The sequence below is a fragment of the Methylobacterium sp. GXF4 genome (assembly GCF_000272495.1).
GTDB classification, from domain to species: Bacteria; Pseudomonadota; Alphaproteobacteria; order Rhizobiales; family Beijerinckiaceae; genus Methylobacterium; species Methylobacterium brachiatum.
The window spans coordinates 1-55,810 of record NZ_AKFK01000091.1; the positions used below are offsets into that span (position 1 = coordinate 1).

Below are 55,810 nucleotides of genomic sequence, written 5' to 3' on the forward strand. Positions count from 1 at the left end.
CTGGGTCCGGTGCTCGATCGTGCCGGCGATCTCGCGGCTGCGGCCGTCGACCAGACGGTCGATATCGGCTTGCGCCCGCTCGAACAGGGCCTCCAGCTGCCCGCTGCGCGCCTCGAACACGTCGGCGAGCTGGTGCTCGCGCGCCTCCATCAGGCCGGCGATGGCCGGGCTCGCCTGCTCGATCACATTCTGCAGGGCCTGGGTCCGGTGCTCGATCGTCCCGGCGATCTCGCGGCTGCGGCCGTCGACCAGGCGGTCGATCTCCGCCTGGGCCCGCTCGAACAGGGCCCGCAGGTCCGCGAAGCGCGCGTCCAGCAGGTCGGCCATGTCGGTGGGGGCGGCGTCGAGGGTCTGGCGCAGGCCCTCGGTCCGGGTCGTGATCGTGTCGGCGAGTTCCTGGCCGCGCACCTCCACGAGGTCGCGCAGACCGGCCTGGGCCTCCTCGAACAGGGCGCGCAGGCGCTGCGTGCGGCTGTCGAGCGTCGCGGCGAGCTGGCGCTCGCGGGTCTCGACCAGAGCGGTGACGGCGGCGGGCGCCTCCTCCAGCATCGTCCGGAGGGCCTGGATCTTGGTGTCGACCGAGGCGGCGAAGCGGCCACCGCCGCCCTCCACCACCGCGTCGAGGGCGTTGTGGGCTTCCTCGAACAGGGTCCGCAGGCCCTGGGCGCGGGCATCCAGAGTCTCGGCGAGACGGTTGCCGCGGCCCTCGACCAGGTTCTCCAGGTGCCCGAGGCGCTCGTCGAACAGGCTGCCGAGCGCCTGCGTCCGGGAATCCAGGCTGCCGGCGGCGCTGCCGAAGGCCTCCTCGACGGCGGCGATCAGCGCGCGGCTGCGGGTATCCAGCGCCTCGTTGAGCGGGCCCATGCGGCCGTCCAGGGTGCTGGCCAAAGTGCCGGCATGGCCGTCCAGCATCACGCGGATCTGGTTGGTGCGGTCGTCGAGCAGGCCGTGGACCGAGCGCACGCCCTCGTCGAGCAGGCCGCTGATGTCGGCGGTGCGGCTCGACAGGGTGTGGCCCAGGCGGCCCTCGCCGGCCTCGAGCATGCGCTCGGCATCCGCGATGGTCTGCTGGAGCTTGGCCAGGACGCTCTCGCCGCGCTGGTCGATCAGCTCGGCCAGCGAGGTGCCGCCGCGGTCGAACAGGCGCGCCAGCTCGGTGATGCGGCCGCCGATCGCCCCGAACACGGTCCGGCCCTTCTCGTCGAGCTCGCTCGACATGGCGGCGATGCGCTCGTCGATCAGCTTCGCCAGCAGCTCCGAGCGCTCGGCGAAGGCCGCACGCACGGCCTCGGTGCGGGCGGAGAGGGCCGCGTCGGCGCTCTGGGCCCGCTCGTCGACCAGCTGGACGATCTCCTGGATGCGGCCCGACAGCGAGGCTTCGAGGACGCGCGTCGATTCCGCGACGGCGCCGGTGAGGGTGCCGATGCTGTCGGCCATCGCCTTGTCGATCCCGCCGGTCCGGTCGGTGATCGTGGCGACCAGGTCGCGGGTCCGGCCGGCCAGCTCCTCGTCGACCGCGCGGGTGCGCGCCTCGATCAGGCGGATCGCCTCGAAGGCCTGCACGCCGAAGCTCTCGTCCACCAGGCGGGCGCGCTCCTCCAGAGCGTTGGCGATCTCCTGCAGGCGGTTGATGACGCCGGCGTCGAAATGCTCCGCGCTGCCCGCGATGCGGCGGGCCATCTCGGCGGTGCGCCGGTCGATATCCTGGCCGAGCCCTTCGGCCCGGCCATCGAGCACCGCGACCAGGTTGCGGCTGCTCTCGTCCATGATGCGGGCCATCTCCCCGGTCCGGGCGGCCAGCGCCTCGTCCAGGGCCTTGCCGCGGGAGTCGATCCGGTTGTCGACATGGTCGACCAGGTTCGCCACGAGCTCGCCGATCTCGGCCGCGCGCTTGGCCGAGCGCTCCTCGAGCGTGCCGAGATGGGTCTCGACCAGGCTGCCGGCCTCGCGGGCGCGGGTCGCGATGGTCTCGGCCACGGCCTGGCCCTTGACGGTGATGAGGCGGTCCATCTCCTCCAGCCGCGCCCCGACGGTCTCGCCGAGATGGGCCGTGTCGCGGCCGATGCGGTCGGCCAGGATGTCGCCGCGGGCGATGGTCTCCTGCAGGGCGGCGAGGCGGCTGCCGAGCGTCTCGTCGATGGCCCGGACACGGCCGTCCGCCGTCTCGGCGAAGCTCGCGCCGGTCTGGCTGAGCGTGTCGGCGATGCGGGCGCCCTGGCTCGCCACCGCGAGCACGATGTCGCGGCCGGTGCCGCTGATCCGGGTCTGGGTCTCCTCGGCGTGGCTGGCCAGGAGCTCGGCGACGCCCTTGCCGTGCGCGCCGAAGGCCGCCTCCATCTCGCCGATGCGGGCGGCGAGGTCGTCCGAGATGGCGCGGGCGGCCTGCGATAGGCTGCCGGTGGCATCGCTGGTGCGGGCCGACAGCTCGCGGTTGAGGTCGTCCAGGGCGGCGCGCAGGGCAGTCACCGCCGCGGAACCGCGCTCGCCGAACTCGGTGCCGGCGCGGTCGGCGGCGTCGCGGAAGCGGGCGAGCAGGCTCGCGGTCTCGGCCTCGACGGCGCTGGTCACCTCGGCCGAGCCGTGGCGCAGGGTCTGGAGGGTATCGACCAGGCGGGCGGATGCGTCGCGGGTATGGGCCTCGACCTCGCCGGTGACCGCGCTGGCGGAGCCGCGCAGGGACTGGACGGCGGCGGCGGCCCCGGCCTCGAAGCCGTGGCCCAGTGCCGAGAAGGCGGTTTCCAAGGTCTGGGTGGCGGCCTGGGTCCGGTCGGTGATATGGCCGCCGGCCCGCTCGGCCGCGGCCTCGACGCGGGTCTCGAGATCCGAGGCCTGCACCGTCACGGTGTCGTGCAGGCGCGCGGCGATCCCGTCCATCCGCTCGGCCAGGGCGTTGCCGCGCTCCGAGATCGTCTCGGCGATCCGCTCGGCGGTGCCGATCAACTCGTCGCGCACCGTGCCGGCTTGGTTGGTCAGCGTCTCGCCGACGCCGCCCATGGCGAGCGCGAGGGCGGCCTGCGCGTCGCGGCCGCGGCTCTCGATCGCCTCGGCGACGGAGAGGCCGGCATTCTCGATCTCGCTGCGCAGCGCCAGGCCGCGGCCGGCGATGTCCTGCGTGAGCGCGGCGCCCGTCTCGGCAAAGCGCGCTGTGATCTGGGTCCCCATCGCGCCGAAGCGCTCCGTCAGCTCGGAGCCCCGCGACAGGAAGGCGTTCTCGAGGCCGATGACCGAGCGCTCGAAGCTCTCGCGCACGACGCCGCCCTGGCGCTCCAGGGTCTCGCTGACGCGCAGGCCGGTCTCGGCCAGGCTCTGGGCGACGGAGGCGGTGCTCTCGGCGATCCGCCCGGTGAGGGCATTCCCGGTCGCCTCAAAGGCGCCGCTCACGTCGCGGGCGCGGGTCTCGAAGGCCCGCGTCAGGGTCTCGCCGACCTCCAGGAGGCTGCCGCGCACGCTCTCGCTGGTGTTCGCCAGGCTCTCGATCAGCTCGTCGCCGCGCCCGGTCATCAGGTTGACGACCCGGTCGCCCGCGTCGCCCAGGGAGGCCGTGATGGCGGCGCCGCGGGCGTCGAGCGCCCCGGTCACGCGCTCGCCGGCTCCGGTCAGCGCCATGACGATCCGCTCGGACGCGCCCTCCAGCTCCTGGCTCAGGCTCTGGTGCGAGCCGGTGATCGCACCGCGCACCCGCTCGGCGTTGGTGACGATGGATTCGCGCTGGGCGACCAGTTCCTCGACCAGGGAGCGGATGCGGATCTCGTTGTCGGAATAGGCCCGCTCCAGGGTGGCGATCTCGCCGCGGACCAGGGTCTCCAGCTCGCCGGCCCGGGCGAGCGCACGCTCGACACCGTCGCCGACCGCGGCGACTTCCCGGCGCACGGTCTGCGACATGGTCAGGACGGCATCGGTGGAGAAGCTTTCGGGCTCGGCCAGGCGCACCGCGACCTCGCCGACCGCGCGGGCGACGAGGCGCATCTCCTGGGCCCGGGCCGCCAGCATGGCGGCGATCACGAACAGGACGACCGGGCCGAGCAGGGCGGCAGCGCCCACCGTCGCCTGGAGGGCGGTGAGGCCCGAGACGACGCCGCGCAGGTCGCCGCCGGATTGCAGCCAGGCGACCAGAACCAGGCCGGCGATCCAGGCGAGGCCGGCCAGGAGGGCGAAAATATAGGGCTTGGGCGAGGACCGCACCCGCAGGGTCTGCTGCAGGATGCCGATGTTGCGCCGGTCGTCATTCGCCACCAGCGAGCGGTCGGGCGGCAGCAGCCCGCCCTCGCGGCGCGGGCGCTCGCGGCCGGGCGGGGGCAGGTCGGAAGCCAGCGGCGGGTCGAGGTCGAGGCGCGGCGGCGTCTGGCGGCCGGCCGGATCGAGGGCGCCGTCGAGCAGGGGATCGGCATCCCCGACATCGGGCAGGCGCGGCTCGGCGCGGCTCTCGGTGCCGGTCGGCGTCAGGGCGTCGAGGTTCAGCGCCTGCTCGATCGCAGAGAGCGCGGCCTCGGCCGGGTCCTTCAGCTTCTTCTCGGTCGCCATTCAACGCCTCGTCACACGGGTTTCACCGGCACCTGGGGAGGCTGATGCCAGAGACGCAACTTCCCGTTTACCATTACAGGATTAGACGCGGACACCGATTGCCGATACCCGAGCCGCCGGCCGACCCCAGAAACCGTTACTGGTATGGTTACTGGCGCCGCTGCCTTCCGGCCCCACCATCTTGGCGCAGATGAGGGGCCCTGCGCGATCCCCGTCCAGCGAATCGGGGGGTGAATCATGGGGATCGGTTCGGCAACCCCCAGAAGATTGCGGATTCCGGGAGTGCGAGCATGCTGGCCATCGACCGTGCGGAGCTCGATGCGCAGACCGGCGGAGACGCGGAGCTGGCTCATGAGGTGCTGGCGCTGTTCGCCGGGCAATGCCGATCGATCCTGCCCCGGCTCACCGACCCGGCCCTGCCGGCCCCCCAGCGCGCCGACCTCGCCCACACCCTGAAGGGATCGGCCGCCGGCGTCGGCGCCACGCGGGTCCGGGCCTGCGCGGACGCCGTCGAGGCACAGCTGCGCGCCGGTGCCGAGCCGGCCGCGCTCGACGCGCTCGTTCAGGCCGTCGCGGCGGCGCTGGCCGAGATCGAGCCCGCGCAGTGAGCTGACGCCCTCGCCGAACGGGTATCCCCTCGGGTATCCCCTTGGGCGACGCACGCTCTAAATCCGGGGCGCGCGTTCCGACCGAGCGCGCCGATGCGGCGATCGATCCGGAACGGACCGCCGCCGCCGCGCTTGCATTCCACGGCCTCAGCCGCCAAGCAGTCACCCCGCCCGTCGAAGCGAGGCCGCTCGACGCGAGCCCGGAGCCGAGCATGCCCAAGATCACTTACGTCGACCACGCCGGGACGGAGAGGACCGTCGAAGGCAGCGTCGGCGCGACCGTGATGGAGACGGCGTTGCGCAACAACGTCCCGGGCATCGACGCGGAATGCGGCGGCGCCTGCGCCTGCGCCACCTGCCACGTCTACGTGGCCGACGATTGGATCGACGTCGTGGGCAAGGCCCAGGACATGGAGCAGGACATGCTCGATTTCGCCTCGGACGTGCGCGAGAATTCGCGCCTGTCCTGCCAGATCAAGATCGCGCCGAATCTCGACGGGCTGGTCGTCTCGACCCCGGCGCAGCAGGGGTAGCAGCCCTCACCGCACCAGCGCCCGGGCCGCCGCGTCGAGCCCGTCGAGGGTCAGGGGGAACATGCGGCCGCCCACGAGCCGCTGCACCATCCCGATCGACTGGGTGTAGCCCCAGTGGGTCTCCGGCACCGGGTTCAGCCACGCCGCCTTCGGAAAATGGTCGAGGAGCCGCTGCAGCCACACGGCGCCGGGCTCCTCGTTCCAATGCTCCACCGAGCCGCCCGGCGTGGCGATCTCGTAGGGGCTCATCGAGGCGTCGCCCACGAACACCACCCGGTAGTCGCTGCCATAGGTGCGGATCACCTCCGACAGCGGGGTCTTGGCCTCGTGCCGGCGGCGGTTCTCGGTCCAGACCGCCTCGTAGGGGCAGTTGTGGAAGTAGTAATGCGCGAGGTGCTTGAACTCCGAGCGCGCCGCTGAGAACAGCGCCTCCGCCTGCTCGATGTGCCAGTCCATCGAGCCGCCGACGTCCAGGAACAGCAGCACCTTGACCGCGTTGCGCCGCTCCGGCCGCAGCCGCACGTCGATATAGCCCTGGCGGGCGCTCTCGCGGATCGTGCCGTCGAGGTCGAGCTCCTCCGCCGCCCCGGTCCGGGCGAAGCGGCGCAGCCGGCGCAGCGCGATCCGCATGTTGCGCGCGCCGATCTCGCGGTCGTCGTCGAGATCCTTGAATTCGCGCTTGTCCCAGACCTTCACCGCGCGGAAGTTGCGGTTCCCGTCCTGGCCGATCCGGATGCCCTCGGGATTGTAACCATAGGCGCCGAACGGTGACGTCCCGCCCGTGCCGATCCACTTCGAGCCGCCCTGGTGGCGCTCCTTCTGCTCGGCCAGCCGCTGCTTGAGCGTCTCGAACAGCTTGTCCCAGCCGAGCGCCTGCAACTCGGCCTTCTCGGCCTCGGTCAGGTACTTCTCCGCGAGCTTGCGCAGCCACTCCTCGGGAATCGCCGTCGGCGCCACCGCCTCGCCGAGGGTCTCCAGCCCCTTGAACACGGTGCCGAACACCCGGTCGAACCGGTCGAGATGCGCCTCATCCTTCACCAGCGCCGTGCGCGACAGGAAGTAGAAGGCCTCGACGTCGTGCTCGGCCAAGCCCCGGTCGAGGGCGCCGAGCAGGGTCAGGTACTCCTTGAGGGAGACGGGAACCTTGGCATCCCGGAGGGCCGTGAAGAACTGCAGCAGCATCCCCGAAGAACGCGCCAGCAAAACGCCCGGGTCAAGCCCGGGCGAATCAGCCAAGTTCAGGCCGGGCCCGGCAGGACTTCTGGGCCTGTTCTGCGAGTCGTCGCCGATGGTCGACAAGATTCAGGCAGGGACAAAGGCCTAGTCCAGGGCCACCCGGAGAGTCTTCAGCGGGCGCGGAGACTCATAAGTTGGGCATAAGTCGCCGAATCTGTTGATATGTGCGCGGCCAAGCCTCGTGCAGTCACTGAAACCGTCACGGGAATCGCTCAACTCGGGGCATCAGGTGTGTTCAGCCGCGAGGACGCGTGCCGCACCAAGCGAAGCGAGGAGACCTGCAATGGCGGTCATCCTGCGGAATTTGACGGATTTCAAGCGGTTTCTCGGGAAGCCGGGTGCCACGATTCAACTGGTGCGCAACACCTTCATGGATCGCCAGCCCGAATCGACCCGGGAGGCCTACCGCGCCAAGGGCATGTACGCGCCGCGCGCCGTGCAGGCCCTGTCGCGCAAGGCCGCGGTGTTCACCCTGCGGGGTTTCCCCGGGACCGTGTGGCTGTACTGGGACAAGGGGGCGCGGGGCTGGCGCTTCTCGGGGGACACCGTGACCGTCCCCCTGGTCACCGGCCTCGGGCCGGCGGACGAGCTGGTCTACCGGTGCAGCTTCGCCGACGGTTTCGAGCCGGCGCCGCGCAACCGCGTGTCGCGGCAGCCCAAGCACGCCGAGGCCCATCTGGCCCCGGCCTGAATTGGCCGGCTCAGGCCCGATCAGGCCCGCTCACGCCTCTTGGCGCGCGGCCGCGGCCTCCTTCTTGGCCGGCGGCTTGCCGAGGGCTTTTCCGACCGTGCGCCGGGCGCGAAAAATCGGCTTGGCCTCGTTCTCGCGCTTCTTCAGAAGCGCGCGATACTCGTCCCGCCGCTCGTGGATCGACGCGATCACGAGGCCCATCGGCACGCCGACATCGACCAGCACCGCCTCCGACAATTGCAGGGAGGCCTCGATCGTCTCCGGCACCGCGTCGTCGACGCCGAGCTCGTACAGGGCCGAGGCGTGGCGGGCATCGCGCGCGCGGGCCACGATCGTCAGATCCGGCCGCTCCGCCCGGGCCGCCGCCACCGCCTGCTCGACCGCTCGCGGGTTGTCGAGCGTCACCACCAGGGCGCGCGCCGTGGCGATGTCGCAGCGGCGCAGGATCTCGGTGTTGCCGGAATCTCCGAAATAGACCGGCGCACCGGCGCGGCGCTGCTCGGCGACCCGCGCCGCATCGGAATCGAGGGCGAGGTAGGGGATCCCGTGGCGGTCCAGCATCTCGGCGACCTGGCGGCCGACGCGGCCGAAGCCCGCGATCACCACCCGGTTCTCGACCTTGTCGGGCAGCGGCTCCGACTTCATGGCGGCCAGGCCGGCGCTGGTGGCGCGGCGGCTCAGCCGGCGGCCCAGGGCCGCGAGCGCCGGGATCATGATCATCGTCACCGTGGTCACGATCAGGGCGGCCGCACCGACATCCTCCGGGACCAGCCCGGTGGCGACCGCGCCGCCGATCAGCACGAAGGCGAACTCGCCCCCCGGCCCGAGCAGCAGGGCCGCCTCCAGCGCCACCGGCCGGGAGATCTTGAGGGCCGGGGCCGCCATCATCACCACAGCGGCCTTGATCAGGACCAGGGCCAGCGACAGGCCGATGATCGCCCCGGGCGCCGCCATGAGCTGGGCCGGGTCCAGGTTCATGCCCACCGAGACGAAGAACACGCCGAGCAGCAGGCCCTTGAACGGGTCGATCGTCGCCTCGATCGCTCGGCGATACTCGGTCTCGGCGAGCAGCAGCCCGGCCACGAAGGCGCCCAGCGTCATCGACAGGCCGCTCGCCGCCGCCGTCAGCGCGGTGCCGACGATCACCAGCAGGCAGGCCGCCATGAACAGCTCGGTGGAGCGCGTCCGCGCCACGAGCTGGAACAGCGGGCGCAGGGCGAGGCGGCCGGCGACCACGATCAGCACCAGCGCGATGGCGGCCTGGCCCAGCGCCATGGCCAGCGCCCAGCCCTTGTCGCCCTCGTCGCCGCGGCCGAGGACCGCGATGGCGAACAGCACCGGGGCGACCGCGAGATCCTGGAACAGCAGGACCGCGAAGCTGGCGCGGCCGGAGGGGGCGTTGAGCCGCTTCTGCTCGGCCAGGACCGGCAGCACCACCGCGGTCGACGACAGGGCGAGCCCGATGCCGACGATCACCGCGCCGGCGAGCGGCACCTGCAGCCCGTACAGGATCGCCCCGAGGATCAGCGTCGAGCAGCCGACCTGCAGCGAGCCGAGGCCGAAGACGAGCCGGCGCAGGGTCCGCAGACGCTCCCACGACAGCTCGACCCCGATCATGAACATCAGGAAGATCACCCCGAACTCGGCCAGATGCGAGATCTCGGTGCGATTGCCGATGGTGAAGAGGTGGACGTAAGGATGCGTGTCGGCCAGCCGTCCGAGGCCGAAGGGGCCGAGCAAGGCTCCGGCGCCGATGAAGCCCAGCACCGGGGAGATCCGCAGGCGGTGGAACAACGGCACCACGATGCCTGCCGTCACGAGGAACAGGATCGCTTCCTTGTAGGAGCCGGCATGGACCTCTGGCATCGGCGGCGGATCGAACCTCCTGTTTCCGACCGGTGCGGAGGCCGATCACGGATGCGCGATCATGGGTCGACCCCGCCCCCTGAGCAACCGCTTTTGCGATCCGCAAGGCCGGCAAGGTGCGCTCGGACACAAGCCGGATACATACTTGAGGTGAGACATTTCCGCCACCCGGACGACGTTTGCCGACGATCCACCGGGGAATGGGTGCGGTGCGGCCCAAAATCGGCACAATGCCCGCATACACGCTGGAGTTAACCGGCAGTTAAGTTCGGCCCGGGCCGCGCCTTCGACGATACGACTGAGCCCACGACTGGACCCGATGGATGTGACGAGGCCGATGATCTCCATCAAGTCGATATTCTCTGGCCCCAAGGCGCCGCCGAGCCGCGACCTCGCGCGCGAGCGCCGCGAGTGGAAGCTCGAATCGGATCGGTGGCAGCACCAGCGTCACGTCGACCGTGGCTACCGGATCAAGTGGGGCTACGTCGCGATCGCCTACCTGGTCGAGTTCATGGTGATCGGCGCCTCGCTCTGGGGGGCCTGGCTGTTCGCGGGCGTCTACAGCGACGGCGACTGGCACGCCTTCTACTTCATGCTGCTGGCGCCCCTGGTCTACGCCGCCGTGGAGCTGTGCCGGGTGCCGCTCGGCATCCTGGCCCGGACCCAGCGCTCGCATTTCGTGCGCGGGCTCGCGGTGCTCGGCATCATCTTCGCGGCCGGGGTGACCACCAAGTCCGTGTCGCAGCTCGGCGAGATGATGTTCCACCCCCGCCTGATGGAGGCCGCCAGGACCAAGACCGCCCTGAAGGACGCCCAGGCCGACCGCGCCACCATCGGCGACCGCATCAAGGCGGCGGACGAGCGGGTGGCGCAGTACACCGCCGAGCTCGACCAGATCGAGAAGCGGTCCTCCGACAACGCCCAGCAGCTCGCCGGCCTCCCGGCCCAGCGCTGCGAGCGGGTGTTCGGCACCAACAGCAAGGGCCGCAAGTACCAGAACCTGAAATGCGTGGCCGATCCGCGCGTGGCCGCCCTGTCGGCGGGCGTCACCAAGGCGTCGGCCGACCGCGCCGCCCTGATCAAGAGCCTCGAGGAGGCCCGCAAGGCGCGCGCGACGCTCGATCCCGGCGCCGCCGACCGGCGCGTGGCCGATGCCGAGCAGGCCTACCGGAACGCGGTCAACCGCTCGCAGCTGCATTCCTTCACCGCGATGGTCTACGGCGTCGACCCGATCGACGTGACCGAGAGCCAGGTCCACGCCTTCCTGCGGATCTTCGTGTTCCTGCCGGCCGTCTGCGCCGCCTTCGCGTCGACCATCCTGGCGCTCTGCGCGGTCTCGACCCGCCGGACCTTCATGGATGAGGACGATCTCGGTGCCGCCGTGAACCCGGAGGCCGCGCCGTTCATGCTCGACGCGATCGCCGACGCGCTGCGCTCGAACCCCGAGCCGATCCTGCCCCGGGCGGCCAACGCCACGGGCGCGGTGATCCCGATGAACCGCCCGGCCCAGGGCCAGCAGAGCCTGCCCGGCCAGACCCTTCCGGGCCAGCAGACCCTACCTGCCGCGGGAGCCGGCGCATGAACTACGTCGCCGGCGGCACCCCTGAGAACGTCGCCCTCGCCCAGCAGGTGAATTCACGCCTGCGCGCGGATTCGAGCTACGTCGCGGCCCGGGCCTTCCTGTTCCGGGCGCTGGGCTTCGGCGCCTTCGCGTGCCTGGCCGGCATCGGCGTCGGGGCGGCGGCCTATGGCTGGGCGACCCTCAACCAGTTCGACACGGCCGCCGAGAAGATCGCCGCCGCCATGCAGGCCGCGCTCTCGGACGTGACCCTGAAGACCAAGGGCGAGGTCACCTTGACCGACAACACCCTCAAGCTCGAGGGCCTGCCCAAGCTCGGCGGCGGCACGCCGACCCCAACCAAGGCCCAGCTCGGCAGCGACGCCGCCCCGGCCTCGAAGGCCGCCGTGAACACCACCTTCACGGTGTTCAAGCAGGTGCCCTATCTCGACGGCCAGATCGTCACCGGCTGGAACTTTAAGGACAACGCCGACCAGCCCTACCAGCAGTACTGCTACTTCTCCCGCCGCTCCAACGAGTCGAAGGGTCAGGTCGAGATCAAGATCGACCTCGCCATGGACACCAAGACCCTGCCGCAGCCGCAGAAATCCGACGTGAACCTGGAGATCCTGGCCCGGAACTGCGTCTGGCACGAGAAGGGTTGAGGCGAACCCGGGAATGACCCGCGGATCCAATCCTCAGCCTCATCCTGAGATGCCGGAGCGCAGCGGAGGCCTCGAAGGAGACCTTCAGAACGCACCGCGATCCCTGGAGCCCTCCTTCGAGGCCCGCTGACGCGGGCACCTCAGGATGAGGGGGATGGATTGGAAACAGCGTCGCGCTTGCGGCACGCCGCCACCCCGCGCTACCCGTGACCCCAGGCCAGCCTCTCCGAGACCGCGATGCGATTTTCCGGAACCGAGTCCTACGTCGCGACCCCCGACCTGACCGCCGCGGTCAACGCCGCCGTGGTCCTGGAGCGTCCGCTCCTGGTCAAGGGCGAGCCCGGCACCGGCAAGACCGTGCTGGCCGAGGAGATCGCCAAGGGCCTGGGCGCGCCGCTCATCGTCTGGAACATCAAGTCGACCACCAAGGCCCAGCAGGGCCTCTACGAGTACGACGCGGTCTCGCGGCTGCGCGACTCGCAGCTCGGCGACCCAAAAGTCTCGGACATCGGCAACTACATCCGGCGCGGCAAGCTCTGGGAGGCGTTCACCGCCCCCGAGCGCCCGGTGCTGCTGATCGACGAGATCGACAAGGCCGATATCGAGTTCCCCAACGACCTCCTCACCGAGCTCGACCGGATGGAGTTCCACGTCTACGAGACCGGCGAGACCGTGGCGGCCGTGCGCCGGCCGATCGTGATCATCACGTCGAACAACGAGAAGGAGCTGCCGGACGCGTTCCTGCGCCGCTGCTTCTTCCACTACATCAAATTCCCCGACGCCGAGACGCTGATGCGCATCGTCGAGGTCCACTATCCGGGCATCAAGCACCGCCTGGTCGAGGAGGCCCTGCGGGTCTTCCTCGAGACCCGCGAGGTGCCCGGCCTGAAGAAGAAGCCCTCGACCTCGGAACTGCTGGACTGGCTCAAGCTCCTCGTCTCCGAGGATATTTCCCCCGAGACCCTGCGCGAGCGCGACGGCCGCAAGCTGATCCCGCCGCTGCACGGCGCGCTCCTGAAGAACGAGCAGGATGTCAGCCTGTTCGAGAAGCTCGCCTTCATGATGCGCCGGGAGCAGCGGGGCGGCTGAGCCTCAGCCGGCCCGACCGGAATAGATGTCGGTGATCTGCCCCAGCAGCTTCAGGGCATCGGCCTTGGAGCGCTGGAAGGCGTTGCGGCCGACGATCGAGCCGAAGCCGCCGCCCGCCTGGATGGCGCGGATCTCGTCGAGGAACTTGGATTCCTCGGTCTGGGCGCCCCCCGAGAAGATCACGATCCGCCGCCCGCTGAAGGCGCATTGCACCACGTGGCGCACTCGCTCGGCCGCGGTGCCGATCGGGATGCCGGTGGATTCGTAGACCTTCTTGGCGGCTGGCTGCTCGATATGGGCGGTGGGCAGCTTGACCTTGATGATGTGGGCGCCGAGCTGCGCGGCGATCTGCGCGGCGTAGCCGATCACGTCGATGGCGGTCTCACCCTCCTTCGACAGGGCCGAGCCCCTCGCATAGGACCAGATCACCACGGCGAGCCCGGCGCTCTTGGCCTCCTCGGCGATCTCCCGGATCTGGCCGTACATGGCGTTGCGGTGGGCCGAGCCGGGATAGATCGTGAAGCCGATGGCGCAGGCGCCGAGCCGCAGCGCGTCCGCCACCGAGCCGGTGATCGCCTGCTCCGGGTCGTCCTCGTCGGCCAGCAGGTCGTGGTTGTTGAGCTTGAGGATCAGCGGGATCCGCCCGGCATAATCGCGCGCGCCCGCCTCCAGGAAGCCGAGCGGCGCCGCGTAGGCGCTGCAGCCCGCCGCCAGGGCGAGCTCGAAATGGTAATGCGGGTCGTAGGCCGGCGGGTTCGGGCCGAAGCTGCGGGCGGGGCCGTGCTCGAACCCCTGATCGACCGGCAGGATCAGCATCTTGCCGGTGCCGCCGAGACGCCCGTGCTCCAGCATCCGGGCGAGGTTGGTGAGCGTGCCGGGGCTGTCGGCCCCGTACCAGGACAGGATCTCGGAAACGCGGGGCGATCGATCCATCGGGCGACCTCCTTCGACAGGGACCGCCGGCCATGGCTTGTCCTGCATCGGCGGCCCAGGCTTTCGAACCGGACAAGACCGCCGAGGTTCCCGCGCGCCGCGCTTTGAGCTAACCCGGCCCCGACAACATTGCAGCGCGCCAGGCGCCTGCCGACCCTCCCAGGCCGAGAAGGACTGAGCCCCATGCGCAGGTTGATTCTGCTGCGGCACGCCAAGTCGGACCGTCCGGCGGGCGTCGCCGACCACGAACGGCCGCTCAACGACCGCGGCCGCCGGGCCGCACCGGCCGTGGGCGCCCACCTCGCCGAGGCGGGCATCAAGCCCGACCTCGCCCTCGTCTCCACGGCCACCCGGACCCAGGAGACCTGGGAGGCGGTCGCGGCCGCCCTCGGCACGCCGGAGATGCGATCCCACCGCGAGATCTACGAGGCGCCGGCCGAACGGATCCTCGGCGTGATCCGGGGCGCGCCCGATACGGCGCAGACCGTGATCGTCGTCGGCCACAATCCGGGCCTGGGCGACCTCGCCACGGCCCTGGCCGGGGCGGGGCCGCGCAAGGAGCGCACGCGCCTCGCCACGGAATTCCCCACCGCCGCCTACGCGGTGATCGATTTCGACACGGACGACTGGTCGGCGATCGGCCCGGGGCAGGGGCGGCTCGAGCGGTTCGTGCGCCCGCGGGACATCGACCCCGACCTGGGAGGCTGAAGCCCCTCGGCCCGCACCGCAAAAGTCCCGGTTTCAAAAGGTCTTCGACCTTTTGCGGGTCGAGGGCGGAGCCCTGGTGTCGGGCTTCGCCCGATGCATCGGGGCTCCGCCCCGACACCCCGCCAAAGGGCTCGGCCCTTTGGAAACCCGCCATGACGCGCAGGCCACAGCCGCTCAGGCCACCGGCACGGCGTGATGGGCCTCCACCTCCTGATGGGAGGGCAGGGGCGAGCCCGGCACGAAGGCGTCGAAGGCCGCCCAGAAATCCTGCCGGATGGCGTCGCGCTCGCTCAGGATCTCGTGCCGGGAATCCGGCAGGACGAGGATGTGGCCGGCCTTCATCCGGGCCGCGAACCGCTCCGTGTCCAGGGTCCCGCAGACCGGGTCGGCGCCGGCCGCGACGATCAGGGTCGGCAGGGTGATGCGCGGGGCGGCGCGGGGGTCGCGCAGGCGCGCCATCGCCCGGAACGCCTCGGCGAGCCAGGCGATCGTCGGGTCGCCGACCGCGCCGGCGCCGACCTGCCGGGCCGCGGCGGCGTTGCGGGCGTAGCGGAAAGGATCGCGCGACAGGCGGTTGCCCTCATAGGGCTTGGTGGCGATCGAGACCGGCTTGCCGAAAGGGATATAGCGGTCGCCCAGCCCGATCCGGTGCAGCGCCCGCGACAGGAACGCCGCCCCGGCGGGCCAGCGCACCATCCGGACCGACAGCATCGGCGCCACCGTCACCAGGCGCCGGAACGGCAGCCAGCCGTCGAGGGCCCCGATCAAGGCGACGCAGCCGCCCATCGAGTGCGCCAGGCCGACATGCGGCTCGGGCATCAGCGGCACCAGAATCGTCTCGGCCACCGCCTTCAGGTCGAGGCGGTAATCGTCGAAGCGGGCGACGTGGCCCTTGTGCGGGTCGCCGACCCGCCGGTCCGATTCGCCCTGGCCGCGCCAGTCGAACGCCACCACGGCGAAGCCGCGCGTCCGCAGATCCTGGATGGTCTCGTAATACTTCTCGATGAACTCGGCCCGCCCCTGGAGCAGGCAGATTGTGCCCCGGCAGGTCCGCGCCGTGGTCTGCCAATAGGCCGCCCGCAGGGTGCAGTCGTCGCGGGTGCCGACCGCGATCAGGGTGCCGCCGGGCGGCACCGGATTGTCGGGCGTGCCGCGCAGGGTCAGGAGCGGCGGCTCCCGCCCGATCTCGCCGTCGAACCGTCTCACGGGGCCACCTCCCTGCGTCCGCGCGCCGGCGTGACCGTAGCCGAAAAAATCTCGGATTCGGCCCTCGCCGCGGGTCTTGAAGGCCGATTTTCCACCCCCGATATCTCGGTTGTGCCGGCCGTCAGGCGGCACGAAAGACGGGTCCGGCCCATCGGGCGGACCAGCCCTGCATGTTGCTCGTACGAGGATATGTCATGCGTCAGTTCGATCTCGCCCCCCTGTATCGTTCCACCGTCGGTTTCGACCGTCTGTTCTCCGCCCTAGACCAGTTCGCCACCGCCGAGGCGGCGCCGACCTACCCGCCCTACAACATCGAGCGGACCGGCGAGAATGCCTACCGCATCACCGTCGCGGTCGCCGGCTTCACCGAGTCCGACCTGTCGATCGAGGTCCGGGAGAATGCCCTCACCCTGAAGGGCGAGCGCAAGGCCGAGACCAAGGCGGAGTTCCTGCACCAGGGCATCGCGGCCCGCTCCTTCGAGCGTCGCTTCCAGCTCGCCGACCACGTCCAGGTGACCGGTGCGGCGCTGGAGAACGGCCTCCTCCACATCGACCTCGTCCGCGAGGTTCCGGAGGCGAAGAAGCCCCGCCGCATCCAGATCGCCACGGCCGGCACACCGTCCGCGCCGGTGATCGAGGGTGACGTGCGCAAGGACGCGGTCCAGCAGGCGGCCTGATCCGGCCGCCGGCTTGAGAACCCGCTAACGTGATGGAGCGCCCCGGCCCAGGCCGGGGCGTTTTCGTGTTGCGGCTGTCATAATGACGTGTGGGCTTCGTGCTCTTTAATGGGTCCGGACGGTGCACGCTCGTGCACCTGGAGTGAACCCGACCATGGTCGCCAATCTCGCCCGCGGAGCCTACAGCGCGCTCGGAGCCGGCTGGCAGAAGGGCGTGCAGTGGGGTGTCGGCGCGCCGATCGCCAAGCTGCGCCGGCGCCACGCGCTCGCCCAGCCCGGGCCGGCCGGCATCGCCGACGTCCTGTCGGCGGAGCGGGCGATCCGCCTGCCCGAGCCGTTCGAGGGGCGCAGCCTGGGCCGGATCGGCAATCTCGAGGTGCGGCTCGCGTCGAAGAAATCCGAGATCCGCCGCGCGCAGCGCCTGCGGTTCAAGGTCTTCTACGAAGAGATGGCGGCGATTCCGACCGGCCTGGCGGCTCTGTCGCGACGCGATGCCGACGGTTATGACGCGCTCTGCGACCACCTCCTGGTCCTCGACCATGCCGCGCCGCGGCGGAAGAAGCCGTTCGTCGAGCACCGCCCCAAGGTGGTCGGTACCTACAGGTTGCTGCGCGGCGAGGTCGCCGAGCGCCATGCCGGCTTCTACTCCGAGGGCGAGTACGACCTGGAGCCGATCCTGGCGGCCCAAGGGCACCGCCGGCTGCTGGAGCTCGGCCGGTCCTGCGTGCTCAAGCCCTATCGGAGCAAGCGCACCGTCGAGCTGCTCTGGCAGGGGATCTACGCCTATGTCCTGCACCACCGGATCGACGCGCTGATCGGCTGCGCCAGCCTGGAGGGCACGGATCCGGACCGGCTGGCCCTGCCGCTCTCGTTCCTGCACCACCATGCCCGCGCCCCGGAGGCGTGGCGCGCCCGGGCCCTGCCGGAGCGGGCGGTGGCGATGGACCGGCTGCCGCGCGAGGCGGTGGACCCCAAGGCGGCGCTGCAGGCGCTGCCGCCGCTGATCAAGGGCTATCTCCGGCTCGGCGCGACCTTCGGGGAGGGCGCCGTGGTCGACCATCAGTTCGGCACCACCGACGTGTTCGTGGCACTCCCGGTCGAGGCGATCGGCGCGCGCTACCGCGGGCATTTCGCGCCGGCGAACTGATCAGGTCGGGACGGCGCGGAGATACGGCCGTTCCAACTACAGCAGGTGCCTCGCTCCTGAGGACCGGGCCGCCCTTCCGGCGCGGCGCTTTTTCCTACAGATCCCCGAGCGCCAGCTGACCCTGGTTGCGCGCCTTGGCGGGCGCCTTCGGAGCGGCCGCCTTGCGCTCCTTGGGCCGGGCTGCGGCCAGGGGCGGCTTCTTCGGCTTGGGGTCGCCGCGCATGCGGGCGAGCGCCTTGTCCCGGGCCACCGCCTCGGGGGCCTGGGGATCGTCCGACAGCCACTTGCCGCGCTTGATCACCTCGTTGACCCGGCCCTGGTTGACCCCGACCTTGAAGGCGATCTCCTGCTGGGTCATGCCCGTGGAGGCGTGCAGGTCGAGGATCGCCCGGGCGAGCTCGGGCGTCATCTTCTGGCCGGTCAGCCGGCGGGCCGGCTTGACCGTGCGGGTGGCGCGGTCGCGCTCGCGCAGGCGCTCCAGCAGCGCCAGCGCCATGTTCATGCCATGCTCGCGCAGGGCTTCCTCGAATTCCTTCAGGGTCGCCATCGGCGCCATCCTCCGCCGGGCTCGTGGGCCGGTTCTGTCGGGGGGAACGTGCCGGGAACGCGGCGGTTGCGCAAGCGCCCCCGGCCGGTGCCGCGGGCGGTGCCGGTGGACGGGCGATGTCATCCACCGGAAATGCGGCCCCTGGCCTCCCGGCGGCGGCTCGGCTACAGGATTGCGCCCGTTCGGCCAGGCAGGCTCAGCCCGCACACGATGATCAGCCCGATCCGCACAGTCGCCCCCGGCGAGACCTCCGAGTCCCTGTCCCGGGAGCTGGAAGCCGGCGCGGTGCTGCTGTTCCCGGACCTGCCGTTCCCCTTCAGCGCCTTCGAGCGCCGGTTCACCGAGCGGCCCTTCGCGGACGGCAAGGCCAAGAACGTCAACATCCGGGGTGAGGCCGCCGAGCTGCGCGGCGCGGCCGGCACGCCCGAGGAGCAGGAAGCCCTGCGCCAGCTCCTGATCCGCTACCGCGCCTTCGCCCGGGACCTGATCGGCACCTACCTGCCGGACTATGCCGACCGGGTGAGCCTGGCCGGGACCTCCTACCGCCCGTTCGACGTCGAGCGGCGCAAGCTCAGCTGGCGGCGCGACGACACGCGGCTGCATGTCGATGCCTTCCCGTCGAACCCGATCGGCGAGAAGCGGATCCTGCGGGTGTTCCGCAACATCAACCCGGAGGGCGAGCCCCGCCGCTGGCGGGTCGGCGAGGATTTCGGGTCGATGGCGGAAAAGTTCCTGCCGCGGCTGCCGCGCTATTCCCCGCTCGCGGCGCATGTCCTCGCCGCCCTGCGGATCACCAAGGCCCGGCGCTCCGAATACGACCACCTGATGCTGCACCTGCACGACGCGCTCAAGCAGGACGAGACCTATCAGGCGAGCGCCCCCCAAGCCGATGTGGCGTTCCGGCCCGGCGAGACCTGGGTGACCTTCTCCGACCTCGTGATGCACGGGGCGATGGGCGGCCGCTACATGCTGGAGCAGACCGCCTACCTGCCGGTCGCCGCCCAGGCGGATCCGGCCTTGAGCCCGCAGCGCATCCTGGCGGCCAAGCTCGGCCGCCCCCTCCAGGCCTAGGCACACACGAGCGAAGGACCCGACACCATGATCCTCGAAATCGCGCAGATCGAGATCAAGCCCGGCATGGAGGCGGCGTTCGAGGCCGGCATCACCGAGGCCTCGGCGATCTTCAAGGCGGCCAAGGGCTGCCGCGCCTTCGAGGTGCGCCGCTCGATCGAGCATCCCCAGCGCTACCGCCTGATGATCCACTGGGACACGCTGGAAGCCCACACCAAGGACTTCACCGGCTCGCAGCCCTGGCAGGATTACCGCGCCCTGGTCTCGCACTGCTTCGCCGGGCCGGTCTCGGTCGAGCACACCGAGCAGGTCCTCAAGGCGTTCTGATCCGTTTCGGACGTCGCGCCGGAACGGCACGGGACGACGGGCCTGGTCTTCGGATGAAGGACTGACCGAGATCGGTCCCCCTCGTCGTCCCGCCTCCGCGAAGCGGCGCCCGGGATCCAGTCCCCCGACGTGCCAAGGCCTCGCACGGACGGCGGCTTGACGGAAGCCGGCGGGCCCGAGGCGTTGCGGCGGGCCTTGCAGGTGCTAGGCTCCCCGCCGACCGGTCCCGGGGCGAATCGCCCGGGATTCGGGACCGACGGGGGCAGGCGTATGGCGTGGCGGAACCGGGTCGCGGGTGCTCTGGCGCTTCTGGCCGGCCTGGCTTACGGGCCGGCTCTCGCCCAGACGGCGCCGCCCCCCCGGCCCGCCCCGCGGCCGGCGGCCGCCCCGGTGCCGGCCTTCAAGAAGGATTTCGTCCGGTCCGATCTCGCCAGCGCCGCCGTGCGGCTCGAGGCGACGCTCAAGGCCAAGGCCGGGGGGCCGCTCAAGCCGGCCGGCCAGTCCCGCGCCGCCGGGCAGACGCTGCTCGCCGCCAACAGGCCGGACGAGGCGCTCGGCCCGCTCACCGCGGCCGTGGCGGCGGATCCTTCCGACATCCGCAACTGGCAGGCCTTCTCCCGGGGCGCCGCCGCGGCCGCGGCGGCCCTGGAGGAGGGCGACTACCAGGGCCGCGCCCGCCTGCAGGAACAGGCCGTGGCGGCGGCCTACCGGGCCTACGAGCGGTCCGGGTCACCCGCTGACGCGGCGTCGGCCCTGGCGCAGCTCGGTTCCGTGCTGACCGCGCAATCCGCGTGGCGCCCCGCCCTGGAAGCCTACGCCGCCAGCCTCGCCCTCGACGACGTCCCGGCGACCCGCGAGATCTACGAGGCCCTGCGCGCCGAGCACGGCTTCCGCATCCTCGGCTACAAGGTCGATGCCGATGCCGCCGCGCCGCGGCTGTGCTTCACCCTCTCGGAGCCGGTCCTGCCCAAGACGGACTACGCCCCCTACGTGGCGGTCTCGGGCAGCAGCAGCGCCGCCGTGACGGCGGACGGATCGCAGGTCTGCGTCGACGGGCTCAAGCATGGCGGCCGCTACGCGGTGGTCCTGCGCGAGGGCCTGCCCTCGACGGTGGGGGAGAGCCTGCTCAAATCCGCCGATTACGAGATCTATATCCGCGATCGCTCGCCGCAGGTGCGGATCACCGGGCGCAACTACGTCCTGCCCCGCACCGGACAGGCGGGCGTGCCCCTGGTCTCGGTGAACGCGCCGAAGCTCGACGTCGAGGTGCTGCGCATCGGCGATCGCGGCCTGCTGCCGACCCTGCGCTCGGAGGATTTCCTGGGCCAGCTCAGCGGCGCGACCGCGAACACGCTGGCGTCCGAGAAGGGCGTGCGCGTCTGGAAGGGCACCCTCGACACCGCCAAGGCCGAGCTGAACCAGGAGGCGGTGACCGCCTTCCCGGTCCTTCAGGCGGTGGGCAAGCTGGAGCCCGGCATCTACGTGCTGCTGGCCCAGCCCTCCGGCACGGGTGCCCGGGACGAGGACGGCTACGAGAGCCAGGCGACCCAGTGGTTCGTGGTCTCGGATCTCGGGCTCACCGCCACGAAGGGGCGGGACGGCGTCCACGTGGTCCTGCGCTCGCTGGCCTCCGCCCAGGTGCTGCCGGGGGCCGAGATCCGGCTGATCGCCCGCAACAACGAGGTTCTGGGCACCGCCAAGACCGACGCGCAGGGCCATGCCGCCTTCGATCCGGGCCTCGCCCGCGGGGAGGGCGGCGCCGCCCCGAGCCTGGTGGTCGCCCAGGCGGGGGACGATTACGGCTTCCTCGACCTCAATCTCGGTGCCTTCGACCTGACCGACCGGGGCGTGAAGGGCCGGCCCGAGAGCGGCGGGCTCGACGCCTACCTGTTCACCGAGCGCGGAGTCTACCGCTCGGGCGAGACCGTGCAGATCACCGCCCTGCTGCGCGATCCCCGCAACGCGGCGGTGCCCGACCTGCCGCTGACCCTGGTGGTGAAGCGCCCCGACGGGGTCGAGTACCGCCGGGTCTCGGTGCCGGACCAGGGGCTCGGCGGCCGGGCGCTGCCCCTGCCGCTGCTGTCGGGGGCCATGCACGGCACCTGGCGGGTCTCCGCCTATACCGACCCGAAGGCCCCGGCTTTGGGCACGACCAGCTTCCTGGTGGAGGATTACGTCCCCGAGCGCCTGGAGGTGACCCTCAAGGCCGCCCAGGCCGCGCTGCACCGGGGCGAGGACGCGCAGGTCGATGTCGCCGCGCGCTACCTCTACGGCGCCCCCGGCGCCGGGCTCGACGTGTCGGGCAGCGTCGTGGTGCAGGCGGCGTCCGGCAGCGGCATCAAGGGTCTGGCGGAGTACACGGTCGGCCTCGACGACGAGACGGTGGAGGCGAGCGTGCAGGAGCTCGCGACCCACGCCACGACGGACGCGCAGGGGCACGCCACCGTCACCGTGCCCCTGCCGCAGGTGGCCGCGCCCCGGCCCCTCGAGGCCAAGATCACCCTCGCGGTCGGCGAGCCGGGCGGCCGGGCCCTGTCGCGCAGCCTCACCCTGCCGATCCTGCCCTCCGGGCCGGTTCTCGCCCTCCGCAAGACCTCCGCGGACCTGAAGGAAGGCGATCGCGCCACGTTCGAGGCGGTCTTCGCCGCCCCGGACGGGATGCTCCTGGCCCGGCCGGGGGTGACCTGGACCCTGTCGCGGGTGGAGCGGAGCTACCAATGGTATCGCTCGGACGGCCGCTGGTCGTTCGAGGCGGTCAAGACCAACCGGCGGGTCGCCAGCGGCAGCCTCGACCTCGCGGCCGGGGCCCCGGGCCGGATCGAGGCGCCGGTCGCCCAGCTCGGCCGCTACCGGCTGGAGATCGCGGCGGCGGGCGCCCCGGAGGCGACCGCGAGCCTCGGCTTCGATGTCGGCTGGGGCGGCTCGGAGACCGCGGACGCGCCGGACCTGCTCGACCTCACCCTCGACAAGGCCGCCTACGCGGCCGGCGACACGCTGCGGGCCAAGCTGAGCCCGAAGTTCAAGGGGCAGGCCAGCCTCATGGTCGTGAGCGACCGGGTGCACGAGACGATCGAGGTCAGCGTTCCGGCGGGCGGCACCACCGTGACCCTGCCGGTGAAGGCCGAGTGGGGCGCGGGCGCCTATCTCGTCGCCACCGCCTACCGGCCCCTCGACCAGGCGGCCAAGCGCCTGCCGGGCCGGGCGCTGGGGCTCGCCTGGTTCTCGGTGGACCGCGAGCGGCGCAGCCTGGGCGTCACCCTCACGACACCCGAGCGCACCCGCCCGCGGCAGGACCTGACCATCCCGGTGCAGCTCACCGGGCTGAAGGCCGGCGAGGCGGCGCGGATCACCGTGGCGATGGTCGATGTCGGCATCCTCAACCTGACCCGCTACGAGGCGCCGAACCCGACGCAGTACTTCCTGGGCCAGCGGGCCCTGGGACCGGAATTCCGCGACCTCTACGGCTACCTGATCGACGGCATGCAGGGCTCGGCCGGGGCGATCCGCTCCGGCGGCGACGCGGGCGGCGGCGAGCTCGCCGACGCGCCGCCGACCCAGGCGCCGCTCGCGCTGTTCTCCGGCGTCGTGACCGTGGGGCCGGACGGGGCGGCCAGCGTGACCTTCCCGCTGCCGGCCTTCAACGGTACCAGCCGGGTGATGGTCACCGCCTGGAGCGGCAACCGGGTCGGCCAGGCACAGGCGGACGTGATCATCCGCGACCCCGTGGTGCTGACCGCGACCCTGCCGCGCTTCCTCGATACCGGCGACCGCTCGCGCCTGTTCGTGGCCCTCGACAATGTCGAGGGCCGGGCCGGCGACTACACGGTGGACATCGCCCCGTCCGGGCCGATCCTGCTGGGCGCCGGCGCCCTGCGGCAGACGATCCGGCTGGAGGCCGGCGGCCGGGGCCAGGTCGCGATCCCGATCACCGCCGCCGGGCCGGGCACGGCGCGGCTGGACCTCGCCCTGTCGGGGCCGGACCTCGACGGCCATCTCGGCCAGAGCTTCTCGCTCGGCGTGCTGCCGGGGACCGGGGCGCTGCTGCGCCGCACGGTGCGCAACCTGGCGCCCGGGGCCGGCCTGACGGTGAGCGCCGACCTGCTGGCCGACCTGCTGCCCGGCACCGGCAGCGTCTCGCTCTCGGCCTCGGCGCTGCCGGGCCTCGACGTGCCGGCCCTGCTCCAGGCCCTCGACCGCTATCCCTACGGCTGCTCCGAGCAGATCGTCAGCCGGGCGATGCCGCTGCTCTACGTCAACCGGCTGGCCGGGCTCGACAAGCTCGCCCTCGACGGCAACGTGGACGACCGGGTGCGGGAATCGATCGAGCGGCTGCTCGCCCGGCAGGATGCGAGCGGCGAGTTCGGCCTGTGGTCGGCGCAGAGCTCGGGCGACGTCTGGCTCGACGCCTACGTAACCGACTTCCTCACCCGCGCCCGGGAGCGCAGCTTCGCGGTGCCACAGCTCGCCTTCACCCAGGCGCTCGATCGCCTGCGCAACACCGTGGCCAACGCCACGGAGGTGCGCGACGGCGGCGCCGACCTCGCCTACGCGGCCTACGTGCTGGCCCGCAACGGCCGGCCGGTGATCGGCGACCTGCGCTACCTCGCCGACACCAAGCTCGACGCCTTCGGCTCCGGGCTCGCCCGGGCACAGCTCGCCGCGGCCCTGGCGCTGCTGGGTGATCGGGGCCGAGCCGCCAAGGTGCTCGACTCGGCGCTCACCCTGCTGAGATCCCAGCGGGATTCGGGCCAGTACCGGGCCGATTACGGCTCCCGCCTGCGCGACGGGGCCGGGGTGATCGCGCTGGCGGCCGAGAGCGGGCTCACCCAGGCCGCCCTGGCCCCGGTCGCCGCGGTGATCGGCGAGGAGCGGCAGGACCTTCTTCGGTCGACCAGCACGCAGGAGAATGCCTGGCTGGTTCTGGCCGCCGAGAGCCTGTCCAAGGAGGCCGAGTCGCTGTCCTTCAGCCTGGACGGTGCGGCGCAGACCGGGCCGCTCGCCCGGATCTACCGGAGCCCGGCGCTCGAGGGCCGCAGCATCTCCCTGGTCAATACCGGCCGGGCCCCGGTCCAGGTGATGCTGGGGGTGAACGGCAACCCGCTGGTGCCGGAGCCCGCCGCCGCACAGGGCTACACGGTCGAGCGCACGTTCCACCGGCTCGACGGCAGCGTGGTCGGTCCCGCCCACGGCCTGCGCCAGAACGACCGGCTCGTGGTCGTGCTCAAGGTCACCGAGGACAAGGCCAGGGATGCCCGGCTGCTGCTGGTCGATCCGCTGCCGGCGGGGCTGGAGATCGACAACCCGAAGCTGCTCGATTCCGACGCCCTCCAGGGCCTCGCCTTCGCGAAGTCGGATGTGGAGCCGGTCCATACCGAGTTCCGCGACGACCGCTTCGTGGCCGCCTTCGACCGCAACCCCAGCCAGTCGGCGTTCTTCACCGTGGCCTACACGGTCCGGGCGGTCTCGCCGGGCACCTACGTGCATCCGGGCGCCTCGGTGGAGGACATGTACCGCCCGGCGCGGTTCGGCCGGACCGCGACCGGGAGCGTCGAGATCGGGGCGGCGCGCTAGGGCGCCGACTCGGGCGTCCGGCACCGGGCGTCCGGCACCAGGCGTTCGGGACGAGCCGCCGAATCGCGGACGCACGCGCGATGACCGATGAACCCGCCCGAACGCAACCGTCCGGCCGCGCCCTCACCATGCCGCTGCGTTGCAGCGGCGACATGGTGCGGTGCGGAACCTCGGCTGGCGCAGTCACTTCTCCCAGGTCCCGTTCGGAACCGTGGAGGTGATGCCCGATGCCGGACCTCGATGCCCTGACCGGCCGTGCCGCCTCTGCGCTGGCCTATCTGCCGTGGTGGGCCGAAAGCCTGATCGTCGTCGTCGTCTGCTGCGCGGTGGTGATGCCGCTGCACGGCGTGGCCTACCGGTCGATGAAGCGCGCCGTGGCGGGCAAGAGCCTGTTCTGGCGCTCGCTCGTCTCGCGCACCCACGGCCCGAGCCGGCTGGGCCTGATCGTCGTGGCGATCAGCCTCGCCCTGACCACCGTACACCTGTCCTGGGAGGTGCGGGTGGCCCTCAACCAGATCCTGCTCGTCGCCTTCGTCACGCTGACCGGCTGGTGCTGCGCCACCGCGCTCCACATCGCCACGGTGATCTACCTGCGCCGGTTCAAGCTCGACGCCGAGGACAACCTGCTGGCGCGCAAGCACTTCACCCAGATGCGCATCCTGGAGCGGGCCGCCGTGACCCTGGTCGGCCTGATCACCGTCTCGGTGGCGCTGATGACCTTCGAGCCGGTGCGCCAGTACGGGGTGAGCCTGCTGGCCTCGGCGGGCGCCGCCGGCCTGATCCTCGGCTTGGCGATGCAGCCGGTCCTGTCGAACCTCGTGGCCGGCATCCAGATCGCCATCACCCAGCCGATCCGGATCGAGGACGCGGTGATCGTCGAGAACGAGTGGGGCTGGGTCGAGGAGATCACCTCCACCTACGTGGTGGTGCGCCTCTGGGATTGGCGCCGGCTGGTCCTGCCGCTCACCTACTTCATCCAGAAGCCGTTCCAGAACTGGACCCGCGACGGCGCCTCGCTGATCGGCAGCGTGTTCCTCTACGTCGACCACCGCGCCCCGGTGGCGCGGATGCGCGAGAAGCTGTCCGAGATCGCCGCCGCCACACCCCTGTGGGACGGCAAGGTGGTGAACCTGCAGGTCTCGGACGCCAAGGAGAACACGATCGAGGTGCGGATGCTGGTGAGCGCCCGCAACGCGCCTCAGGCCTGGGACCTGCGCTGCGTGATCCGCGAGGCGATGATCACCTGGCTCCAGGCCGAGCACCCGGAAGCCCTGCCGCGGCACCGCACGGAATGGGTCGGCGCCGAGGAGCCGGCCCTGCGCCGCGCGGACGGGCATCGGATCGCGGCGTGATGGTTCAGCCCGGTCCGCCTGTTCGCCGAAGTCTTGGTTTCAAAAGGTCCGGGACCTTTTGCGGGTCCAGGGCGGAGCCCTGGGATGGAACTCGGGGCTGCGCGCCCCGAACCCCGCCACAGGGCCTCGGGCCCTTTGGAAATTCGTCTTCTAATCGTCGGCGCCGGCGTAGAAGCTCTCCACGCCGATGCCTTCTTCCTGCATCAGCCGGGCCCGGGCGCGCAGCTTCTCGGTCTCGCTCTTGAGCTGACCGCAGGCGGCCAGGATGTCCCGGCCCCGGGGCGTGCGCACCGGCGAGGCGTAGCCGGCGTTGAACACGATCCCGGAGAAGCGCTCGATCCGGTCCCAGTCCGAGCATTCGTAGCGGCTGCCGGGCCAGGGGTTGAACGGGATCAGGTTGATCTTGGCCGGGATGCCCTTGAGCAGGCGGACCAGCTCGCGCGCATCCGCGTCGGAATCGTTGACGCCCTTCAGCATCACGTACTCGAAGGTGATGCGGCGGGCGTTGCTCACGCCCGGATAGGTCCGGCAGGCCTCGAGCAGCTGGGCGATCGGATATTTGCGGTTGAGCGGCACCAGCTCGTTGCGCAGGTCGTCGCGCACGGCGTGGAGCGAGATCGCCAGCATGGCGTTGGCCGCCTCGCCGAGGCGGGGGATCTGCGGCACCACCCCTGAGGTCGAGACCGTGATCCGCCGCCGGGAGAGGCCGAGGCCCTCCTGGTCCGACATCACGCCGACCGCGTCGATCACGGCGTCCAGGTTGTACAGGGGCTCGCCCATGCCCATGAACACGATGTTGGTGACCAGCCGTCCGACCTCGCCGGCCCCGGAGGCGTCGCGGCTGGGCATCTGGCCGGCCCAGTCGCCGAGCTCGTCCCGGGCGACCACGAGCTGCTGCACGATCTCGGCGGCCGAGAGGTTGCGCACGAGGCGCTGCGTGCCGGTGTGGCAGAAGGAGCAGGTGAGGGTGCAGCCGACCTGGCTCGACACGCAGAGCGTGCCGCGGTCCGGGCTCGGGATGTAGACGCACTCGATCTCGGCGCCGCGATTGTGCTCCTGCGGGTTGGTGGGCGCCATGCGCAGCAGCCACTTGCGGGTGCCGTCGCGGGAGACCTGGCGGCTCGCCACCTCGGGCCGCTCCAGGGTGAAGTGCCGCGCGAGCTCGGCCTTCAACGCCTTGCCGACATTGGTCATCGCGGCGAAGTCGGTCGCCCCGCGAAAATTGACCCAGTGCCAGATCTGGCCAGCCCGCATGCGGCTCTCGCGTTCGGGCACGCCCATGCCGATGAGCTGCGCCTTGAGCGCGTCCCGGGTGAGCCCGACCAGCGACGGCGGCCGGCCGGGGAGCAGCGCGGGCTGGAAATCGGGCGCCTTCTCGATCGCGGGTTCGGCCGCGCGGGCGCTGTCGAGCGACGGCGTCGCCATGATGATCGATCTATCCTCAGGGCGCTCACCGCCGACGGGGAAGCCGGTTCGGCGACAGGGAGCGCGTCACGACAAAGGCCCAGGCGCCACCGGTCACGCGGGGATCGGCGGTGTCTGGGCGTTGAATGGTTCTATATAGGCGATCGCACCGGCGAACGCGAATGCGCGCCGCCCACAGGTGACCCGACGGAGTGCGATGGCAGGCGATACCGAAGCCGGACAGGCGATCTACAATTCCGGGACCCTGCAGCTCTACGACCTCGTCGTGCTGCGCCTGTCGAACCCGCTGATCTGGCGCTGCCCGACCGCGCGGATCCTCGCCCTCTACGACCGGCACGTGGGCGCGGCGCATCTCGATGTCGGCGTCGGGACCGGCTGGTACCTCGACCGCTGCCGTTTCCCGACCCCGGCGCCCCGGATCGGCCTGATGGACCTCAACGCCGACAGCCTCGACTATGCGGCGCGGCGCATCGCCCGCTACCGGCCCGAGCGCTATCGGCTCGACGTGCTCGGCGGCCGCCCGGCCACCGGCATCGCGCCCTTCGCCTCGATCGGCCTGACCTACCTGCTGCACTGCCTGCCGGGGGATATCGCGGCCAAGGCCGCCGCCTTCGACACGGTGCGGCCCTGCCTGCGCGACGACGGGACCGTGTTCGGCGCCACGATCCTGTCGGGCGGCGTCCCGACCACGGCCGCGGCGCGGGCCCTGATGCGGGTCTACAACCGGAAGGGGGTGTTCTCGAACACGGGCGACACATTGCCGGCCCTGCGGGCGGCACTGGACCAGCGCTTCCGGTCGGTCGAGATCACCGTCGAGGGCTGCGTCGCCCTGTTCGCGGCCCAAGGCCCGCGCTGACGCCGCCATCATCGCGCGCATGAAAAAGGGCGCCCGCAGGCGCCCTGATCCATCCGGCGAAGTCCCAAAGACTCAGGCGGCGTCGGTCTTCACCGGGACGCCCTTCTCGGCCAGGAAGGTCTGCAGCTCGCCCGACTGGAACATCTCCCGGGTGATGTCGCAGCCGCCGACGAACTCGCCCTTCACGTAGATCTGCGGGATGGTCGGCCAGTTCGAGAAGGCCTTGATGCCCTCGCGGATGCCCTGATCGGCCAGCACGTTCACGCCCTTGAACGGCACGCCGAGGTAATTGAGGATCTGTACCACCTGGCCCGAGAAGCCGCATTGCGGCATCTGCGGCGTGCCCTTCATGAACACCACCACGTCCTGGGAGGCGATCTCGTTCTGGATGGTCGTGTTGGCGTCGGTCATCGGAAACCTCACGGCTGTTGAATTGCGTTCATATCGCCGGTCGCGGCTAGCTTCTCAAGGAGGGCGGTGACCGACAACGTACCGCTGGTCAAATCCTCGTAGGTAAACGGACAGCTCTGCGGCAGGTCGCGTGGGACGCGGATCGCGTACTCGGCAAGGCCGGCCGCGGCATCCGAAACGCCGCGTCGCCAGGCAGCATCCAGGTCGATGAGTCGACGCATGGACGGCTTAGCCTCATGCGCGATTCGGAGCAGAAACGCGTCGATCTCGATCCGCCACCGATTGCGACTGGGCGCGTCCGGGTCGGACAAGAGTTTGACGAGATGTTCAAAAACCAGCTCCATCTTGCGGACCACGCCGCTGGTCTGCGAGCGGCCCACGTAGAGGAGCTCCCCGATGATGTTTTGCCAATCGATCTGATGAGACAAAGGGTCCGACCGCTCGGCGAGCCGCGTGAGCAAGGCGACCTGTTGATGGCACCACGCAACGGTGTCGCTATCGATCAGTTCGGGCTGCGCGCGCCGTTGTTCGGCGTTTGCATGGATGTCGCGCGCACGCCGCAGCACATCGGGGGCGGGGGCGCGCTCGGCCAGCAGCCGGTCGAGCCAAGCGTCGACCCCGCCTTCTGCATCCCAGGCATAAGCCCCCAGTGCGGCCGGGATCGCGTCTCGCTCGATTGATCCGTCCGAACCCGTGATTCGCGGTACGGCCTCGAACAGGCGCTCATGGATGCCTGTCGAGAAATCTTCGGGGGCTATGAGATCGCGAACGTCCTCGTGGAGGGATGGGTTGCCCAGCACGGCGCCGAGCAGTTCGCGCTCCCAAGCGAAGGTCTCACCCCAGGCCGGCGGCTGTACGTGTTTGACGAAGGAGGGCTTTAGACTCATCGCCAGACCTGAAAGTCTCCCCTCAATCCTGAGGGACGCCCGTGGTCAGCGCAAGGGCGTGCAGCACGCCGCCCATCCGGCCCTGGAGCGCGCCGTAGACCATCTGGTGCTGGGCGACCCGGGTCTTGCCCTTGAAGGCCGCGGACAGGACGGTGGCGGCGTAGTGGTCGCCGTCGCCGGCCAGATCGCGGATCTCGACCTGCGCGTCGGGCAGCGCTTCGCGGATCATGCGCTCGATCTCGCCCGCATCCATCGGCATCGGGAAACTCCTGGGGCGTTAAGGGGTGGTCAGGCGGCCGGGGCGGCCGGCTGGCTCGCCATGTAATTCGGCAGCCAGCCCTCGTGGGCCTCGATCAGCTCGGACAGGGATATGGTCTCGCCGCCCGGCAGGGTCAAACGGTCGGAGCCGGTCACCCCGACCACGGCGGCGTCGATGCCCTGGGCCGAGGCGCTGTAGAGCAGGTCGGTGGCCGCCTCGGCGTCGACCGCGAGCAGGTAGCGGGCCTGGTCCTCGCCGAACAGGTAGGCGTGGGGGGCCAGGTTCACCGGCACCTCCGGCAGGGCCGCGCCGATGCCGCCGGCCATGGCCATCTCGGCGAGCGCCACGGCGAGTCCGCCATCGGACAGGTCGTGGACGGTGTCGACGATGCCCGCGGTGATCAGCCCGCGCACGAAATCGCCGTTGCGGCGCTCGAGCGAGAGATCCACCGGCGGCGGCGCGCCCTCTTCCCGACCCTCGATCACCGCCAGATAGGACGACTGGCCGAGCCAGCCCTCGCCGACCCCGACCAGCACCAGCACGTCGCCCTCGCGCTTGAGCGCGATCGTGGCGTGGCGCTCCACGTCGTCGAGCACGCCGACGCCGCCGATGGTCGGGGTCGGCAGAATGCCGACGCCGTTGGTCTCGTTGTAGAGCGAGACGTTGCCCGACACGACCGGGAAGTCGAGGGCCCGGCAGGCCTCGCCGATGCCCTGGAGGCAGCCGACGAGCTGGCCCATCACCTCGGGCTTCTCCGGGTTGCCGAAGTTCAGGTTGTCGGTGATGGCGAGCGGCTTGGCCCCCACCGCGGTGATGTTGCGCCAGGCCTCGGCCACGGCCTGCCGGCCGCCCTCGACCGGATCGACCTCACAATAGCGCGGGGTGACGTCGCAGGTGATGGCCAGGGCTTTCGGGCCGTCCTCGACCCGCACGATCGCGGCGTCGCCGCCGGGCTTCTGCACGGTGTTGCCGAGGATGAAGTGATCGTACTGCTCGTAGACCCAGCGCTTCGAGGCGAGGTCGGGCGAGCCGACGAGGCGCTTGAGGGCGTCGGTCAGCGAGGCCGGCGCCGGCACCGTGGATGCGGCGATCACCGGCTGGTGGGTGTTGGCCAGGTGCGGCCGGTCGTAGAGCGGCGCCTCGTCGCCGAGCTCCTTGATCGGCAGGTCGGCCACGGTCTCGCCGTGCCACTTGATCACGAAGCGCAGCGTGTCGGTGGTCCGGCCGATCACCGCGAAGTCGAGGCCCCACTTCACGAAAATGCCTTCCGCCTCCGCCTCCATGCCGGGCTTGAGCACCATGAGCATGCGCTCCTGGCTCTCGGACAGCATCATCTCGTAGGGGGTCATGCCGGCCTCGCGGGCCGGCACCTTCTCGATGTCGAGCTCGACGCCGAGGTCGCCCTTGGCGCCCATCTCGACCGCCGAGCAGGTGAGCCCCGCCGCGCCCATGTCCTGGATGGCGATCACCGCGCCGGACGCCATCAGCTCCAGGCAGGCCTCGAGCAGCAGCTTCTCGGCGAAGGGGTCGCCAACCTGCACGGTCGGGCGCTTCGACTCGGAAGCCTCGTCGAACTCCGCCGACGCCATGGTGGCGCCGTGGATGCCGTCGCGGCCGGTCTTGGAGCCGAGATAGACGATCGGGTTCCCGACCCCGGTGGCCGCCGCGTAGAAGATCGCGTCGGTGCGGGCGAGCCCCACCGCCATGGCGTTGACCAGGATGTTGCCGTCGTAGCGCCGGTGGAAGCCGGTCAGGCCGCCGACGGTGGGCACGCCGAAGGAATTGCCGTAGCCGCCGACGCCGGCCACCACGCCCGAGACCAGGCCGCGGGTGCGCGGGTGGTCGGGGGAGCCGAAGCGCAGGGCGTTGAGCGCCGCGATCGGCCGGGCGCCCATGGTGAACACGTCCCGCAGGATGCCGCCGACGCCGGTCGCCGCGCCCTGGTAGGGCTCGATGTAGCTCGGGTGGTTGTGGCTCTCCATCTTGAAGACGCAGGCCAGCCCGTCGCCGATATCGATGACGCCGGCATTCTCGCCCGGACCCTGGATCACCCAGGGCGCCGAGGTCGGGAGCCCGCGCAGGTGCTTGCGCGAGGACTTGTACGAGCAGTGCTCGTTCCACATCGCCGAGACGATGCCGAGCTCGGTCAGCGTCGGGTCGCGCCCGATCAGGCCGCGGAAGCGTTCGTACTCCTCCGGCGTGAGGCCGTGCTGGGCCACGAGCTCGGGGGTGATCGGAACGTCGTTGCGGAACATGCGAAGGTCTCGGCAGAGAGCGGTCCGTCTTGAGAGACGCATACCGCGGCGAACCCGAACCGGGCTGAGATCTCAAGCTGCCCCGGCTCTAAAGCGGAAGCGCCCGCGCTGGCAACATCCGCCGACGCGGGGCAGGGGGCGTGGAGGCGGCCCGGACGGATGCGCACGGCGAGGCCGCAGCGCTAGATCCCGGTCTCACCACCCGGCCCCTCGGGCGGCCCGTCCTCCTGGCAGCGGGCGACCAGAACATGCACCGGCTCCGGCCCGGTGACCACGTCGAGATAGTCGAAACCGCTGTCGCGCTGGCTCGCCATGAGCAGCTGGAAATGCATCTGGAACAGGTTCCACTGGCGCCGGCCGACATCGGCGCCGGTGATCAGCTCGTGGATCGCCACCCAGCGCACGGCCGGTCGGGCGGGATCGGGTGGGGTGAGGCCGCAGGCGGCGATCGGGTTGTTCTTGTGGATCGACAGCCAATCCCAGGTGGCGCGCACGTCGAGCCATCCGATCTGCGCGGCCCGCCCGAAGCGCATCAGGCTGTCGCGGAATGTCCGGGCGGCCGGGTCGAGGCCGAGCCAGGGGATGACGCTGCCGATGCTCACGAACGAGACCGGCGTGCCGCGGCTGCCGAAGCCCGGGTCGCGGGCGAGCACCCGGTCCAGCACCTCGATGCCCAGGAAGCTCGACGAGGAATGGCCGACCACCACCACCTCGTCGGCCTCGCCCTCGGCGGCGTGGATGCGTGCCGCGAAGGCATCGAGCCGGGGATCCATCTCGGGCGCCTCGCCGGCCGCGTAGGCATGCGTGAAGGCGGTGTCGTCCACGAGGTGGGGCACGTAGAGCGGCTTGCCCCGGGTCGCCCGGATCAGCCCGGCCAGGATCGCGTAGGCGAGCGGCGGCACCGCCACCAGGGCCCAGGGCTGGAGCGCCGCCGGCGCCAGGCTGGTGAGCCCCGCCGCCGCCGCGAGGCTGAGAAGCGCCAGCGCGATGTAGATGTAGTGGACGCAGAAGATCACCGTGGAGAACCGCCAGCCCTCCCGGCGCAGGTTCGCCATGTAGCCGGACCGCCACAGCCGCCAGAGCAGGGCCGGCACGCCCCGGAGCCGCGTCCAGTCGGATTGCGGGAACCGGGCGCGGACGATGTCCTCCCAGCGCAGCAGCACGTAGCGGGTCGAGACCCCGCGCGACTCCGCCGTCCAGGCGAGCTCGATCCCGTCCGCCGAGCGGACCGGATCGCCGACCGTGATCGCGGCGCCCCGGCGCGCGGCGGTGAACCGGGCCTCGCGGCGGAACAGGCCCCAGTAGGTCTCGGGATCGCGCGGGTCGAAGCCCGGCAGGTAGAACACGATGCGGGAGGTCAGTGTCCGCGACGCCGTGCCGGCCGGCTCGCCTGGGTCGTTCTGGGCCGGTGTGTCGGCGACGGGGGCGGGAATCGAAATGACGGGTCCGATCGGTACGAGTGGGCGGCGAGCGCTCTACACGACGCGGCCGGGCGCGCCGAGGGTGAAACTGCGTGGGGCTTGCGCCGGACCGGCGCTCACGCCGCCGGTGGATGGGCCAGGAACTCGCCGATCGCCGCCACGAAGCGCTCGCCATAGGCCTCGCGTTTGCGCTCGCCGACCCCGTGGACCGTGCGCAGGGCCCAGAGATCGACGGGCTTCTGCCGGGCCATCTCGATCAGGGTCCGGTCCGGGAACACCATGAAGGCGGCGATGCCCTCGGCCCGGGCCAGGGTGGCGCGCAGGCCCCGCAGATGCTGGAACAGCGCCTCGTCCGTCTCGGAGAGCGCGATCTCGCCCTCCTCGCGCGGCGCGGCCCGGCGGCGGTCGCGGGATTCGACCTTCGGCTCCGGGTCGGGGCGCAGCTTGACCGGCTCGCGCCCGAACAGGATCGCCTCGCCCTTCTCGGTCATGGACAGGCCGCCATAGCCGTCGGCATTCTCGGCGATCGCCCCGGCGGCGAAGAGCTGGCGCAGGATCGCCCGCCAGGCGGCCACCGGCTTGTCGGCGCCGACCCCGAAGGTCTTGAGGCTGGTATGGCCGTTGCGGCGGACCTGCTCGCTCTCCTTGCCGTGGACCACGTCGCAGATATAGGCCGCGCCGAAGCGCTGGCCGGTGCGCACGATCGCCGACAGGATCTTCTGCGCCGCCACGGTCCCGTCCACCAGGGTGACGCCGCCGCGGCACAGGTCGCAGCGGCCGCAGGGCTCGCTCGCCTCGCCGAAATAGCCGAGCAGCGACTGGCGCCGGCAGGTGGCGCCCTCGCACAAGGAAATCATCGCCTCGAGCTTGCGCCGCTCGACCCGGCGGCGCTCGTCGGAGATCTCCTTCTCGTCGATCTGGCGGCGGCGCAGCGCCATGTCGTCGAGGCCGTAGAGGGTCAGCGTGTCGGCCGGCAGCCCGTCGCGGCCGGCGCGGCCGATCTCCTGGTAGTAGCCCTCGACGTTGTTGGGCATGTCGGCGTGGCAGACGAAGCGCACGTCGGGCTTGTTGATGCCCATGCCGAAGGCGATCGTCGCGGTCATCACCACGCCGTCCTCCTGGAGGAACCGGTCCTGGTTGCGCATCCGCGTGCCCTGGTCGAGCCCGGCATGGTAGGGCAGGGCGTCGAACCCGTCCTTCTTGAGGGTCTCGGCCAGCTGCTCGACGCGCTTGCGCGAGGAGCAGTAGATGATCCCGCTCTCCGCCCGCCGGTGCTTCAGGAACCGCTCGATCTGCCGGGCCGGGTTGTCCTTGGGCTGGAAGGTCAGCCGGATGTTCGGCCGATCGAAGGAATGGACGAAGATCTTCGGGCCGCGCCCCTGCGGGAACAGCCGCTCGGCGATCTCGGCCCGGGTGGCGGCGTCCGCGGTGGCGGTCAGCGCCAGGGTCTGGACGTTGCCCAGCGCCTGCCGGGCCCGGGCGATCTCGCGGTATTCCGGGCGGAAATCGTGCCCCCATTGCGAGACGCAATGGGCCTCGTCCACGGCCAGCCGCCGGACCCCGACCCCGCGCAGGGCTTCGATGCAGCCCTCCATCAGGAGGCGCTCGGGGGAGACGAACAGCAGCCGCAGCTCCCCGGACCGCAGGCTGCGCCAGGTCTCGCGCGACTCGGCCTCCGCCACCGTCGAGTTGAGGGTGGCGGCCTCGACGCCGACGCTGCGCATCTGCTGCACCTGGTCGTGCATCAGCGCGATCAGGGGCGAGACCACCACGGTCAGCCCGGGATCGACCAGGGCCGGGAGCTGGTAGGTCATCGACTTGCCCGAGCCCGTGGGCATCACGGCGAACACGTCGTCGCCGTCCAGAACCGCGCCGATCACCTCGTCCTGCCCGGGGCGGAAATCCTCGTACCCGAAGGTCTTCTTCAGCGCGGCGCGGGCCTCGTCGAGGCGGGTCATCGGGATCCTTGTTCGGGGTGGCGGCGCGCGGCTTGCGGCGCCCGTGTCGAGACACTAGCCTTTCGGATCTCTACACGGGGACGGTCATGCCGCTCAACATCCGCAGCGAAGAGGTGAACCAGCTCGCGGAGAAACTGGCCTCGCGGGCCGGCGTGAGCAAGACCGAGGCGGTGCGGATCGCGCTCACGAACGAGCTGGAGCGTCAGGAGCCGCGGGTGCCGCTCGCGGAGCGGCTGAAGCCGCTGCTCGACGAGATCGCGGCGATCCCGCGCACGGGCCTGCAGGCCGACAAGGCGTTCTATGACAGCCTGAACGACGAGTGATGTTCGTCGACGCGTCCGCGATGGTCGCGATCCTGTCGGACGAGCCGGCGGCCGCCGACTTGATTCGCTGCCTTGATGGGGCGGAGATGCCGATCACATCAGCTGTTGCCGTGTTCGAGACCGCCACAGCCCTCACACGGAAGCTCGCCCAGGATTTGGCGGCCTCGGAATCGCAGATCCTGCGCTTTCTTCTCGCGAGCGATATCCGCATCGTCCCGATTGGCGCGACCGAAAGCCACGAGGCCCTGACCGCCCATGCCCGCTTCGGCAAGGGCCGCCATCCCGCCCGTCTGAACCTCGGCGACTGCTTCGCCTATGCCTGCGCGCAGGCCCACGGCGTGCCGCTGCTGTTCGTCGGCGACGATTTTCCGCAGACGGATATCCGCTCCGCCCTGGCCTGACGCCTTCGGGCCTCGGAACCGAGACACGACCCGACGGCCTTGATGGGGCATCAGCCGCCGTGGAACTCCGCCACGTGCTGGGCCACGATCGCGTCGAAGGAGGCGTCCGCCCGGAAGCCGAGCGCCAGAGCCGCCTCCGGCTCGAACGCCTCCGGCCAGGACGAGACGATCCGGGCGATGGTGGCATCCGGCTCGCGCCGGATCAGCGCCACGGCTTTGTCGCCGGCCACGCGCCGCAGGGCCTCGATCTCCTCGGCCACGGTGGCGGAGACGCCCGGCATGGTCAGGCTGATCCGCGGGCCGATCGCCGCGAGGTCGAGCCCGGCGGCGTGGACCAGAAACCCCACCGCGGCGGCGGGGCTCGCGAACCAGTGGCGCACCGTGTCGGGGACCGGCAGGATCGCGGGCTGGCCGGCCAGCGGCTCGCGGATGATCCCGGAGAAGAAGCCCGAGGCCGCCTTGTTGGGCTTGCCCGGGCGCACGCAGATGGTGGGCAGGCGCAGGCCGATCCCGTCCAGGAAGCCGCGGCGCGCGTAATCGGCAAGCATCAGCTCGCCCATCGCCTTCTGGACGCCGTAGGAGGAGGCCGGGCGCAGAATGAAATCGTCCGGGATCACCTTCGGGAAGGGCGGCCCGAACACCGCCAGCGATGAGGTGAAGACCAGCTTCGGCCGATAGCCGTCCGCGGCATTGGCCCGGCGGATCGCGTCGAGCAACAGCCGCGTGCCGTCGAGATTGACCCGGTAGCCCAGCTCCAGATTCGCCTCGGCCTCGCCCGAGACCACGGCGGCCAAGTGGAAGATCACCCCCGGCCGCTCGGCGATGGCGGCCTCCGCGGCGCCGGGGGCGGTGAGATCCGCGGCCTCGGCCTTCACCGGGCCGGAGAAGCCCGCGGGTGCCGTGGGCGGCACGACGTCGAGCAGGGTGAGGGCGGTGAGCGGCGCGCCGCCGACCGTGCCGTCCGCGACCAGGGCATCGACGAGGCGGCGGCCGATCATGCCGGCGGCGCCGAGAATCAGAGCGTGCATGGAGACCTCTTCGTCCGATTGTTTGCCGCGTCAGGCCATCATGTCCAGGGCGCGCCCGAAGAAGTCCGGGCCGCCGAAATTGCCGGATTTTAGGGCGAGCAGCATCGGCTCGGGCCGGCCGGCGGTGCGCAGGATCGGCACGCCCGCAGCGATCTCGGGGCCGAGCAGGAACGCCCGGAGCCCGAGCCGGTCGACCACGGCGCCCGAGGTCTCGCCCCCGGCCACCACGAGCCGGCGCACGCCGCGGGCGACGAGCCCTTCGGCGATGGCCGCCAGCGCAGCCTCGATGGCGTGGCCGACCGTGTCGACCCCGTGCTCGGCCTGGAGGGCGCGCACCGCCTCGGGCGTCGCCGAGGAGGCGATCAGCACCGGGCCGGCGGTTAGGCGCGCCTCGGCAAAGGCCAGCGCCTCCCCCACCGCGTCGGCCCCGGCGAGCAGGGCCGCGGTGTCGAGGCGCAGCACCGGCATCTGCGCCTCCGCGGCGGCGACCTGCTGAAGCGTCGCCTGCGAGCAGCTGCCGGCGAGGCAGGCCGCGGCGCCGCCGACCGGCTCGCCCATGGCCGCGCCGGCCGCATCCCGGGTGCCGCGCCCGTCGGCGGCGAGGGCCCGGGCGAGGCCGAGCCCGAGCCCCGAGGCGCCCACCGAGAATTTCTTCGCGATGATCGCCCGGCCGAGCACTTCGAGGTCGCTGTCGAAGATCGCGTCCGCGATCGCCGCCCGCTTGCCCTCTTCCGCCAGGGCGTCGAGCCGCGCCGCCACCGCCTCGGCGCCCCGTGCCACCGTGGCGGTGTCGATGAGCCCGACCGCGCCCGCGCTCTGGCGCGCCAGCACGCGCACGAGGTTGGCGTCGCGCATGGGATTGAGCGGGTGGTCCTTCAGCGGGCTCTCGTTCAGCGGCACCGAGCCCACGAACAGGTTGCCCTGGTAGACGCTGCGGCCCGTCTCCGGGAAGGCGGGGGTGACGAGCGCGATGCGCTCGCCGGCCGCCGCCCGCAGGGCGTCCATCACCGGGCCGATATTGCCGGCGTCCGTGGAGTCGAAGGTCGAGCAGACCTTGAACATGACGTGGGCCGCGCCCCGGGCCCGCAGCCAGCGTTCGGCCTCGCGGGACCGCGCCACGGCCTCGTCGGCCGGGATCGAGCGGCTCTTGAGTGCCACCACCACCGCGTCGGCCTCCGGCAGGGCGCGGTCATCCTCCGGCACGCCGATGGTCTGGATCGTGCGCAGGCCCGCCTTGGTCAGGGTGTTGGCGAGGTCCGAGGCGCCCGTGTAATCGTCGGCGACGCATCCCAGCGCGAGGCTCATCGGGCTCTCCCTTGATAGGCGGCGAGCCAGCCGAGGCCGGCCACGGTGTCGGCGGCCGGGATGTACTCGCAGCCGACGAAGCCGGCGTAGCCGAGCCGGTCCAGCTCGTCGAACAGGAACGCGTCGTTCATCTCGCCGGTGCCGGGCTCGTGCCGCTCGGGCACGCTCGCGGTCTGGACATGGCCGATGATCGGCATCAGCGCGCGCAGCCGCATGGTCACGTCGCCGTGCAGGATCTGGCAATGGTAGAGGTCAAACTGGAGCTTCAGGTTCGGCAGCGCCAATGCGCGGATCAGGTCCGCGGCCCGGCCGAAATCGTTGAGGAAGTAGCCCGGCATGTTGCGGGTGTTGATCGGCTCGAGCACGAGGTCGAGGCCGGCTCCGCCCAGGCGCTCCGCCGTCCAGGCCACCGCCCGGCGATAGGCCTCGGCGGCTTTGGCGTCATCGTGCGGGGCGAGGCCCGCCATCAGGTGCAGCCGGGCGACGCCGGTCGCCTCGGCGTAGCGCAGCGCCGTATCGACCCCCGCCTTCAGCTCATCCAACCGTTCAGGAAACGCCGCCAAGCCGCGCTCGCCCTTGGCGAAATCCCCCGGCGGCAGATTGAACAGGGCCTGGGTCAGGCCGTTCGCCCGAAGCCGCTCGGCGATGGCCTCGGGCGGGTGCTCGTAGGGGAACAGGAACTCGACGGCGTCGAACCCGGCCCGGGCCGCCGCCTCGAAGCGGTCGAGGAACGGCACCTCGTTGAACATCAGGCTGAGATTGGCGGCAAAGCGCGGCATGTTTTTCGGACTCCCTAAGCCTGACCGGGCAGCTTGGCGCCCGAGACCTGCGCGTAGAGCCGCGCCACGGAGGCGTCGTCGTCCCGGCCCATGCCGGCGCCGGACGCCATCAAAAACATCTGGAGCGCCGCCGCGGCCACCGGCACCGGGTACTTCTCCGCCCGGGCCATGTCCTGCACGATGCCGAGATCTTTGACGAAGATGTCGACCGCGCTCTTCGGCGCGTAATCCGCGTCGAGGATGTGGGGCACCCGGTTCTCGAACATCCAGGAATTGCCCGCCGATTTGGTGATCACCTCGTAGACGCGGGCCAGGTCGAGGCCTTGCTTGGCGGCAAAGCTCATCGCCTCGCAGGCGGCGGCGATGTGGACCCCGGCCAGCAGCTGGTTGATCATCTTGAAGGCGGCGCCCTGGCCCGGCGCGTCGCCGAGCTCGTAGAGCGTGCCGGCCATGGCATCGAGGGCGGGGCGCGCCTTGGCGAAGGCGGCAGGCGAGCCCGAGGCCAGGAAGGTCAGGCCGCCATCCGCAGCCCGAGCGGCGCCGCCGCTCATCGGGGCGTCGAGATAGTGCCGGCCGGTGGCCTCCAGCCGCGCCGCCAGCGCCCGGGCGACGGCCGGATCCATGGTCGCCGAGGAGACGAAGACGGCGCCCTCGGGCATCGCCGCGGCGGCGCCGTTCTCGCCGAACAGCACCGCCTCGGTCTGGGCGGCGTTGACCACCACGCTCACCACCACGTCGGCGGCGCCGGCGGCCTCCGCGGGATGGGCCGCTGCAATCCCGCCCGCCTTCTGGAAGCGGGCGACGGCCTCCGGGTTCACGTCGCAGGCGGCGACGGAGAAGCCGGCCCGCAGGAGCGAGCCCGCCATGCCGGAGCCCATGGAGCCGAGGCCGATCACCGCGGCGCGGCCTGTCTGCGGGGTGGTGGCCATCGGGTTGGCTCCTGCTCTTGAGATTGAGGCCGCCGGCTCGGGGGCCTCCGAGAAAGGCGCGGGTCCCCTCTCCCGTGCGGGAGAGGGAGCGCGTCGCGGATGAGGATCAGAGCCTCAGCGGTTGACCATCTTGGCCGGGGTGACGAACACGCAGACCGAGCCAACCACCAGCATCACGGCGAGCGCGTACATGCCGGCCGCGGTGCTGCCGGTGGCGTCGCGCAGGGCCCCGATCACGTAGGGACTGACGAAGCCCGCGAGGTTCCCCACCGAGTTGATCAGCGCGATGCCGGCCGCAGCCCCCGCGCCGCTCAGGAAGGCGGTGGGCAGGGACCAGAACAGGGGCGAGCAGGTCAGCACGCCGGCCGCCGCCACGGACAGCGCCGCCACGGCGATCGTGGTCGAGCCCGCGGTTGCCGAGACCACGAAGCCGACGGCGCCGACGAGCGCCGGGATGATCAGGTGCCAGCGGCGCTCGCGCATCCGGTCGGCGCTCAAGCCCAGCAGGACCATCACGATGGCCGCGCACAGGAACGGGATCGCGCTGATCAGACCGATATTGAGGTTGCCCTGCACGCCGGACGCCTTGACGATCGTCGGCAGCCAGAAGGTCAGGCCGTATTGGCCGGTGACGAAGGCGAAGTAGATCAGGCTCATGAACCACACGCGGCCGTTGCGGAACACGGTGGCGATGGAGTGGGGGCTGGATTCCTTGCCGTGGTTGTCGGCGGCGATGTCGCGCTCGAGGACCTGCTTCTCGGCGTCGGTCAGCCACTTGGCCTCGGAGGGCCGGTTGTCGAGGTAGAGGAACACCGCGACGCCGATCAGCACCGCCGGCACGGCCTCGATCAGGAACATCCATTGCCAGCCGGACAGGCCCTGGGCGCCGTTGAACGCGTCCATGATCCAGCCGGAGAGCGGGTTGCCGAAGATGCCGGAGATCGGGATCGCGGCCATGAACACCGCGATGACCTTGGCCCGCCGATGGGCCGGGAACCATTGGGTCGTGTACAGGATCACGCCCGGGTAGAAGCCGGCCTCGGCGAGACCCAGCAGGAAGCGCATCCCGTAGAAGGTCCATTCCGAGTTCACGAACAGGAAGGCGCCGGAGATCACCCCCCAGGTGATCATGATCCGGGCGATCCAGACCCGGGCGCCGACCCGGTGCAGGATCACGTTCGACGGCACCTCGAACAGGAAGTAGCCCAGAAAGAAAATGCCGGCGCCGAGGCCGTAGACCGTCTCGGAGAATTTCAGCTCCTGGGACATCTGGAGCTTGGCGAAGCCGACATTCACCCGGTCGAGATACGCCACCACGTAGCAGAGCATCAGGAACGGCACGAGGCGCCAGAACACCTTCGCGTAGGTCCGGTCGACGAAGGATTTCTCCTCCGCGAGGGCAGCGCCCCGCAGCGGGGCGGCTTGAACCGGCATCGGCGTTCTCCCTGGTCCGGGCCGCGTCGCAGGGCGGTCCGGGAATGGTCTTCACCGCTCGTTCCGGCGGCGCTGGCGCGGGCTGTAGCGGCTTTTGGCAGCGCTGCCAATCCGGTTGTGCGGAATAATGCAGGCGGCTATGTCGGAGAGAATGAAGCGCGGGATGCGCGACGTACCCCCTCTCCCGTGCGGGAGAGGGTCGGGGTGAGGGGACAGGTCTATCCGGAGAGGTCGCATCCCTCACCCTGTCCCTCTCCCGCACGGGAGAGGGGACCTGCGCTCCGTCCGGAAGCGCAGGCATCATCACGAACGGCCGGGAGAAGCCGGGAGATGGACGGAATCCAGCCGCCGGGGCGGCTCGTGACGCTCACCGACGTCGCCCGCGAGGCGGGGGTCGGCGAGAGCACGGTCTCGCGGGTCCTGCGCAACCGCGGCTCCTCTTCGAAGCGCGCCCGAGAGCGGGTGGCGGAGGCCGTGGCCCGGCTCGGCTACGTGCCGAACCGGTTGGCCGGCAGCCTCGCGGGACCGGGGGCGAGCGCCCAGCTCGCCGGGGTGATCGTGCCGTCGCTCGCCAACGTGGTCTTCCCCGATCTGCTGCGCGGGCTGACCGGTGCGCTGGACGCCGCGGGCATCCGCTGCGTGATCGGGGTGAGCGACTACGACCCGGACCGGGAGGAAGCGCTGGCCGCCGCGCTCCTGTCCTGGCGCCCGGCCGCGCTGCTGCTCACCGGGCTGGAGCACAATCCCGGGACGGTGGCCCTGGCGCGGGCCGGGGGCGTGCGCGTGGTCGAGATGATCGACACGGACGGGGCGGGGATCGACGCCGTGGTCGGCTTCTCCAACCGGGCGGTGGGGGCGGCGAGCGCCCGGCATCTCGTGACCCGGGGATATCGGCGCATCGCCTATCTCGGCCACGATCTGCAGGTGGACCTGCGGGCGGGCAAGCGGCTCGCCGGGTTCGAGGCCGCCCTGGGCGAAGCTGGCCTGGCGCTCCAGGCCCAGGAGATCCGGCCCGGGCCGTCCTCGCCGGGCTCCGGGCGGGCGGGCCTGGAAGCGCTGCTGGCGCGCCATCCGGACCTCGACGCGGTGTATTTCTCCAACGACGACATGGCGCTCGGCGGCTACTTCGCCTGCCTGGCGGCGGGCCTGGCCGTGCCGGGGCGGATCGCCCTGTTCGGCTTCAACGGGCTCGACTTCGCGGCGGCGATGCCCCAGCCCCTGTCGACGGTGCGCACCCCGCGCCTGGAGATCGGCCGGCAGGCCGCCGCCTGCCTGATCGGTGAAGGTCCAAAAAGAATCGATCTCGGATTCGAGCTGATCGAGGGAGCGACCGCATGAGCGACGAGAGCCGGCTGCGCGAGGACATCTGCCGCTACGGCCGCTCGCTGTTCGAGCGCGGCCTGACCCCGGGCTCGTCCGGCAACATCTCGCTGCGCCTGCCCGACGGCGGCTGGCTGGTGACGCCGACCAACGCGTCGCTGGGCTTCCTCGACCCGGCCCGGATCTCGCGGCTGGACGCGGACGGCCGGCTGGTCTCGGGCGATAAGCCGACGAAGGAAATCCCGCTGCACACGGCGCTCTACGAGAGCCGGGGCGAGGCCAAGGCGATCGTGCACCTGCACTCCACCCACGCGGTTGCGGTCTCGATGCTGCCGGAGATCGACCCGCGCCAGGTGCTGCCGCCGCTGACGCCCTACTACCTGATGCGCACCGGCGGCACCGCGCTGGTGCCCTATTACCGCCCGGGCGATCCCGCGGTGGCGGACGCGATCCGGGGGCTCGCCGGCCGGTACAGCTCGGTGCTGCTCGCCAATCACGGCCCGGTGGTGGCCGGCGACAGCCTGGAGGGTGCGGTCTTCGCCACCGAGGAGCTGGAGGAGACCGCCAAGCTCTATCTGCTCCTTCGCAACCTCAACCCGCGGCAGCTGAGCCCTGGGCAGGTGGCGGATCTCGTCAGCCATTTCGGGCTGACCCTGCCGGCGTTGGAGGATCATGCCGGGCATGATCACGGGTGAGGCAGCTTCCAGCTGAGGCTTTCGGCTTCACCGTCATCACGAGCGGAGCGAAGTGACCCAGGGCAGCGCGCCATCGCCGAGCGTGGCGCCACACTGGGTTGCTTCGCTGCGCTCGCAATGACGGGAGAAGCGCTTGGCGATCGCGTGAAGGCCGCGCGGCCTCCAACCAATCCCCCTCATCCTGAGGTGCTGCGCAGCAGCCTCGAAGGAGCCCTCCAGCCGGCCGCGCGATCCCTGGAGCCCTCCTTCGAGGCCCAACGATCTTCGATCGCCGGTCAGGTGAGACGCTATGAGTTCTCAATTCTTCGAGGACGGAGCGCGACAGGCCCCCTCTCCCGTGCGGGAGAGGGCTGGGGTGAGGGACCAGGTTTGTCCGGAGAGGTCGCACCCCTCACCCTGCCCCTCTCCCGCACGGGAGAGGGGACCCGCGCTTCCCTGGGACGCAATTCCGTCTGTCGATCGAAAGATTCACAGCCTGTCAGGATGAGGGCGCGGGTGGGATCGCGAACGGCGCGCGCTACCCCTCGATCTTCGAGAAATCCGCCACCGCGCGGGTCGCGGCGCGGAGTGCGTTGAGGAGGAGCAGGCGGTTCTCGCGCAGCTTCGGGTCGGGGGCGTTGACGGTCACGTCCTGGAAGAAGGCGTCGACCGGCGCGCGCAGCGTCGAGAGCGCCCGCATTGCCCCGGCAAAGTCCTCGCTCGCGATGGCCTGGGACGCCGTCGCGGCGGCGCCCGCCAGGGCCTCGGCGAGGGCCCGCTCGGCCGGCTCGCCGGAGGCCGCAAGCGCGGAATCGGGCGCGGCATCGTAGGCGCGGCCGTCCTTCTTCTCCTCGATCCGCAGGATGTTCGAGGCGCGCTTGACCCCGGCCAGCAGGTTCTTGCCGTCCTCGGTGTCGAGAAATTGGCCGAGCGCCTCGACCCGGCGGACCACCATCAGCAGGTCGTCCTGGCCGGGCAGGGCGAAGACGGCGTCGATCAGGTCGTGGCGGGCGCCCTGGTCGCGGAGATAGACCTTGAGACGGTCGGCGAAGAAGCCGAGCAAGTCGGCGATCTGCGGATTCGCGAGCAAATTCGTATCGGGGGGCAGAGCCGAAAGCTCGGCTTCGATGCGTTCGATCCCACCCAAAAGATCGACAATCGCGACCATCCGGCCAGCGGATTGTGCGTCGAAGGCATCGGGCAATACGGAGCCGGCAAGCGGCAGCCGAAGCCCATTCTCCAGGATCAGCCGGATCACGCCGAGGGCGGCGCGGCGCAGGGCGAAGGGATCCTTGCTGCCGGTCGGCTTCTCATCGATGGACCAGAAGCCGGCGAGCGTGTCGAGCTTGTCGGCCAGCGCCACCGCGATGGACACCGGATCGCTCGGCACCCGGTCGGAGGGGCCGACCGGCTTGTAATGCTCCTCGATGGCCGCGCAGACGCTTCCGTGCTCACCCTGGAGCGCCGCGTATTTGCGGCCCATCAGGCCCTGGAGCTCCGGGAACTCGCCGACCATCTCGGTGACGAGATCGGCCTTGGCGAGGCGGGCGGCGCGCTCGGCCAGAGCCGGATCGGCCCCCACCAGCGGCGCCAGCTCCTTCGCCAGGGCGGCGATGCGGGCGATCCGCTCGCCCTGGGTGCCGAGTTTTTCGTGGAAGACGATGGAGCCGAGCTTCGGCAGCCGGTCCTCGAGCTTCGTGGCTTTGTCGGTCTCCCAGAAGAATTTCGCGTCCGACAGGCGCGCCCGCACCACCCGCTCGTTGCCGGCGGTGATCGCTTGGCCGCCGTCGGAGGCCAGAAGATTCGAGACCAGGATGAAGGCGGGGGCCAGATCCTCCGAGCCGGATTTGCGCAGGACGAAGCATTTCTGGTTCGCCCGGATGGTCGCCCGGATCGCCTCGGCCGGGATGTCGAGGAAGGCTTCGTCGAAGGAGCCCATGAGCACCACCGGCCATTCCACCAGGCCGGCCACCTCCTCCAGCAGGCCTTCGTCCTCCACGAGGTCGAGGCCGCGCGCGAAGGCGAGGTCGCGGGCGTCGTGCAGGATCACGTCCTTGCGCCGGTCGGCGTCGAGGATGACCTTCGCGCGCTCCAGGGCCTGGATGTAGTCGTCGAACCGGCGCACCTCGATCGGCCCCGGGGCCAGGAACCGGTGGCCGTAGGTGACGGTCCCGGCCGCGATGCCGCCGACCGCGAACGGCACGACCTCGGGGGTCTCGGTCTCCGGCCCGAAGGTCGCGACGATCGATTGCAGCGGGCGCACCCATCGCAGGGCACCGGGCTGGGCCGAGGACGCGCCCCAGCGCATCGCCTTCGGCCAGGGGAAAATCCGGATGATCTCGGGCAGGAGCTCGGCGAGCACGTCCAGGGTCTCGCGTCCGGCCCGCTCGATCACCGCGAGGTAGAACTCGCCCTTCTTCGGATCGGTGATTTTCTGCGCCTCGTCGAGGCTCGCCAGGCCGGCGCTCTTCAGAAAGCCCTGGATTGCGGCCTCGGGGGCGCCGACCCGCGGGCCGCGGCGCTCCTCGCGGACGGCCTCGCCCCGGGCGGGCAGGCCGGCGATGTGCAGGGCCAGGCGGCGCGGCGTCGAGAACGCCTTGGCGCCCTCGTACAGGAAGCCGCGCTCGACCAGGGCGTCGGTGACGAGCTTCTTGAGATCCTCCGCCGCGCGCCGCTGCATGCGGGCGGGGATCTCTTCCGAGCGGAGTTCGAGCAGGAGGTCGGGCATGGCGCGGCCATATCGCCGCGCCGCAGGCCTGTCGAGGGTCGGCGGATCGGACTCGTGTCGATCCTCAGGGGGCTCGGCGCCGAAACGGCGCGTTCAGTGCGCCTCGCCCTTCAGGATCGTCGTGAGCTGCCACTTGCGGTCGCCGATCGCGTGGGCGTCGGACACCCGCCAGGCCCCGTCCTCGCGCACGAGGTCGAAGACGATGGATTTCGAGCCGTCCCCGCCCTTGCGCTCCACCGTGACCTTCGCCTGGTCCTTGCCCTCCGTGGCCTCCTTGAAGGTGAGGGCCTTCACGGTATCGGGCTTCACGGGCTCGCCGTTGAGGCGATAGTCGAAATCGAGGCTGCCGGTGGCGCCGTTGGCCTGCTTGGCGTCGGCGTCGAACAGGCCCTGGAGGCGTTTGGTGTAGACGGCCGAGTGATTCGGGTGCGGCTCGGCGTAGAGCTTCTTGACCACCGCCTCCGGGCCGGGATCGGCCGCGAGCGCCGGGCCGAGGCCGAACGCGAGGACGCCGAGGGCGAGGAGGGTCTGTTTCATCATAGGATTCCCGCGTCTGCGGACGCGCCGAAGCGCGCCGGTTGGCGGGGGTTGCAACGCGCGAGGGCTCAAGGGGCTCCGCCGGCCGCCGTCTTGAGCCACGCCGCGCCGCAGGCCTTGGCGAGTTCGCGCACCCGCAGGATGTAGCTCTGGCGCTCGGTGACCGAGATCACCCCGCGGGCGTCGAGCAGGTTAAAGACGTGGCTCGCCTTGATGCACTGGTCGTAGGCCGGCTGCGCCATGCGGTGGCGCTCGGTCTCGGCGGCGGGCGCCCCGGCCTCGAGATAGGATCGGCAGGCGGCCTCCGCGTCGGTGAACTGGCGGAACAGCATCGCCGTGTCGGCGGCCTCGAAATTGTGCCGGGAATATTCCTGCTCGGCCTGCAGGAACACGTCGCCGTAGGTGATCCGGTCGGCCCCCTCGGCGCCGTTGAAGTCGAGGTCGTAGACGTTCTCGACGCCCTGGACATACATGGCGAGCCGCTCGAGCCCGTAGGTCAGCTCGCCGGCCACCGGGGCGCATTCGAAGCCCGCCACCTGCTGGAAATAGGTGAACTGGCTGACCTCCATCCCGTCGCACCAGCATTCCCAGCCGAGGCCCCAGGCGCCGAGCGTCGGGCTCTCCCAATCGTCCTCGACGAAGCGGATGTCGTGGAGCTTCAGGTCGACCCCGATGGCGTCCAGGGAGGCGAGGTAGAGCTCCTGGAGGTTCGGCGGGTTCGGCTTCAGGATCACCTGGAACTGGTAATAGTGCTGGAGCCGGTTCGGGTTCTCGCCGTAGCGGCCGTCCTTGGGCCGGCGCGACGGCTGGACATAGGCCGCCTTCCAGGGCTTCGGGCCCAGCGCCCGCAGCGTGGTCGCCGGATGGAACGTGCCGGCGCCGACCTCCATGTCGTAGGGCTGGAGGATCACGCAGCCCTGCGCCGCCCAGAACTCCTGCAACGTCAGGATCAGCCCCTGGAACGATTTCTTTTGGGACATGGGCGGCGAAGGCTCGGCGATGCGGGGCGGGTCTGTGTGTCGGCGGGCCGGTTTAGGTGCGGGCGGCGGGGGGTGCAAGACGAAGGCCCCTTCGGCATGCCCGGCTCCCCTTGCGCTCGGAGGACGGACAATGGTCAGCTTCCCCCGATGCAGCGCGGGAGACGCGGATCGTGACCACCAGTCCGGACAGAATCGAGATCCGCCCGATCGGCCCCGGGGACCGGGCGGCCTGGCTGCCGCTGTGGCGGGGCTACCAGGCCTTCTACAAGGTCGACCTGTCCGAGGCGGTCACGGAGAGCACCTGGGGCCGCCTCAACGATCCGGCCGAGCCGGTGGACGGCGCCCTGGCCTGGCGGGACGGGGAGGCGGTCGGGCTCGTCCACCACATCCGCCATCGCTCGGCCTGGACGATCGGCGATTACTGCTACCTCCAGGATCTGTTCGTGGCGGATGTTGCCCGCGGCGCGGGAATCGGGCGCCGGCTCATCACGCATGTCTACGCAGCCGCGAACGCCGCCGGTTGTTCGCGCGTCCACTGGCTGACCCACGAGACCAATACCGACGCGATGCTGCTCTACGACCGGATCGCGGAGCGGTCGGGCTTCATCCAATACCGCAAGATCCTCTGACATCAGCACCGGGCGTGCGCCGAAGCACGCAAGCCCGACTGTTTTCGGAGCATAGCGGGAACCGTCAAGTTCGCGGCCAAGTTATCGCCGCAAACAGGGGATTTCGGCACCGTCCGCGGGCCGAACACGACGGACCAGCGATCATGCAACAGGCTCGCACGCTTCACGATTTCGGCCGCAAGAACCTCGCCGTCCTGGCCGCCATCGCGGTCTCGGCCATGGCCGCCACTCCGTTCGTGATGAGCGCCAGCCGCGCGCTTGCGACCCCGGAGGAGCCGACCGTCACGGCGACCCTTCGGGTCGATCCGGTGGAGGTCTCCCCCGTGGCGGCCCCCAAGGAGGCGGCGCCCTGCCTGCGCAAGGTGCGGGTCGTCTACAGCGGCTACGGCACCCCGTCCGACGCCTGCACCACCCGCTGAGGGGAGCAGCCCCAGGCGCGGCTGATCAGGCCGCGCCGTGCGCCGGCGCCTCACCCGCGAGGCGCTTCAGGTAGAGCTCCTCGAGATCGATCTCCCCCTCCAGCGCCCGCAGCACCGAGCTGTGGATGCGGTTGTCCCGATGCAGGGTGATCAGCGCCGAGCGACCGGAGCGCACGGCCAGCAGCGCGGCGGCGAAATGCTCGGTCTTCTCGGCGGCCAGCGCCCCGCGCTCGTCGCGGTCCCGGGACGACGCCCGCACCCGCCGACGATAATCCTCCACCAGGCGCGGATGCTGCAGCGCGCCGGACCCGGGCGACACCAGCCGCTCCAGGGCGGCGAGCCCGGCCTGGTTCATCACCACCCGCGCCATCGCGGCGTCGAGATGGCCCTCCGGCAGGCTCTGATGCGGGTCGAGGCGCAGTCGCCGGATGAGCGGTCCGAGCGTCGTGCCCTGGATCAGGACAGTGAACAGGATCACCGCGAAGGCCGCCACCAGGATCGGGTCGCGGCCCGGGAAATCGACCGGCAGCGCCAGCGCGGCGGCGAGCGTCACCACCCCGCGCATGCCGGCCCAGCCGATGATCAGCGGCACCCGGGGATCCGGACGGGGTTCCTGGGCGCGCACCCGCGCCGACAGGGTCCGCCGCAGGTAGACGGCCGGAAAGACCCAGAGCAGCCGGGCGACCACGCAGGCCGCCGTGACCGTGACCGCCAGGGGCAGGCCGGTGGCGAGCGGCCCGAGCTCGCCCCCCGTCCGGGCGAGCACGCCGCGCAGGGCCAGGCCGATCAGCACGAAGACCAGGGCCTCCAGCACGAACACCACGAATTCCCACACCGCCACGGCGTGGCGCCGGACATGGGCGTCGAAGGCCTCGTGCTCGCGCCCGCCCATCATCAGCCCGCAGGCCACCACGGCCAGCACCCCGGAGGCGTGGATCTCCTCGGCGGCGAGATAGGCGGCGTAGGAGGCCAGGAAACTCAGCACCGTCACGGCGTTGGCGTCGCGCAGGCGCCGCACCAGCGCGTCCACCGCCAGGCCGCAAGCGAGCCCGACCGCGACGCCCGCCACCGCCAGCCAGGCGAAGCTGCCCGCCGCCGCCCAGGCGTTGAAGCTGCCGGTCAGGGCCGCCGCGACGGCGAAGCGGTAGAGCACCAGGCCCGACGCGTCGTTGACGAGGCTCTCGCCCTCCAGGACCGTGACCAACCGGCGGGGCAGGGCGACCCGGGCCAGCACCGCCTTGGCGGCGACCGCATCCGGCGGCGACACGATGGCGCCGAGCGCGAAGCAGGCCGCCCAGGGCAGGGCCGGCACCACCGCGTGGGCGACGAGCCCGACCACCAGGGTGGTGAACAGCACGGCCCCCAGCGACAGCGACAGGATCGGGCCCAGGCTCGCCCGGAAGTCGCGCCAGACGGTGAAATAGGCCGATTCGAGCAGCAGCGGCGGCAGGAACAGGACCATGATCAGGTCCGGATCGAGATCGAAGGCCGGCAGGCCCGGCGCCACCGCCAGGGCCATCCCGCCGAGCACCAGGGCGGCGGCCGGGGGAAACCCGAGCCGCCCGGCCAGCAGGGACAGCAACAGGGCCGCCCCGAGGAGCGCGAGGATCAATTCGAACAGGGCAACGGACGTCATCGCCCGCCCATAGCGCAGTCTTCACGAAAACGTCAGGGCCTCGAAAGGCCCGAGTTCACGTGTGGATGCGGGGCAAAACCCTGCAAGACTCGGGGGCTCTGCCCCCGAACCCAGCCAAAGGGCTTGCCCTTTGGGATCCCCTACAGCGCCCCTTCCCGCACCGCGCCCGGATCGGCCAGGGCGTGCAGGATGCGGGCGGCGCTGTGGGCGAAGCGGAGGGTGACGGCCTTGCGGCGGGGGCCGCTGAGCGGGTGCTCGGGGGCCTCGCGCAGGATGCCGGCGCCGTAGCCGTCGGCGACGATCAGGCCGCATGCCTCCGGGATCAGGGATTCGGGCACGTCCTCGGGGATGGCAAAGAAGAACCGGTCGCAGAAGTCCCTGTAATCGGGCCACTTTCGGTCGGCGCGGAAATCCGCGACGCTCGACTTGATCTCCACGATGGTGAGGCGTCCGGCGCCGCACAGGGCGATCACGTCGGCCCGGCGGCCGTTGACCAGGGAGAATTCCGGCAGGGTGACGCAGCCCATCTCGGAGAACAGGCGGCGCACGCCGCGCTGGATCCGCAGGGCGGTGGGCGATTGCCGCCGGTCGGGGGGCAGGATCAAGGCGTCCGCCGGGAGGGCGGGGAGGCCGAGGGAAGCGGACATGCGGGGCCGGGATGCGCCTGTGTCGAATCGGGACATCCTGCCGAATCGCGCCGCGCCCGTCACCTGCGGCGCGGCATCGCCCCCGGATCGCGGCGAAAACCACCCATTCAGATCAACGGCTTAGTCCCAAAAAAACCTGGATCGCGGCGAGCCCGTCGGTGAGCGCGGCGGGGCCCGGCTGCAGGATCAGCGGCGCCTTGATCTCGTGGATCCGGCCATCGCGCACCGCCGGGATCGCGTCCCAGCCGGGGCGGGCGCGGATGCGGTCGATGTTGACCTTCTTGCCGCACCAGGAGGCCAGGATCACGTCGGGGGCGGCGGCGATCACCTGCTCGGGGGTGACGATCCGGTCCTTCGCGGCCGGCTGCCGACCGAGCTCCGGGAAGACGTCCCGGCCCCCGGCATAGCCGATCAGCTCGGAGACCCAGCCGATTCCGGAGATCATCGGCGCGTCCCACTCTTCGAAATACACGCGCGGGCTGGGCCGTCCCTTCGCAGAATCGGCCGCCGCCTGCAGCGTCGCTGCGAAGGATTGCGCCAGCGCCTCGGCCCGCTCCGGGACCCCGACCAGGCCCCCCAGGGTGCGGACCATCGCCAGGCAGCCGGCAACATCCCTCTGGTTGAACAGGTGGACGGCGATACCCGCGCGGGCCAGGTCGGCGACGATCCCGGCCTGGAGGTCGGAAAACGCCAGGACGAGGTCCGGCGCCAGCGCCAGGATCTTTGGGAGGTCGGCGCTGGTGAAGGCCGAGACCCGGGGCTTCTCCCGGCGGACCCGGGGCGGGCGCACCGCGTAGCCCGAGACGCCGACGATCCGGTCCTCCTCACCCAGCAGGTACAGGGTCTCGACGGTCTCCTCGGTGAGGCAGACGATGCGCTCCGGCGGGAAGCGGCGCATCAGCGGGCCGTCCGGATCACCGGTCGAGCCAGGCGAGCAGCCCGGCCCCGGGGGCGAGCAGCACGAAGGCCCAGACCAGGGCCGAGGCGACGTTGGCCAGCTGGAACGGCAGCCGCGCCAGGCCGAGGGTGCCGGCGAGCAGCGGCACCAGGGCCCGGGCCGGCCCGAAGAAGCGCCCCAACGCCACCGCGGCGATGCCCCAGCGGCCGATGAAGGTCTCCGCCTTGGCGACGAGGTCGGGATAGCGCCGCAGGGGCCACTTGGTGCGGGCGCCCGGCCCGACCCAGCGCCCGACCTCGTAGGAGAGCCAATCCCCCAGGGAAGCGCCGACCGCCGCCGCGCCGATCACCGGCCAGAGCGGGATGTCGGCCCCCCCGACCAGGGCGCCGATGCCGACCAGGATGACGGTGGCCGGCACGAACAGCGACAGGATCGCGATCGACTCGCAGAAGGCGAGCCCCCCGGCGATCAGCGGGGTCCAGACCTTGTGCGCCTCGACGAAGGCGAGGGTCGAGGTGCGCAGGGCTTCGATGTCCATCGGGCTCGGGGGGCAACAGGGCGACCGGCCCCATCTGAGGCGGGGGAGGGCGGGGGACAAGGGTTTTGGGTATTTGGACTTAGTTGGGGGCGGGCGGAAGGTGCGGCCGGGGATTGGGTAGCCCGGAGCTTTTAAACTCAGATCTAGGTATAGATGGTTACTGTTGTTCTGCTCCGCTGCAGACGATCCCCTTCCATTGTCTTAGAGCCCGTCCGAAAATGGTCTGAGGCGGGGTTGAGTGGCCGGGATGACGATGCTTCCAGGAGGGTGCTGAAGCCTGACCTGGAAGCGCCATGTGGACCCCGACCACCCGGCGGCAGCATAGCCGCGCGGGCCTTCGCTATGAAACCGATCTGACGGATGCCGAGTGGGCGGTGATCGAGCCGCTGATGCCAAGGCCTGAGCCGCGCGGTCGGCCTCCGGTCTGGACGCCCCGAGAGATCTTGAACGCGATCTTCTACGTCCTGCGCGGCGGTATTGGATGGCGGATGATCCCCAAGGATCTGCCGCCGCGATCGACCACGTTCGGCTACTTCAGCCGCTGGCGCGACACAGGGCTGTTCGGCCGGATCAATCACCACCTCGTCCTGGCTGATCGCGAGCGTGTCGGACGCGAAGCCTCGCCGTCCGCCGCCGTGCTCGACAGCCAGACCGTCAAAACCATGGAGAGCGGCAGGCCACGCGGCTACGACGCCGGTAAGAAGGTCAAAGGCCGCAAACGCCAAGCGCTGGTCGACACGGACGGGCGTGCGCTCGTCCTCGATCCGCAGCCTGCCGACGTGCAAGACCGGGACGGAGCCATTCCGGTCCTGCGCCTGTCACGCCGAAGCTTCCCGTTCATCACCAAGGCCTTCGCCGCCGCCGGCTATGCTGGCGACAAGCCAGCGAGCGCGAGGATCATTGCCGTCGAGATCGTGCGCAAGCCTCCGGATCAGGTCGGCTTCGCTGTCCATCCACGCCGGTGGGTCGTCGAACGGTTCTTCGGCTGGATCAGCCGCAACCGGCGCCTCTGGAAGATGCGGAAGCGACCCTCGCCTCCGCCAGAGCCTTCCTCTACGCCGCAGCCGTCATGATCCTCGTCGGACGCCTCGCCCGATCACCCTGACTCCTCGGACGGACTCTTAGGGTCTATATAATTCTGATAAAAATCTTGTGTGTATCGGCAGATATAATCCAAAATCAGGCTCATCGTAAAATCAATGAATTGTTCCTAACTGCACCGCTGCTTATGAGGCAATTTTCTCAAGATGAATGCTTCTTGAGATGCGCTCAGTTCCAAAATCAGCAAAAACCAGTGTGAATATTATTACTCAATGCCTTAGCGAAATACCGCCCGAGACCAGCGCTATTGTTTACAATCATTGAGAACCCGAGCCAATTTTGCTTGAACTCTGGAAAACGAAACCGTGCCTTTATTAAACCTTCATCGACCCTTCCCGCCGCCACTTCATCCCGCAGGAATATAACATAACGTATAATATTCTCATGAAGCCGCTGATAATCTTCTTTCTCACTGTGAAATAATAAAAACGGATCGATAAACAGTGAGAGATCATTGATGATCGAGATGTTGAATGCGCCATCGGTATCTACGTCATCGGCAGATACCCCGGAAAAAATCGTTGAAGAAAGTTGCTATGGCACGCGGCTATCAGTTGACGGCCGTACAGAGATGACTTCATCCGTCACAATTTTCAACCTAACCGAGCTTTTTGGTGCTTCGGGCTAGGAGGGAGCAAGTCCCGTTGAACGGGTCGCCGAGGGCTGCGCGCGCAGCGTGAGGCATCTGTGGCGCTGGCGCTCTGACCGGTCGTGAAGCATCCGACAACGCTGGTGGAACGCGGCGAAGTTAGCGTCCGCCCTGCCGTGGTTGCCCCCTTCGCCAACACAACGCGGGTAAACTTCACCCGGCTAGGCTCTCAAGACTCAACCGCAACCGCGCAGCACGCCCCCCGACCCCGTCCCCGCTGCGCAGACCAACTTCGGAACGGAACCGTCGCGCGTCGCATTGCTGGCTCCGCATTCGGGAGCTTGCCGTGAGACCCACCCTTCTCGTCCTCCTCGGGCTGTCGCTCCTGGCCGTCCCGCAGCATGTCCGGGCGCAGGCCGTCGCCGGGGAGGCGTATACGACCCTGGAGGCGGACGCGCCCCGCCCGGGGCCGCCGCCGCCCCTGCCGGACCTGTCCGATCCGAACGGGCGGGCGGGCGAGGCCCTCAACGAGCCCGGCGAGCGCTCCGGCATCCCCAAGACGCTGCGGTCCTCCGGCTCCAAGGCGGGCGGTCCGGCCAACGACCTCAACCCGAGCGGGCAGGCGGAGGCGCCGGCGCCGCCCAAGGGCGATCTCGGCAAGGTCGCGGCCGGGCAGGACCTGTTCCACGGCAATTACTGCGGCAAGGGCCAGCGCGGCGCAGGCCTGCCCCCGGTCGACGCCCTCGACGCCGCCTGCATGCACCACGACGCCTGCTACGACGCCGCCGGCTACAGTTCCTGCGCCTGCGACGCGACCCTGCGGCGGGAGGCCGGGGCCGTCTCGGACGCGCCGGATGCCTCGCTGGAGACGCGGCGCCGGGCGCTGAGCGTCACCCAGGCCACGGTGGCGATGAGCTGCCGCGCGCCCTGATCCGTCCGCAGCGCCCCGCAGGCCGGGGCCGCGTTCCGGGCCGCCTATCGGCCTTGGGGCTGAAACCCAGCCCGTTCAGGGTGTTTGGATCGGGGCGCGATCCGGACGTTTCATCCGGCGAATTCACACGGATCCGTTTGACGCCAACGCTTTGAACCCTGTGCGCTTTCCCCTCCCCCCTTGCGGGGAGGGGTCAGGGGTGGGGG

General features: G+C 70.8%; 47 protein-coding genes and 1 pseudogene. 23 read left to right on the forward strand and 25 right to left on the reverse strand.

Annotated features, from left to right (window positions below):
* Window positions 1-4,521 (reverse strand): annotated as a pseudogene (locus WYO_RS25955) (hypothetical protein); the annotation flags it as partial.
* A 290-nt stretch (window positions 4,522-4,811) separates the two neighbouring features.
* On the opposite strand from WYO_RS25955, the gene WYO_RS25960 reads away from it, so the two are divergent.
* A complete protein-coding gene (locus WYO_RS25960; RefSeq protein ID WP_007568304.1) occupies window positions 4,812-5,129 on the forward strand; it encodes an Hpt domain-containing protein in 318 nt (105 codons plus the stop codon).
* A gap of 212 nt (window positions 5,130-5,341) precedes the next feature.
* Window positions 5,342-5,662, forward strand: coding sequence for a 2Fe-2S iron-sulfur cluster-binding protein (locus tag WYO_RS25965; RefSeq protein WP_007568306.1), 321 nt, complete (start codon window positions 5,342-5,344; stop codon window positions 5,660-5,662).
* A 6-nt stretch (window positions 5,663-5,668) separates the two neighbouring features.
* Here WYO_RS25965 and WYO_RS25970 read toward each other — a convergent pair whose 3' ends face one another.
* On the reverse strand, window positions 5,669-6,844 hold the full coding sequence (locus tag WYO_RS25970) for a VWA domain-containing protein (RefSeq protein ID WP_007568308.1): 1,176 nt from the start codon (window positions 6,842-6,844) through the stop codon (window positions 5,669-5,671).
* Between the two features lie 337 nt (window positions 6,845-7,181).
* On the opposite strand from WYO_RS25970, the gene WYO_RS25975 reads away from it, so the two are divergent.
* On the forward strand, window positions 7,182-7,589 hold the full coding sequence (locus WYO_RS25975; RefSeq protein ID WP_007568309.1) for a hypothetical protein: 408 nt from the start codon (window positions 7,182-7,184) through the stop codon (window positions 7,587-7,589).
* Between the two features lie 30 nt (window positions 7,590-7,619).
* Here the strand turns inward: WYO_RS25975 and WYO_RS25980 are convergent, their stop codons facing one another.
* Window positions 7,620-9,455, reverse strand: a complete 1,836-nt coding sequence (locus tag WYO_RS25980; RefSeq protein ID WP_007568310.1) for a cation:proton antiporter — start codon at window positions 9,453-9,455, stop codon at window positions 7,620-7,622.
* Window positions 9,456-9,774: 319 nt separating this feature from the next.
* On the opposite strand from WYO_RS25980, the gene WYO_RS25985 reads away from it, so the two are divergent.
* The 3 genes from WYO_RS25985 (at window position 9,775) to WYO_RS25995 (ending at window position 12,767) form a co-directional block, all read left to right on the forward strand.
* Entirely contained in the window at window positions 9,775-11,037 is a 1,263-nt protein-coding gene (locus WYO_RS25985) for a hypothetical protein (protein WP_007568311.1), read from the forward strand.
* Window positions 11,034-11,678, forward strand: coding sequence for a hypothetical protein (locus WYO_RS25990; RefSeq protein WP_007568312.1), 645 nt, complete (start codon window positions 11,034-11,036; stop codon window positions 11,676-11,678). The genes WYO_RS25985 and WYO_RS25990 overlap by 4 nt, the downstream gene beginning before the upstream one ends.
* A 237-nt stretch (window positions 11,679-11,915) precedes the next feature.
* Window positions 11,916-12,767 (forward strand): MoxR family ATPase, encoded by an 852-nt coding sequence (locus tag WYO_RS25995; protein WP_007568313.1) that lies wholly within the window; start codon window positions 11,916-11,918, stop codon window positions 12,765-12,767.
* 3 nt (window positions 12,768-12,770) lie between these two features.
* Here WYO_RS25995 and WYO_RS26000 read toward each other — a convergent pair whose 3' ends face one another.
* On the reverse strand, window positions 12,771-13,700 hold the full coding sequence (locus tag WYO_RS26000; protein WP_007568314.1) for a class I fructose-bisphosphate aldolase: 930 nt from the start codon (window positions 13,698-13,700) through the stop codon (window positions 12,771-12,773).
* A 183-nt stretch (window positions 13,701-13,883) separates the two neighbouring features.
* On the opposite strand from WYO_RS26000, the gene WYO_RS26005 reads away from it, so the two are divergent.
* The gene (locus tag WYO_RS26005; RefSeq protein ID WP_007568315.1) at window positions 13,884-14,408 is read left to right on the forward strand and encodes a histidine phosphatase family protein; all 525 of its coding nucleotides are present in this window, start codon (window positions 13,884-13,886) and stop codon (window positions 14,406-14,408) included.
* Between the two features lie 174 nt (window positions 14,409-14,582).
* Here the strand turns inward: WYO_RS26005 and WYO_RS26010 are convergent, their stop codons facing one another.
* Window positions 14,583-15,614, reverse strand: a complete 1,032-nt coding sequence (locus tag WYO_RS26010; RefSeq protein WP_007568317.1) for an alpha/beta hydrolase — start codon at window positions 15,612-15,614, stop codon at window positions 14,583-14,585.
* A gap of 194 nt (window positions 15,615-15,808) precedes the next feature.
* On the opposite strand from WYO_RS26010, the gene WYO_RS26015 reads away from it, so the two are divergent.
* On the forward strand, window positions 15,809-16,291 hold the full coding sequence (locus WYO_RS26015) for an Hsp20 family protein (protein WP_007568319.1): 483 nt from the start codon (window positions 15,809-15,811) through the stop codon (window positions 16,289-16,291).
* Between the two features lie 154 nt (window positions 16,292-16,445).
* Complete coding sequence (locus WYO_RS26020) at window positions 16,446-17,438, forward strand: GNAT family N-acyltransferase (RefSeq protein WP_007568321.1); 993 nt, start codon at window positions 16,446-16,448, stop codon at window positions 17,436-17,438.
* A 94-nt stretch (window positions 17,439-17,532) separates the two neighbouring features.
* On the opposite strand, the gene WYO_RS26025 is transcribed toward WYO_RS26020, so the two are convergent.
* Window positions 17,533-17,985 (reverse strand): hypothetical protein, encoded by a 453-nt coding sequence (locus WYO_RS26025; protein WP_007568323.1) that lies wholly within the window; start codon window positions 17,983-17,985, stop codon window positions 17,533-17,535.
* Between the two features lie 210 nt (window positions 17,986-18,195).
* Here WYO_RS26025 and WYO_RS26030 point away from each other — a divergent pair, with 210 nt between their 5' ends.
* The 4 genes from WYO_RS26030 (at window position 18,196) to WYO_RS26045 (ending at window position 26,306) form a co-directional block, all read left to right on the forward strand.
* Window positions 18,196-19,056, forward strand: coding sequence for a Kdo hydroxylase family protein (locus WYO_RS26030; protein ID WP_007568326.1), 861 nt, complete (start codon window positions 18,196-18,198; stop codon window positions 19,054-19,056).
* 27 nt (window positions 19,057-19,083) lie between these two features.
* Window positions 19,084-19,383 carry an antibiotic biosynthesis monooxygenase family protein gene (locus WYO_RS26035; protein ID WP_007568328.1) on the forward strand — a complete coding sequence of 100 codons (300 nt, stop codon included), beginning with the start codon at window positions 19,084-19,086 and terminating at the stop codon, window positions 19,381-19,383.
* Between the two features lie 270 nt (window positions 19,384-19,653).
* Window positions 19,654-24,954, forward strand: a complete 5,301-nt coding sequence (locus WYO_RS26040) for an alpha-2-macroglobulin (protein ID WP_039904269.1) — start codon at window positions 19,654-19,656, stop codon at window positions 24,952-24,954.
* Between the two features lie 227 nt (window positions 24,955-25,181).
* Complete coding sequence (locus WYO_RS26045) at window positions 25,182-26,306, forward strand: mechanosensitive ion channel family protein (RefSeq protein WP_007568332.1); 1,125 nt, start codon at window positions 25,182-25,184, stop codon at window positions 26,304-26,306.
* Between the two features lie 150 nt (window positions 26,307-26,456).
* Here WYO_RS26045 and rlmN read toward each other — a convergent pair whose 3' ends face one another.
* Window positions 26,457-27,731 (reverse strand): 23S rRNA (adenine(2503)-C(2))-methyltransferase RlmN, encoded by a 1,275-nt coding sequence (rlmN, locus tag WYO_RS26050; RefSeq protein WP_007568334.1) that lies wholly within the window; start codon window positions 27,729-27,731, stop codon window positions 26,457-26,459.
* A 196-nt stretch (window positions 27,732-27,927) separates the two neighbouring features.
* Here rlmN and WYO_RS26055 point away from each other — a divergent pair, with 196 nt between their 5' ends.
* A complete protein-coding gene (locus WYO_RS26055) occupies window positions 27,928-28,587 on the forward strand; it encodes a class I SAM-dependent methyltransferase (RefSeq protein ID WP_007568336.1) in 660 nt (219 codons plus the stop codon).
* 72 nt (window positions 28,588-28,659) lie between these two features.
* Here WYO_RS26055 and grxD read toward each other — a convergent pair whose 3' ends face one another.
* The 6 genes from grxD to recQ all read right to left on the reverse strand — a co-directional run bounded on the left by grxD (window position 28,660) and on the right by recQ (window position 35,778).
* Window positions 28,660-28,998, reverse strand: coding sequence for a Grx4 family monothiol glutaredoxin (gene grxD / locus WYO_RS26060; protein WP_007568338.1), 339 nt, complete (start codon window positions 28,996-28,998; stop codon window positions 28,660-28,662).
* Between the two features lie 8 nt (window positions 28,999-29,006).
* Window positions 29,007-29,885, reverse strand: a complete 879-nt coding sequence (locus tag WYO_RS26065) for a DUF29 family protein (protein ID WP_007568341.1) — start codon at window positions 29,883-29,885, stop codon at window positions 29,007-29,009.
* A 22-nt stretch (window positions 29,886-29,907) separates the two neighbouring features.
* Entirely contained in the window at window positions 29,908-30,144 is a 237-nt protein-coding gene (locus tag WYO_RS26070) for a BolA family transcriptional regulator (protein ID WP_007568343.1), read from the reverse strand.
* A 29-nt stretch (window positions 30,145-30,173) separates the two neighbouring features.
* A complete protein-coding gene (gene purL, locus WYO_RS26075) occupies window positions 30,174-32,399 on the reverse strand; it encodes a phosphoribosylformylglycinamidine synthase subunit PurL (protein ID WP_007568344.1) in 2,226 nt (741 codons plus the stop codon).
* Window positions 32,400-32,581: 182 nt separating this feature from the next.
* On the reverse strand, window positions 32,582-33,745 hold the full coding sequence (locus tag WYO_RS26080) for a hypothetical protein (RefSeq protein WP_007568345.1): 1,164 nt from the start codon (window positions 33,743-33,745) through the stop codon (window positions 32,582-32,584).
* A gap of 191 nt (window positions 33,746-33,936) precedes the next feature.
* Window positions 33,937-35,778, reverse strand: a complete 1,842-nt coding sequence (recQ, locus tag WYO_RS26085; RefSeq protein WP_007568346.1) for a DNA helicase RecQ — start codon at window positions 35,776-35,778, stop codon at window positions 33,937-33,939.
* An 86-nt stretch (window positions 35,779-35,864) separates the two neighbouring features.
* Between recQ and WYO_RS26090 the strand changes: the two genes are divergently transcribed.
* Complete coding sequence (locus WYO_RS26090; RefSeq protein WP_007568347.1) at window positions 35,865-36,101, forward strand: type II toxin-antitoxin system VapB family antitoxin; 237 nt, start codon at window positions 35,865-35,867, stop codon at window positions 36,099-36,101.
* Window positions 36,101-36,502, forward strand: a complete 402-nt coding sequence (locus WYO_RS26095; protein ID WP_007568349.1) for a type II toxin-antitoxin system VapC family toxin — start codon at window positions 36,101-36,103, stop codon at window positions 36,500-36,502. Before WYO_RS26090 ends, WYO_RS26095 begins: the two co-directional genes overlap by 1 nt.
* Window positions 36,503-36,552: 50 nt before the next feature.
* On the opposite strand, the gene denD is transcribed toward WYO_RS26095, so the two are convergent.
* From denD to WYO_RS26120, 5 genes are all read right to left on the reverse strand, one after another.
* Window positions 36,553-37,530, reverse strand: a complete 978-nt coding sequence (gene denD, locus WYO_RS26100) for a D-erythronate dehydrogenase (protein WP_007568351.1) — start codon at window positions 37,528-37,530, stop codon at window positions 36,553-36,555.
* 30 nt (window positions 37,531-37,560) lie between these two features.
* Complete coding sequence (gene otnK, locus WYO_RS26105; RefSeq protein WP_007568353.1) at window positions 37,561-38,835, reverse strand: 3-oxo-tetronate kinase; 1,275 nt, start codon at window positions 38,833-38,835, stop codon at window positions 37,561-37,563.
* Window positions 38,832-39,614 (reverse strand): 2-oxo-tetronate isomerase, encoded by a 783-nt coding sequence (gene otnI, locus WYO_RS26110; protein WP_007568355.1) that lies wholly within the window; start codon window positions 39,612-39,614, stop codon window positions 38,832-38,834. Before otnI ends, otnK begins: the two co-directional genes overlap by 4 nt.
* Before the next feature lie 14 nt (window positions 39,615-39,628).
* Complete coding sequence (ltnD, locus tag WYO_RS26115) at window positions 39,629-40,543, reverse strand: L-threonate dehydrogenase (protein ID WP_007568357.1); 915 nt, start codon at window positions 40,541-40,543, stop codon at window positions 39,629-39,631.
* Window positions 40,544-40,657: 114 nt separating this feature from the next.
* Window positions 40,658-41,977, reverse strand: coding sequence for an MFS transporter (locus WYO_RS26120; protein ID WP_007568359.1), 1,320 nt, complete (start codon window positions 41,975-41,977; stop codon window positions 40,658-40,660).
* Between the two features lie 330 nt (window positions 41,978-42,307).
* Between WYO_RS26120 and WYO_RS26125 the strand changes: the two genes are divergently transcribed.
* Together WYO_RS26125 and WYO_RS26130 are read left to right on the forward strand one after the other, a co-directional pair.
* Entirely contained in the window at window positions 42,308-43,315 is a 1,008-nt protein-coding gene (locus WYO_RS26125; protein ID WP_007568361.1) for a LacI family DNA-binding transcriptional regulator, read from the forward strand.
* Window positions 43,312-43,992: an aldolase gene (locus tag WYO_RS26130; protein WP_007568363.1), complete on the forward strand. Its 681-nt coding sequence runs from the start codon at window positions 43,312-43,314 to the stop codon at window positions 43,990-43,992. Before WYO_RS26125 ends, WYO_RS26130 begins: the two co-directional genes overlap by 4 nt.
* A 517-nt stretch (window positions 43,993-44,509) precedes the next feature.
* On the opposite strand, the gene glyS is transcribed toward WYO_RS26130, so the two are convergent.
* From glyS to WYO_RS26145, 3 genes are all read right to left on the reverse strand, one after another.
* Window positions 44,510-46,699, reverse strand: a complete 2,190-nt coding sequence (gene glyS, locus WYO_RS26135) for a glycine--tRNA ligase subunit beta (protein WP_007568365.1) — start codon at window positions 46,697-46,699, stop codon at window positions 44,510-44,512.
* Between the two features lie 93 nt (window positions 46,700-46,792).
* The gene (locus WYO_RS26140; protein WP_039904282.1) at window positions 46,793-47,236 is read right to left on the reverse strand and encodes a hypothetical protein; all 444 of its coding nucleotides are present in this window, start codon (window positions 47,234-47,236) and stop codon (window positions 46,793-46,795) included.
* A gap of 68 nt (window positions 47,237-47,304) precedes the next feature.
* Complete coding sequence (locus tag WYO_RS26145) at window positions 47,305-48,216, reverse strand: glycine--tRNA ligase subunit alpha (RefSeq protein WP_007568368.1); 912 nt, start codon at window positions 48,214-48,216, stop codon at window positions 47,305-47,307.
* 170 nt (window positions 48,217-48,386) lie between these two features.
* Between WYO_RS26145 and WYO_RS26150 the strand changes: the two genes are divergently transcribed.
* Together WYO_RS26150 and WYO_RS26155 are read left to right on the forward strand one after the other, a co-directional pair.
* The gene (locus WYO_RS26150) at window positions 48,387-48,845 is read left to right on the forward strand and encodes a GNAT family N-acetyltransferase (protein WP_007568370.1); all 459 of its coding nucleotides are present in this window, start codon (window positions 48,387-48,389) and stop codon (window positions 48,843-48,845) included.
* A 143-nt stretch (window positions 48,846-48,988) separates the two neighbouring features.
* Window positions 48,989-49,264 (forward strand): hypothetical protein, encoded by a 276-nt coding sequence (locus WYO_RS26155; protein WP_007568371.1) that lies wholly within the window; start codon window positions 48,989-48,991, stop codon window positions 49,262-49,264.
* A gap of 25 nt (window positions 49,265-49,289) precedes the next feature.
* Here the strand turns inward: WYO_RS26155 and WYO_RS26160 are convergent, their stop codons facing one another.
* The 4 genes from WYO_RS26160 to WYO_RS26175 form a co-directional block, all read right to left on the reverse strand.
* Window positions 49,290-50,900 (reverse strand): Na+/H+ antiporter, encoded by a 1,611-nt coding sequence (locus WYO_RS26160; RefSeq protein ID WP_007568372.1) that lies wholly within the window; start codon window positions 50,898-50,900, stop codon window positions 49,290-49,292.
* A gap of 140 nt (window positions 50,901-51,040) precedes the next feature.
* Window positions 51,041-51,547, reverse strand: coding sequence for an MmcB family DNA repair protein (locus tag WYO_RS26165; protein WP_007568373.1), 507 nt, complete (start codon window positions 51,545-51,547; stop codon window positions 51,041-51,043).
* A 112-nt stretch (window positions 51,548-51,659) separates the two neighbouring features.
* Window positions 51,660-52,445, reverse strand: coding sequence for a cobalamin-binding protein (locus tag WYO_RS26170; protein WP_007568374.1), 786 nt, complete (start codon window positions 52,443-52,445; stop codon window positions 51,660-51,662).
* A 16-nt stretch (window positions 52,446-52,461) separates the two neighbouring features.
* The gene (locus WYO_RS26175; protein WP_007568375.1) at window positions 52,462-52,983 is read right to left on the reverse strand and encodes a DedA family protein; all 522 of its coding nucleotides are present in this window, start codon (window positions 52,981-52,983) and stop codon (window positions 52,462-52,464) included.
* 293 nt (window positions 52,984-53,276) lie between these two features.
* Between WYO_RS26175 and WYO_RS29165 the strand changes: the two genes are divergently transcribed.
* From WYO_RS29165 to WYO_RS26185, 3 genes are all read left to right on the forward strand, one after another.
* Window positions 53,277-54,088 (forward strand): IS5 family transposase gene (locus tag WYO_RS29165; protein ID WP_128755095.1). Its coding sequence is split into 2 segments (ribosomal slippage): window positions 53,277-53,994 and window positions 53,994-54,088, totalling 813 coding nucleotides; the frame shifts between segments, so codons are not numbered across the junction.
* A 453-nt stretch (window positions 54,089-54,541) separates the two neighbouring features.
* A complete protein-coding gene (locus tag WYO_RS31800) occupies window positions 54,542-54,712 on the forward strand; it encodes a hypothetical protein (RefSeq protein ID WP_165486581.1) in 171 nt (56 codons plus the stop codon).
* 307 nt (window positions 54,713-55,019) lie between these two features.
* Window positions 55,020-55,604 carry a hypothetical protein gene (locus tag WYO_RS26185; protein ID WP_007568378.1) on the forward strand — a complete coding sequence of 195 codons (585 nt, stop codon included), beginning with the start codon at window positions 55,020-55,022 and terminating at the stop codon, window positions 55,602-55,604.
* The last annotated feature ends 206 nt before the right edge of the window (window positions 55,605-55,810 follow it).

Excerpts from the sequence above, each read along its gene's own strand:
- WYO_RS26045 (WP_007568332.1), top strand. The coding sequence starts at position 25,182 with ATGCCGGACCTCGATGCCCTGACCGGCCGTGCCGCCTCTGCGCTGGCC.
- otnK (WP_007568353.1), bottom strand. The coding sequence starts at position 38,835 with ATGAGCCTCGCGCTGGGATGCGTCGCCGACGATTACACGGGCGCCTCG.
- WYO_RS26005 (WP_007568315.1), top strand. The coding sequence starts at position 13,884 with ATGCGCAGGTTGATTCTGCTGCGGCACGCCAAGTCGGACCGTCCGGCG.
- recQ (WP_007568346.1), bottom strand. The coding sequence starts at position 35,778 with ATGACCCGCCTCGACGAGGCCCGCGCCGCGCTGAAGAAGACCTTCGGG.
- WYO_RS26160 (WP_007568372.1), bottom strand. The coding sequence starts at position 50,900 with ATGACGTCCGTTGCCCTGTTCGAATTGATCCTCGCGCTCCTCGGGGCG.
- WYO_RS26065 (WP_007568341.1), bottom strand. The coding sequence starts at position 29,885 with ATGAGTCTAAAGCCCTCCTTCGTCAAACACGTACAGCCGCCGGCCTGG.
- WYO_RS25975 (WP_007568309.1), top strand. The coding sequence starts at position 7,182 with ATGGCGGTCATCCTGCGGAATTTGACGGATTTCAAGCGGTTTCTCGGG.
- WYO_RS26035 (WP_007568328.1), top strand. The coding sequence starts at position 19,084 with ATGATCCTCGAAATCGCGCAGATCGAGATCAAGCCCGGCATGGAGGCG.
- WYO_RS26055 (WP_007568336.1), top strand. The coding sequence starts at position 27,928 with ATGGCAGGCGATACCGAAGCCGGACAGGCGATCTACAATTCCGGGACC.
- WYO_RS26125 (WP_007568361.1), top strand. The coding sequence starts at position 42,308 with ATGGACGGAATCCAGCCGCCGGGGCGGCTCGTGACGCTCACCGACGTC.
- WYO_RS26140 (WP_039904282.1), bottom strand. The coding sequence starts at position 47,236 with ATGAAACAGACCCTCCTCGCCCTCGGCGTCCTCGCGTTCGGCCTCGGC.
- WYO_RS26095 (WP_007568349.1), top strand. The coding sequence starts at position 36,101 with ATGTTCGTCGACGCGTCCGCGATGGTCGCGATCCTGTCGGACGAGCCG.
- WYO_RS26040 (WP_039904269.1), top strand. The coding sequence starts at position 19,654 with ATGGCGTGGCGGAACCGGGTCGCGGGTGCTCTGGCGCTTCTGGCCGGC.
- WYO_RS26165 (WP_007568373.1), bottom strand. The coding sequence starts at position 51,547 with ATGTCCGCTTCCCTCGGCCTCCCCGCCCTCCCGGCGGACGCCTTGATC.
- WYO_RS25970 (WP_007568308.1), bottom strand. The coding sequence starts at position 6,844 with ATGCTGCTGCAGTTCTTCACGGCCCTCCGGGATGCCAAGGTTCCCGTC.
- purL (WP_007568344.1), bottom strand. The coding sequence starts at position 32,399 with ATGTTCCGCAACGACGTTCCGATCACCCCCGAGCTCGTGGCCCAGCAC.
- glyS (WP_007568365.1), bottom strand. The coding sequence starts at position 46,699 with ATGCCCGACCTCCTGCTCGAACTCCGCTCGGAAGAGATCCCCGCCCGC.
- WYO_RS26025 (WP_007568323.1), bottom strand. The coding sequence starts at position 17,985 with ATGGCGACCCTGAAGGAATTCGAGGAAGCCCTGCGCGAGCATGGCATG.
- WYO_RS26090 (WP_007568347.1), top strand. The coding sequence starts at position 35,865 with ATGCCGCTCAACATCCGCAGCGAAGAGGTGAACCAGCTCGCGGAGAAA.
- WYO_RS26030 (WP_007568326.1), top strand. The coding sequence starts at position 18,196 with ATGATCAGCCCGATCCGCACAGTCGCCCCCGGCGAGACCTCCGAGTCC.
- otnI (WP_007568355.1), bottom strand. The coding sequence starts at position 39,614 with ATGCCGCGCTTTGCCGCCAATCTCAGCCTGATGTTCAACGAGGTGCCG.
- WYO_RS26070 (WP_007568343.1), bottom strand. The coding sequence starts at position 30,144 with ATGCCGATGGATGCGGGCGAGATCGAGCGCATGATCCGCGAAGCGCTG.
- WYO_RS25960 (WP_007568304.1), top strand. The coding sequence starts at position 4,812 with ATGCTGGCCATCGACCGTGCGGAGCTCGATGCGCAGACCGGCGGAGAC.
- WYO_RS31800 (WP_165486581.1), top strand. The coding sequence starts at position 54,542 with ATGATCGAGATGTTGAATGCGCCATCGGTATCTACGTCATCGGCAGAT.
- WYO_RS26170 (WP_007568374.1), bottom strand. The coding sequence starts at position 52,445 with ATGCGCCGCTTCCCGCCGGAGCGCATCGTCTGCCTCACCGAGGAGACC.
- WYO_RS25980 (WP_007568310.1), bottom strand. The coding sequence starts at position 9,455 with ATGCCAGAGGTCCATGCCGGCTCCTACAAGGAAGCGATCCTGTTCCTC.
- grxD (WP_007568338.1), bottom strand. The coding sequence starts at position 28,998 with ATGACCGACGCCAACACGACCATCCAGAACGAGATCGCCTCCCAGGAC.
- WYO_RS25985 (WP_007568311.1), top strand. The coding sequence starts at position 9,775 with ATGGATGTGACGAGGCCGATGATCTCCATCAAGTCGATATTCTCTGGC.
- WYO_RS25995 (WP_007568313.1), top strand. The coding sequence starts at position 11,916 with ATGCGATTTTCCGGAACCGAGTCCTACGTCGCGACCCCCGACCTGACC.
- ltnD (WP_007568357.1), bottom strand. The coding sequence starts at position 40,543 with ATGGCCACCACCCCGCAGACAGGCCGCGCCGCGGTGATCGGCCTCGGC.
- denD (WP_007568351.1), bottom strand. The coding sequence starts at position 37,530 with ATGCACGCTCTGATTCTCGGCGCCGCCGGCATGATCGGCCGCCGCCTC.
- rlmN (WP_007568334.1), bottom strand. The coding sequence starts at position 27,731 with ATGGCGACGCCGTCGCTCGACAGCGCCCGCGCGGCCGAACCCGCGATC.
- WYO_RS26145 (WP_007568368.1), bottom strand. The coding sequence starts at position 48,216 with ATGTCCCAAAAGAAATCGTTCCAGGGGCTGATCCTGACGTTGCAGGAG.
- WYO_RS26120 (WP_007568359.1), bottom strand. The coding sequence starts at position 41,977 with ATGCCGGTTCAAGCCGCCCCGCTGCGGGGCGCTGCCCTCGCGGAGGAG.
- WYO_RS26155 (WP_007568371.1), top strand. The coding sequence starts at position 48,989 with ATGCAACAGGCTCGCACGCTTCACGATTTCGGCCGCAAGAACCTCGCC.
- WYO_RS26015 (WP_007568319.1), top strand. The coding sequence starts at position 15,809 with ATGCGTCAGTTCGATCTCGCCCCCCTGTATCGTTCCACCGTCGGTTTC.
- WYO_RS26175 (WP_007568375.1), bottom strand. The coding sequence starts at position 52,983 with ATGGACATCGAAGCCCTGCGCACCTCGACCCTCGCCTTCGTCGAGGCG.
- WYO_RS25965 (WP_007568306.1), top strand. The coding sequence starts at position 5,342 with ATGCCCAAGATCACTTACGTCGACCACGCCGGGACGGAGAGGACCGTC.
- WYO_RS26020 (WP_007568321.1), top strand. The coding sequence starts at position 16,446 with ATGGTCGCCAATCTCGCCCGCGGAGCCTACAGCGCGCTCGGAGCCGGC.
- WYO_RS25990 (WP_007568312.1), top strand. The coding sequence starts at position 11,034 with ATGAACTACGTCGCCGGCGGCACCCCTGAGAACGTCGCCCTCGCCCAG.
- WYO_RS26000 (WP_007568314.1), bottom strand. The coding sequence starts at position 13,700 with ATGGATCGATCGCCCCGCGTTTCCGAGATCCTGTCCTGGTACGGGGCC.
- WYO_RS26130 (WP_007568363.1), top strand. The coding sequence starts at position 43,312 with ATGAGCGACGAGAGCCGGCTGCGCGAGGACATCTGCCGCTACGGCCGC.